This window comes from Flavobacterium cupreum, from assembly GCF_003996965.1.
Classification (GTDB): domain Bacteria; phylum Bacteroidota; class Bacteroidia; order Flavobacteriales; family Flavobacteriaceae; genus Flavobacterium; species Flavobacterium cupreum.
This window is the reverse complement of sequence record NZ_QWDM01000012.1, coordinates 115,344-162,440: the sequence shown is the minus strand read 5'-3', so window position 1 is coordinate 162,440 and position 47,097 is coordinate 115,344. Positions and strand designations below refer to the sequence as shown.

Genomic DNA, 47,097 nt, shown 5'->3' with positions numbered 1-47,097 from the left:
ACTATTTTTTGTTTACTGCTTTGGCTTTTGATTCCCAGTAGTTCATGAGATCATCGTAGTTTACGGGATTTGCAGGCTTCTGATTCACCAGTCGGCCGGATTCGAATCCTCTTAGAAGAATTGTCTCAGGTATTAAATATCAATTCAGAAATACCAACTCCAGACTCTTCTAATTTTGAATGACCGACCTTTTTAATTTTCCAGATCTTGACAATCATAAGCTTTTAGATTACCAAACCTGAAATGAATTTATTTCAAACACAAAAAGCCCTCTAAAAGAGGGCTTTTTATTGTATTTAGGAAATTGTAATTAATTACAATTTAGCAACATGTTTCGTTAATTTAGACTTCAGGTTAGAAGCTTTATTATCATGAATGATGTTCTTTTTAGCTAATTTATCAATCATAGAAATTACAGTTGATAATTTTGAAGTAGCGTCAGATTTTTCAGTAGCTAATCTTAATGCTTTGATAGCATTACGAGTAGTTTTATGCTGATATCTGTTAAGAACTCTTCTTTTTTCGTTACTTCTAATTCTTTTTAAAGCTGACTTATGATTTGCCATTTTATTATGTTTTTACCTTTTTATAATTCTTTTTCGTAGTCCGTAAGGGAATCGAACCCCTGTTACCAGGACGAAAGCCTGGAGTCCTAACCCCTAGACGAACGGACCCATTCTCCTTCTAAGTTTTCTTCAATCTGATCAATTGAAATTTTGTAGCCCGTAGCGGAATCGAACCGCTCTTACATGGATGAAAACCATGCGTCCTAACCGATAGACGAACGGGCCATTTAACATCAAGTTTAATAACTTAATTCGCAGTAAAAGTAGTAGCCCGTAGCGGAATCGAACCGCTCTTACATGGATGAAAACCATGCGTCCTAACCGATAGACGAACGGGCCTGCTTCTCTAATGCGGATGCAAAGATACATCTATTTTTAAGATGCACAATAGCTGAAGCAAAAAAAAATTATTTTTTTTAATATGCCTTGGCAAAAAGCACTCTTTTAGACGAAGGATTCCCAGTAAACACGCAGGTTCCCGGCTCTTCTAAAGCGTCTAAAGGAATACAACGAATTGTTGCTTTTGTCAGGTCTTTTATTTTCTCTTCAGTAGCTGCTGTTCCGTCCCAATGGGCTGACACAAAACCACCTTTTCCATCTAAAATTTCTTTAAACTCCTCAAAACTATTTACTTCCGTAATATGAGTATTACGATAGTCCAGCGCTTTACTAAATAAATCATTCTGAATCTGCTCTAACAGATCATTTATATAATTTACGATTCCATCAGCAGAAACGACTTCTTTTGTCAAAGTATCACGTCTTGCGACTTCAAAAGTTCCATTTTCTAAATCTTTTGGCCCTACGGCAATTCTAACAGGAACACCTTTTAGTTCCCATTCAGCAAACTTAAATCCCGGCTTTTGAGTCGTTCTGTCATCGTATTTAACTGAAATTTTCAATTTCTTCAGTTTAGCCGTCAATTCATTAACTGCAGCGGTAATTTGCTCCAACTGTTCGTCTGTCTTATGAATTGGAACAATAACAACTTGTATTGGAGCCAAATTTGGAGGCAAAACCAATCCCTGATCATCAGAGTGTGTCATAACCAATGCCCCCATCAGACGAGTAGAAACTCCCCATGATGTACCCCAAACATGTTCCTGCTTTCCTTCTGCGTTCGCAAACTTTACATCAAAAGCTTTTGCAAAATTCTGCCCAAGAAAGTGTGACGTACCAGCCTGTAATGCTTTTCCATCCTGCATCAGTGCTTCAATACAATAGGTCTCATCGGCACCGGCAAAACGCTCTGTTTCTGTTTTTATACCTTTAACAACCGGAATTGCCATAAAATTTTCGGCAAAATCAGCATACACATTCATCATTTTTTCAGATTCTTCAAGTGCTTCTGCCTTTGTAGCATGTGCCGTATGTCCTTCCTGCCACAAAAATTCAGCGGTTCTTAAAAACAAACGCGTACGCATTTCCCAACGAACCACATTTGCCCACTGATTAATTAACAAAGGTAAATCTCTGTAGGATTGTACCCATCCTTTATAAGTAGACCAGATAATTGCCTCGCTTGTTGGACGAACAATAAGTTCTTCCTCCAGTTTTGCATTTGGATCAACCATTAGCTTTCCAGGTTTATCAGGATCATTTTTTAATCTGTAATGTGTAACAATAGCACATTCCTTTGCAAATCCTTCTGCATTTTTTTCTTCCGCCTCAAACATGCTTTTGGGCACAAATAAAGGAAAATACGCGTTCTGATGTCCGGTCTCTTTAAACATTCTGTCTAACTCAGCCTGCATTTTTTCCCAAATAGCATATCCGTAAGGTTTAATAACCATACATCCTCTAACTCCTGAATTTTCGGCTAGATCTGCTTTGACAACCAGCTCGTTATACCACTTTGAATAATCTTCTGATCTTGTAGTGAGGTTCTTACTCATATTGAATAGTTTGGCACAAATTTTGTTTTAATAATTTTAACTAAATAGTTTGACAAAACTAACTATTTTTGTAATGTGCAACAATAAAAAACACCACAGATATGAAAACTTCTATTTCTCTTCGCCAAAACTCAAGTCATTTTTACTTAATTGGATTATTGAGTTTTCTTCTTGCATCGTGTGGTTCTTACCAGAATACATCTTATTATGACAATGATGGTGTTTATGGTAACACACGAAACACTTACGCACAAGCGACTACCTCAGAGACCAACAATCAATATAAGGACTACTTCAAATCATTACAGAACGACGATCAGCCTACTGAAATTTTTACAGATGTAGATAATTATGGTAATTATGCTGAGAACGACAGTACTGAAACTACAACTGCTACTGCCTACCCTGCCTGGGGAAGCAGCAACACTGAAGTAGCTATTAATTATTACCCAAGCAACTCATGGTCATGGGGAATTTCTGCCGGATGGGGAGGATATCCTTATTACGGATGGGGTTACCCTGGATATGGATGGGGCGGTTATCCCGGATACGCATGGGGAGGATATCCTTATTACGGATATGGATACGGATGGGGCTACCCGGGTTATGGATGGGGCGGTTATGCAGGATATTGGGGAAGACCTTCCTACCGATATAATAATTATGCCTATAATTATGGAAGAAGAGGTTCTGCTTCTTATTACGGCGGTAGAGATTACTCCTCAAACAGAAATTACACTAACAGAAGCTACAGTAATAGAAATTACACCAATAGAAACTTCACCAACAGAAGCTATACGAACAACAGAAATAGCTATACTACTAACAGACGCGAATATACAGACTTCAGAAGAAGTTCTTCTGCAAATGGCAGAACAACAACAAATCCAACTTTTACAAATAGAAGCTATACGCAAAGACAAAATAACAGCTATGATTATTCTAACAGAAGATCAAGCGGTACAACCCGAAACTACAATAACACGACAAACAGCACCCCAACAAGAAGTTACTCTCCTAGCCCATCACGTTCTATGAACAGTGGAGGAGGAAGCATGAGATCATCCGGCGGTGGCGGTGGCGGCGGTGGAAGATCGTACGGTGGTGGCGGTGGCGGAAGAAGATAACTTCCTGTTCGTTACACCTAATACAATCATTTAAAAATTGAATCCAATGAAGAAAATAGTATTCCTATTAATAGCGGGACTATCTTTTAGCGTCTCACATTCACAAGAAGTTTCAGACGCCGTTCGTTATGCACAAGACAACCTTACCGGAACTGCCCGATTCAGAGCCATGGGCGGAGCCTTTGGAGCAGTGGGCGGAGACCTTTCTTCTTTAAGCGTGAATCCTGCAGGATCGGCCATATTTGTCAACAATCAAACCGGAATAACGTTAAGCAATCAGAGTATTAAAAACAACGCCAACTATTTTGGCACAAATACCAGTGACGACAAAAATTCTTTTCTCCTGAATCAGGCTGGGGGTGTTTTTGTTTTTCATGACAGAAACCCAAACAGCAACTGGAAAAAAATTGCTATTGGAGCTACATATGAGAATACTAAAAATTTTGACAATAACAATTTCTCAGCAGGAACTAATCCCACTAAATCTATAGATGGCTATTTTTTAGCTTATGCTAACAAAGGCAATAACGGCGGACCTGTCCCTCAAAGTTTCGTTGGGTTAGGCAATAATGAATCGATTGGAGATTTATATGATTTTTTAGGCACCAACTTACCAAACAAGCAATATCCCAACTTAACCGGTTATAGTGCCCAACAGGCGATGTTAGGTTATCAGGGATTTATAATCAATACAGCTAATACTAATGATCCAAATAGCGCTTACAACACTAATGTTCGAGCCGGAGGCAATTACTATCAGGAAAACGAAGTGTACGAAACAGGTTACAATAGCAAAGTAAGTTTCAATATTGCAACATCGTACAAAGACCGCTTGTATTTAGGAGCCAATTTAAATGTGCACGTAACAGACTACAGGAGAACCAGTACTTTTTATGAAAGAAATGAAAATCCTTTAGTTGCAGGTGAAACCATATCAAGTTTACGTTTCAACAATGACCAATATACGTATGGTAATGGGTTTTCTTTTCAACTTGGGGCTATCGCGAAGGTTACGGAATCTTTTCGTCTTGGTTTAGCTTATGAATCCAATACCTGGTACGAACTGTATGATGAAATTTCACAAAGTCTTTACACTACACGTCAGGCTGCAGGAGGCCAGCCTATAGACAAAGTTGTTAATCCGAATGTTGTTAATGTTTATGAACCTTACACTTTACAAACTCCGGGAAAAACAACTTTTAGTGCTGCTTATGTATTCGGAAAATCCGGTTTGATCAGTGTGGATTATGCCATTAAAGATTACGGAAATACAAAATACAAACCCACAAGCGATCAGGGCTTCAGAGGCCTGAACAACCAGATAAGCGAAGAGTTAACTTCTACAGGAGAACTTAGGGTTGGTGCAGAATATAAAATCAAACAACTAAGTTTACGCGGTGGTTATCGTTTTGAAGGAAGCCCTTATAAAGACGGAACAACAATTGGCGATTTAACCAGTTATTCGGGCGGTTTAGGATATAATTTTGGCACTACAAAAGTAGATTTAGCCTATTCCTACTTAGAAAGAAAATCAAACCAAGGTTTCTTTGCCCAAGGATTTACTGATGGTGCAAACATCTCATCGAAGCTGAACAATGTTTCCTTGACTTTATTATTTGAGTTGTAATTAAAGATAAATAGAATGAATGAAAAATCCGTTAAGTATTTGCTTAACGGATTTTTTTTAGCCCTGATAAAAGCGTAATTTTTCCAGAATTACTTTCCACAAAAAAAATACGTTTGATAACAGCTCTGAAAGCGATTGAAAGCTTCATAAAAAACAGCTAAAAGAAAGGGAAACAGGCGGTGTTTGAATAAAAAAGTGTAATTTTGCACTCCAATTTATAAAAGTATGAGAACCAAGTCTTTAAAAAAGAACAAAATTAACGTAATCACTCTTGGGTGTTCGAAGAATGTATATGACAGTGAAGTCCTGATGGGACAGCTTCGTGCAAGCGGAAAAGATGTTGAACATGAAGCGCCTGCAGAACGAGAAGGAAACATCATTGTAATTAACACCTGTGGTTTTATTGATAATGCCAAAGCAGAATCGGTAAACATGATTTTGGAATATGCTGATAAAAAAGACAAAGGACTTGTTGATAAAGTATTTGTAACCGGATGTTTATCGGAGCGTTACAGACCAGATTTAGAAAAAGAAATCCCGAATGTTGATCAATATTTCGGTACCACCGAACTGCCTCAGTTATTGAAAGCACTAGGAGCCGATTATAAACATGAATTATTAGGAGAGCGTTTAACCACAACTCCAAAAAATTACGCTTACTTAAAAATTGCCGAGGGCTGCGACAGACCCTGCAGTTTTTGCGCGATTCCGTTAATGCGTGGCAAGCACGTTTCCCAAACGATTGAAAAATTAGTTAAAGAAGCAGAAGGCCTGGCTAAAAACGGGGTTAAAGAACTTATTCTGATTGCTCAGGATTTAACGTATTATGGTCTTGACATTTACAAAAAGAGAAATCTTGGCGAACTTCTGGAAGCTTTAGTAAAAGTTGAAGGTATTGAGTGGATCCGTCTGCATTATGCTTTCCCGAGCGGTTTCCCGATGGATGTTTTGGAAATTATGAAACGTGAACCTAAAATTTGCAACTATATTGATATTCCATTGCAACACATTTCGGATTCTATATTAAAGTCTATGCGTCGTGGAACTACACAAGCTAAAACGACCCAATTATTAAAAGAATTCCGTGCTGCTGTTCCCGGAATGGCAATCAGAACGACTTTAATTGTTGGATATCCGGGTGAAACTCAGGAAGATTTTGAAATCCTGAAAGATTTTGTTCAGGAAATGAAATTTGACAGAATGGGATGTTTTGCCTATTCACACGAAGAAAATACTCATGCTTACTTACTTGAAGATGATGTTCCGGACGATGTAAAACAAGCCAGAGCTAATGAAATCATGGAGTTACAATCTCAAATTTCATGGGATTTAAACCAGGAAAAAGTTGGGCAAGTCTTTAAATGTATCATTGACAGAAAAGAAGGCGCGCATTTTGTAGGCCGAACGGAGTTTGACAGCCCTGATGTTGATAACGAAGTATTAATTGACGCTTCGAAACATTACGTAAAAACAGGAGATTTTGTTAATATCAAGATAATTGAAGCAACAGAATTTGATTTATACGGAGAACCTGCTTAAATTTACAATAGATATTTGCTAACTTTTGATAAAACAATCTTATGAAACCTATTCAATCTTTATTTCTTTTGGTTTTCACGTTATTAAGCATTACTTCTGTTTCTGCTCAATACGGAAACGGATACAATAACGGCTACGGTGGCGGGGGTTATGGCGGAGGTGGTTACGGAAGAGGCGGCGGAATGGGAATGGACAGAAGTATGGCGCAGGCAGGACCTCAAAGCCAAAGTAAGCCTAAAGAAATTCCTGCTGAAGAAACTGCAGCTAAATTTGTAGAGCAAATGAAACCCGTTGTAAATCTTGATGAACTTCAGGCTATCGCCATCACGAATGTATTTGCTGACAGTATGAGAGAACAAGGTATCTTATTGAAAAACGAAAGCAGCAGTCAGGATGTAAAAATGGAGCAATTGAAAGCTTTACAAGAAAGTACTACTAAGAAAATAACGGCTTTTCTTAATCCTGATCAGATAGAAAAATACACCAGTTTTATGGCTAACTTTAAAGAAATCAAAAAGTCGAAGTCCAAAAAGAAAAAAGAATCTAAAGAAAGTAAGGAAATAAAAGAAGACACAGAAACAGGAAAAGTTCAAGAATAATCCTCTTAACTTAATTCCAGAATGTAATTAATTATGATAAAAAAACATTTATACTATCTCCTCTTAGCAATTATTATTACCTCCTGCTCCACAAATCCTTATAAGAGCACTGAAAAAGTATACGATAAGCAACTTAAAACTTTAGAAAATCAAATCACCACTAAAGAGGCCCAGCCGATACCTTCGGTTAGTCCTGTAGTTATTGATACTACTTATGCCCAGCAGTTAGGGATTGTGAAAGATACTTTGTCTAAAACGGGATCGACTATTTTATTGAATGGAATCAATACAGAATGGATCGGTACTGTTAATTTCAATTTAAGAAAACCAAGTTTTATCATTATTCACCATACTGCACAGGATTCTGTTCAGCAAACAATCAACACTTTTACAAAAACGAAAACACAGGTGAGTGCTCATTATGTTATTTCTGAAAACGGAAAAGTAGTTCAGATGCTTAATGATTACCTTAGGGCATGGCATGCCGGAGCATCTACCTGGGGAAAGAATACCGATCTTAACTCAAGTTCTATTGGTATTGAATTGGATAATAATGGTTTTAAACCTTTTACAGAAGCACAAATCAGTAGTCTTGTGGCTCTTTTAACTAAATTGAAAAAAGATTACAACATACCAACTCAAAATATACTGGGTCATGCGGATATTGCTCCGGGAAGAAAACAAGATCCGAGCGCTTTATTTCCGTGGAAGACATTGGCCGAAAAAGGATTCGGAATCTGGCCGGATGAAATTCTGGAAGAAGCTCCTTTTGATTTTAAAATAGAACAGGGTTTGCGCATTATTGGTTACAATACCAAAAATCTATCAGCAGCAATAATGGCTTTTAAGCTCCATTATATTCAAACTGATACTACCGCAACCTTAGACAGAAAAACAATAGATACCATCTACTCTATTTACAAAAAACAATTGCAGTAGTATTTTTGACTTATACAAGATACCGCATTTCTATATTTAGGGAATGCGGTTTTTTTTTGCTTTTTGGCTGGATGTTGAATTTTAGAGGCAAGATTTTAGATGTAAGATGTTGGATGCAAGATGCAAAATGTTGGATTTAAGATACAGGATGTTAGTGTTGGTGTGGGCTTTTATATTAGATTTTGGGAGTTGGTAATGATTGTCGATTAGGTAGTAGCTTTTTGACAAATCTTAAGGGAGCTTTATTCGCTTAAAGTAATAAGCCAATACGTAACAGAATTATCACTAAAAATAATTTAAAATTAAAAAAGCTGCCAAAACATTAGTATGTTTCGACAGCTCCAAAAAAAAAAAAAAATATCAATCTTTATCTCTTAGAAAGAGTATGTTGTAGCAATTAGTCCAAAAAACGATCCGCCTGTTGGCAATGCATCTTTGTCTAAAAATATATCTTCGGATGCAGCGTCATATCTTAACTCCGGAATTATCGTTAGTTTTCCAACTTTATAGTTTAATGAAAGTGTGTTAGCAAATACACTTGAACCATTAAGTGCTCCCAAATTCAGAGCATCTTTAGCATCAAAATATTCAACTCTGTATGCCAGGCTTAAAGACTCTTTAAAGGCATAATTAGCATATCCTACTACTGAAAACCACTCTCCGTCTAAATTACTATCTACATCATTTGTTACTTTAGCATAAGTAGCATTCAATCCAAGTCCAAAACTATCACTAATTGTTTTTGAAGCAACAAAATCAATTTGTGTCTTGTTTTCGTCTGTCGGAGGAATTATACTACCCGGAATAGGATTCGTACTTCCTGATGTGAAATTCAAATAGGCACTTCCCGTTTCAGCAACGTATCCTAACTGTCCCACATAGGTTTTTTGAGTTGATCCTGCATCCATCGCTGATTTAAAATCAGTAGGATTTGTAATCCCGAACATGGCCGTGAATTTACCGGCTGTATATTGTGCCTTTACCCCTGTATTAAAAAACGGCCCATATGAAAACGCATAAGACATACTGTAGTTTTTATTGCTTACCGCATCCAGCAATTCGTACCCGATATGAGTTCCAAAACTACCCGCTACTACTTTAAATTTATCTGTAATATCATAAGTAAAAAATAATTGTTTTATGATGAACTTAGTATTCTCTTCATTATATGAAAACTCTTCTGCCCTGTTTCCGAAACCTAAATCTACAAAAACGGAAGCCTTTCCGAATTTATGCCCTGCCTGAATGGAAGCCATTCCCAGTTCGAATGAATCCTGTGAGTTGGTAAAGCTCGTTAATCCATTCATTTGTTTAGAAAAATCATATTTATAGTAAGCGTCTGCCGATCCTCCCCAAGTTGTTGCCGGTGAAACTGAAGCTTCAGTATCATCCTGGGCAAAAGCAAAAGAACTTGTTAACATCGCGGCTAAAATGTGAAATACTTTTTTCATGTTTTAATTGGTTTTTAGTTATTAATTGATTCTGGTTAGTTAATCTTTTATATATCTATTTAATAGTATAAGTCATTTCTAAAACCTCTTATTCGCCAACAAAACATCCTCATTTTCATTAGCGAATTTATTAACTTTTGTGAGAGTAAAAGAACAGCTGCCTCTTTTTTTGATGTTTTAAGGAAAGAATTACGGATTACAAAAATTACTTTAACAATAATCGTGATATGACATTAATACCGAATTATTTTTGAAAATTTAATAACCAATTTTTACCATCAAATTCAAAAAAACAAGGGTTTCAACGTAAAAAACAATTTTAAAACAGCCTAAAACAAGCTAAAAACGTCAATAAAAAAATTATACCCCTAAAAAAATAGGGGGTGATGTAAAATAAAAACTAAAAAATGATATTCAATAAAAAATTAATATAACAAATAAAGCCTGTTAAGTTAGATAATCTAAATTCCTACAAAAATAATCATCAATAAACACTTTTTTGTCTTACTTAATACCTCTCGCAGACAGATCGTATTTCCATTAAAGACAAAAAAAAGACGCACTACTGTGCGTCTGTATCATTAAGCTTTAAAATCTATTTGAATTGAAGAATTGGTTTGACCCTGCTAATAAATCGATATAAAAAAAAGACAGGGTTTCTATTTAAACCAAATAATCTGGCATTTTAAGTTACCTATTGTATTTTCTTAGATATTCACGAGCCTTACTACCGGATTCTTTTAAATCTTCCATTTTCCACTTCCCTTCTGATTTTGCAGATTTTTTCAAAATGGAGCAGGTTTCATCTTTATCAGATACGGACCAGGTAATCCAGCTTAACTTTCGTGCTTCCATCCAGTCTATGTACTCCTGCCAGGACTTAAGATTTAAAGGGCCATCACCCGTAGCTTCCATCCCGGCAGATTCTGATATAAAAACAGGCAGACCTTTATTTATTGCTGCATCTGTTCTGTCTCTTAACTCCTTTCCATGAGTTGCGGCATAAAAGTGCATCGTATACATTATATTGGTAACCCCTAAAATAGGATCGGCAGCGGCAAGGTCAACATCCTGATCCCAATGGGGCGAACCCACCAAAATAATATTGTTCGGATCATTTTCCCGTATGACCTTAATTACTTCTTCGGAATAAGCTTTGACCTCAGCCCAGCTTTCATAGTCTGGTTCGTTAAAGATTTCATAGATAATGTTGGGATATTTCGAATACTTTTTGGATATCTCCGCAAAAAAGACTTTAGCTTCTTCTAAGTTGATATTGTGGCTGTGCCAGTCGACAATTACATATATATCCGCTTTTATGGCTCCTTTAATAACCGCTTCAATTTTATCTTTTGAAAATTGCGGTTCTTTCCTATAGGCCATCTCCCCTAATTCAACACCCATGGCGGCACGAACAACATTACAATTAAAGTCTTTTCGCAGCCATTTAACCGCCTTTTCGTTATAAAACCTTGGCCACATACTATGCCAGCCAAAACTCATTCCTCTTAAAACAACTGGGGCCTTATATTGATCTACCAATTGAGTTCCGACAACACTCAGCTGTCCATGAGTTTTAACCTGAGCATTTGAAAAAGAAAACAGTAATACTAAAACAATACTAAATAATCTATTCTTAACATTCATAACTATCGTCGTTTACGGGATTAATCTCAAGGTAACGGAATCATGAGAAGCAAGATCTGCCACAAAATTCTTTTTTGTAGAACCTGTTTCTTTATTTTTCCACAAATCTATTAGCTTAAAAACGGTTTTACTGAAATCAGCTTCATAACCAAAATCCGCATCTTTAATGGTATGTTTTTTCCAGTCAAAATTGACTTTTTTAGCGACATCACTTCTGTTTAGAAATGTAACTGCCCAATTCCCGTCTGATAAAGGTTTTACCCATACTTCCAGTCCGTCTTCTACCCCATATTTAAAACCCTGGATTCCCAATTTATCCTGATTTACTGCGATTAGCTCTTTATTGGTAAGGATTGCCAGTGTTTCTTTAGACATTTTCCTGAAATCATTTCCGGCCACAAGCGGCGAAGACATCATGCACCACATGGCGAAATGGGATTTATCTTCTGTATCGTTCATTTCGTTTCCGACTTCCATCATGTCAAAATCATTCCAGTGATCGGGTCCTGAATATTTACGAATATCTTTGCGCATTTCCACAATTTTCATAAATCCCCACGACGACCAATTCTCCGGATGTTTGAACTCACAATCGAAACACGGGTAAATGTCTCCGGAAATCCTCCAGAGATTCCCAACCGGTTTTCCCCATTCCCACGGCTGATTGTCGCCCCATTCACAAAGACTGAAAACCATAGGTCTTCCGGCCGTTTTTATGGCATTGCTCATGGTAGTGTAGGCTTCTTTGGCGGTAATTCCCTGCGTGTTACACCAATCGTACTTCAGGAAATCAATTCCTAATCTGGCATAAAACCGGGCATCCTGATATTCGTAACCGCGTGTTCCCGGATAACCGGCACAGGTTTGCGTTCCGGCACAATTGTACAGACCAAATTTCAATCCTTTGCTGTGTACATAATCAATTACTGCTTTCATTCCGTTTGGAAATTTAACCGGATCAGGAATTAAATCCCCGTTCGCATCACGTTCCCTGGTCATCCAGCCATCGTCGAGTACAATATAATTGTATCCGGCAGCTGCCATTCCTGATGAAACCATAATATCTGCCGTTTCTTTTACCAGTTTTTCATCGATGCTGGTTCCGAAAGTATTCCAGGAATTCCAGCCCATTGGAGGTGTCATCGCCAAACCTTCAAATTTGCCGCCCGCTTGTGTATGCGTATTCCCCTGACTAAAGCCTAAACAGGAAACGCCTAATGCAAGTATTAAAACTATATTTTTCATTATAAAAAATTCAAATTAATATTATAAAAAAGTATTCCCTAATGAGTGATTAGGGAATACTTCAAACAAACTCAAAATAAAACAAATGCCTTTTTACAAAAATCCAATATCATCAAGATATATGATTCCCGGCAATCCTGAATATTCTTTCATGAACAACGAATTTACGGTTGTTCCTAATTTTTCAGGGTGAAGATCTGATATCGGTATGGAGATATTATTCCATTCTCCTGCTTTGATATCAATTGCTTTTCCATCATCATCATTTGTACCTCCGATGGAGAATAAAACCCTTGTACTTACTGTAGCATATATAGACAGTTTCAGATATCCGTAATCGGCAACATTTACCGCATTATACTGCACATACAAACCACTCCAGCTATCGGTAGTACGCTTAATGGAATACGTTCCTCTGTTTACATTTTCGGTACTTTGGAAATTTTCGCTTCCGCCCCATTGCCATGTAGAAACCGGCGTTGGAGAACCGGAGAAATTATCACCGTATACTAAAAATTTAACTCCAATTGTTGCAATATTGGATGTACCATATTCCGTCTGCACTTTTACAAGGGCATAAGAACCAAAATCTGCCGGAACGGTTACTTCTATTTCTGTTTTTGATATTGATTTGAATACAGCCTCTGTATCGCCAAATTTGACACTTTTGACTTTTACAAAATGTGAACCCGTAATGGTAATTACATCGCCAGGTGAGGCAAATGACTGAGAAAGAGCGGAGACAACAGGTGAAGGCGGAGACAATGCTATCACATTATCTAAAACATTCACAAACCCGTTTGTTGCATAATAATCCAGACCCGTTGCCGGTTTATCCGAACCATTCACTTTTAAAACTCCGTTGGTCACATTTACGCTTAACAGGTACAAATCGGGATTGGCTGCATTCGCCAAAGTGGTCAATTCGCCCGTTTCCAGATAATCAGCAGTCACGCCGGTGAGTTTACCCACTCTTTTTTTAACTCCTTTTACCACATGGCTCAATACGATTTGCTTTAAATCATTAACCGGTACTAAAGTGATATCCGGATAACCCAATGAGTTTACGTATCCGTTTTTTACAAGATAGGCTTCCAGGATAGCATCAGCAGGAACAAAATAAGTAAAATCTTCAGTGGTGTTCAGGGTCGCTTCCAAACCTGCTAATTGAATTGCTTTATTAAAAAGTATCAAATTAGTGTTTGCCTTGATTAAGCCATAGGCCGTATTGTAATTTTGTTCTGCACCTCCAACGCCCGGTAAATCATTATCACAAGAAGAACCGAGGGCAACTAAAAAGGCACATACTGCTATTTGTTTTAGTTTATATAGTATTTTCATAAGTTTTCTTTTTTATATTTTTTTCGATGAAAAGAATTATAAAGAATCATTTCATCCTCCTAAATGATTCTTTTAAAAATTCTTACTATTTTAATATCAGACCTAAATCATCAATAAAAATCGTGTTTCCTCCTTCTTTGCCTCCAAATTCCTGAAATGTAATTTGTGTTAATACAGTTGGCCTATCTAACGTATTGAAAAGGATTTCAACATACGTCCAGTCAGATGAAAAATTAATAACCGGTTTTATTTTATCATTTCCGTTAATAAATACACCAACTGAACCTGAATTTTGTCCTTTAAGACTTATTCTGATTCCTTTATATTTAGAAATATCAAATTTTGAATTATCAATTCCAATATACAACCCGTTCCATTGGCCGGCTTTCCATGAAATGCTTTTTGAACCTTGCTTTGGATCTTTATCATAGGCAGTGTCATACGGATTTGTTGCATCCCACAAACCATCATAAGATCGTAGTGACGTATAAGCATCATCGTAAATAGCGCTTCCAAAAGTTTGTCCAGCCACAGTAGTTCCGGAAACATTGGTCACAGAGAGCTTTTTATACAATATATCTGCCGGTACTTTTACGGTAATTTCAGTTAAGGTTGAAGAAATAGGCTCAACGGCTGTAGTTCCGAAATTAACGATCGGTCTCAGGAAATACTCTCCTTTGATAGTAATGATATCTCCCGGATTTGGGTTAATCGGAAAACCTGAAATAGTTGGAGAAGGTGGTCTCACTTTTACCGTGTATTTCAATGTTCCGGTTTTGGTCACAATCCTCAATTCATCCATTTCATTAAAATACGGAGTATCCTGATCTACAGAAATCACAATAATATTATCTGTTACCAATGTCGGATTAAAAGAAGATTCTAGTCCATTGAAAGATATGGATTGCAAAGTGGCGAAACCTGAACCTCTAATAATATAGGTATTCCCTGCATTAATAACATCCGTTGGAACGTCTACCTGTCTGTCTCCTTCTACTAAAGGATCATCAATAACCGATTTACTAATTCCTGTTACCGCTAATTTCCCTGAGGAAGAATTACTGCCTTCATCGTTTGAGCAGGAAGTAAGGAATAAGATTGAAGCTAAAAAGCAAAACTTCAATAGCATTATTTTTTTTATATTTTTCATAATTGTTGCGCTTTAAAGTTTATTTAAAAACATAAGGTACCGGAGCCTCTTTTAACTTTGGATTTTTTCTGACATCATTTGCCGGTTTAGGAAAAACAAAATCTGTTTCTACCGGTGTGTAATGTTTTACGCCTTCATAATCAGAACCTCTGTCCTGTTTCGAAATGATATCAATCGCTTCTGCTCTTGGCAATCTTCCGAGGTCATACCAGAATTCTCCCTCAAAAGCAAATTCAACTCTTCTTTCCTGAAACAATGCTTTTTTGGTTAATGGCGTATTGACATTCAATTCACTTAAACCTGCTCTTTTCCTGATTTTATTAAAAGATGCTTTTGCATTCGGATCACTTGTTTCGTTCGCACCCGCCAATATTGCTTCAGCATGAATTAACAAAACATCGGCATAACGCATGATATAGTTACAATTACTCATAGAAGCCCAATTATCTGCTGGCCCTGTCTCTCCCGTAGCCTCACCTACCACATATTTTTTTACAGCCGCTCCGGTTGCATCCAATACGTTTGGATATTTTGTTTTATCTAATGTAAAGCCAACGACACCGTCTGCTTGTAATCCAGGATATGTATCTCCATAGATCATATACGATTCTTTTCTTCGTAAATCCCCCACTTCAAAAGCTTCCTGAATATCGTTAGACGGAACATATACTGCTCCGTAAGATGCATTATTTAAAATTTCTAAACCATACTGAACATTAGAAGGGTTTCCGGCCTGATACTCATTGACCGCTCCGGACCATTGCCAGGAATAAATAGATTCTTCGTTATTATTTTTACTGGTCAGAAACAAATCTCCATAGTTCGGTAAAAGTCCAAATTCTCCTGAATTAATTACTTTTTCTGCCATGGCTCTGGCGTTGGTATAATCTTTTTGATACAGGTATATTTTTGCCAAAAATGATTCTGCAGTTCCCTGTGATACAAATACATTTGTGGTACTTGAACCTCTTAACCTTACTTTTGGTTTCAGGTTTGCTGCGGCATATTTCAGATCGTTTTCAATAAACTTATACACATCTTCAATTCTGTTGTTATTTACCATCGGATTTTTTGCCAATGCTAAATTATCTTCAATAATAGGCACAGGGCCAAATAAACGTACCAGGTAGAAATAAGAAACTGCCCTGAAAAAGTGTGCCTCTGCGATTGTATTTTTAATCACATCTGGACTCACACCTGCTTTTGCATTGGTATTCAGGTTATTGATCAGATCATTTGATTGGGCAACGATACCAAAGCAAGATCTCCACGGATCAGACAAAATGAAACTGTCCGATGTCAATTTAAACTGGATTACCTCATTTCCATCCACATTTGACCAGCAGTTTCCGGAAGACATTTCGGAAAGCGCGAAAAAACATTTTGTAAAAAACGGAGCCCACATTCTTCCATACATTCCATAAGTAGTACGTTGTACCTGCTCATCTGATGTATAAAAATTATCACTTACATATCCGTCCTGTGTAGGTCGGTCTAAATAATCCTCACTACATGAAGCAGATAAAGCCAGCAAAGCCACTACCGCTAAGCTTTTAAAATTTATTTTATATATTTTCATAATAGTTTTAATTAAAATTCAACATTCATTCCAAACGTAATGGTACGGTTGGTAGGATAACGCCCTGAATCAATTCCGCTCAATAAAGCATTCTGATTATAGTCTCCAATTTCAGGATCATAACCCGTGTATTTGGTGAAAGTGTACAAATTCTGAACACTTGCATAAAATCTTAGTTTACTTAATTTGGTTTTAGAAAGAATATCCGATGGCAGATTATAAGCAAAAGTCACCTGTGAAATTCTCAAAAACGAACCATCTTCTACATAACGATCTGATATGGCGATATTAGGATGTCCGTCTCCGCCGTCAGGTCTTGGATATTTTGCGTTCGGATTATCAGGCGTCCAGAAATCAGCAGCTTCTGCCAGTTGATTTTCGTAAAGACGCTGGTTTTTTGTGGCCGCTCTTCTGGTTAAGTTCATTACTTTACCTCCCTGAGAACCCTGAAGGAAAACAGTAAGATCCAGATTTTTATATTTGAATGTATTGTTCAGACCATACGTAAAATCAGGCATTGGATTCCCTATGTAAGTCAAATCTTTTTCATCAATTAACCCATCTTTATTCTGATCTACGTATTCAACATCTCCCAAAACACTTTTTGTAGCTTTGTTACCTGTAAAAGGGATTGGAGCATTGGCCAGTTGTTCGTTTGTACGTATAATGCCAACACTTTGATAGCCGTAAAACTGACCTATCGGCTGACCCACTTCACTTTTAGTAACTGTTTTGGTCGTATACCCGTTCACCTGAACTTCTTTTATTAAATCAAAATTTTCGGCTAAACTTAATAGTTTGTTGTTATTCTTAGAGAAAATAGCCGTCACGTCCCATGAAAAATTTGGACTAAATTTATTTGAATATTTTAATGTAGCTTCTATACCCTGGTTTCTCATACTTCCCAGGTTTACTGTCGGAGCAGCCAGACCACCCTGATACTGCTCTAAACCGGTAACATACGTTGGCAATGGCAATACAAATAAAAATCCTGAAGATTGTTTTCTGTAAACGTCTACACTCGCATTCAGTTTTGATTTAAACAAACTGAAATCAAGTCCTAAGTTGGTATCTTCTGCAGTCTGCCAGGTCAGTCCCGGATTTGCAATATTACCGGCAGTAAAGAAATTACCCAAAGCCGATTTGATGGTTTGTATGTTAGAAAGATACAATCCTCCGCCCACAACCTGATTTCCTGTTTCTCCGTAACCCACTCTGAATTTAATATTGTCTACGTAGTCTTTAGTGTTTTCCATGAACTTCTCATTAGAAAGGTTCCAGGCACCTGAAATGGCAGGAAAGTATCCCCATCTTTTATCTTTGGCAAAATTAGAACTACCATCAGCTCTTATGGTACCCTGAATGCTGTATCTGTTATCAAAACTATAATTAAAAGTCCCGAAAAAAGAGTACAGGGCATTGCTTCCTTTATATTCACTTGCTACTAATGTATTCTGATCACCCAGATTGATCGAATGAACATCATTACTTAACAATCCGCTCACAGACTGGCTATTTCCAAACCAGGTTGCATCTGTTGCTTCCTGAGCCCCAATGAAATTAAAACTGTGTTTTCCTGTAGAAAATCTGTACGTCAACATATTTTTAATATTCAACTGATACCAGGTATTGGCCCTTTCCTGAAGCTGGTTTACTTTATTAACAGCAGCTCCCCAAACATAAGTCGGCTGAAAGGCTTCAAAATTCTGAAGCGAAGTATTCGCTCCCAATTCGAAACGGTATTCTAATCCTTTTGCTAATTTAAAAGTGGAATAAAAATTCCCCTGGAAATTCTTTTGTACTAAATAATTGGTATTCATCAAAGTACTTGCCACCGGGTTAATCCACGCACCCTGCGAACCATCCTTAGGAGGTCCTGCATAACTGCCATCTAAATTTCTAACCGCAACATCGGGAGTAGACAATATAGTAGTACCTATAATACCATCACTATATCCTTCAATGGTAATGTTCTGATTGGTGATCCCTGCTGTCAGGTTAACCCCCATTGTCAGCCAGTCTTTTACTTTTGATTCAAAATTAGTTTTGAAAGTATATCTTTTGAAATCAGATCCGATAACCACACCATCCTGATTCAGGTAAGATCCGGAAACATAATAATTCGTGCTGTCATTTGCTCCTGAAAAAGACAATTGGTGGCTTGTCATTAAGGCTGTTCTGTATATTTCGTCCTGCCAGTTGGTTCCGTTACCCAAAACAGAAGGCACGGCAAATTCATCACGCGGTGCCACACCATAATATTGTGCCAATGCATTTTGTTGTGTAGCATACTGGCTTAAATTCATTGTTTTAAGCAGTCGGGTTACATCCTGTACCGAAAATGCGGTATCGTACGTTATTCTTCCGGCGCCTTTTTTACCTCTTTTAGTCGTAATAATAACTACTCCGTTAGAAGCTCTTGAACCGTAAATAGCGGTAGAGGCCGCATCTTTTAAGATATCCATCGTTTCAATATCATTCGGGTTCAGAAATGCCAGCGGGCTATTGGTCACACTACCTGTATTCGTTCCGATGTATCCACTCACAATCGTTCCTCCAGTAGCCTGACTTGTTGCATCACCCGAAATTGGAATACCGTCTACTATATATAAAGGTTCGTTGCTGCCTCCCAAAGAAGCATTTCCACGAATTTTTACCGAAACACTTCCTCCCGGCTTTCCGGAATTATTAGTCACGACAACCCCTGCAGCTCTTCCCTGCAGCATCTGCTCTATCGTAACTTGCTGGGAATCCTTAAAATCTTTTGATGAAACAGAAGAAACTGCCCCTGTAATATCTTTTCTCTTCTGGCTTCTGTATCCGACATTTACCAATACTTCGCGCAAATCTTCAGCGTTAAGTCTCAGGACGACGTTAACAGGCCCGCCATTTTTTACATTAATGGTCTGAGTAACATATCCAATAAATGAAACTGAAATGCTGGAGTTAGCGGGAGCATCAATAACGTACTTTCCATCAAAATCTGTTGACGTTGTTTTTTTTGTACTCACTACCGTAATATTTGCTCCGGGAATAGAAAGTCCCTTATCATCAGACACGACTCCTGCAACTTTTACCTGAGCAGTAATACAATTACTCGTCAGCAACAAAAATAAAATCAAAGGAACCGCTATGTGGTTAGCATTCCAATGAATGAAATTAGTCATTAGTTTTTTCATAATAATGTTTGGTTAGTTTAAATTAGTATTGTTATAATTAAGCAATAAAGAGTTGGTTATTATTTTCTTAAATTATTTAACAAATCTATAACAGAAGGAAACATTAAATCGATAGTATTATATCATTTAATGATAATATTTTTACTATACGCATTTAAAAAAACACATATAAAAATAATTTTACCTAAAAATTACATTATTCGCAATCAGTATGCGCTATCCGAAGACAAATTATAAATTAAAATTAATGAATCGTTTAAAATGCAAACGATTTCGTTAAAAATAATATTTGTTTGTGCAAAAAAAGTATCACTATAAAATACGCTTTAGTCCAGAAAAATCTTCCCTATACTGACTAGGCGTACAATTTTTAGTAGCTTTAAAACTACGATTGAAGTTCGCAATATTATTAAAGCCGGATTTAAAAGCAACCTCAGAAACGCTCATATCCTTTTCTACCAGCCAGCGGGCCGCATATCCGATACGGATATCATTTATATAATTGACAAAAGTTTTGCCTGTGCGTTTTTTTATAAACCGATTAAAGGAGATAATCGACATGCTGGCGACATTGGCAACATCTTCCAGTGTAATCTTTTCTGCAAAATGTTTCTGCACATATTCGTAAACCAGCTTCATTTTATCATAGTCGTCAAACGTATCGTAATCTACGGTATAAGTAGAAAGCAATCGCTGATTCCTGGAGTTCGCCAGATCATACAATAAAGAGGTGATTTCCAAAAAGTAGTCCATTCCGTCTAATTTAGAAAGCCTTACCAATCTTGGCGTCAATTCTTCGGCTACTTTTTTGGAAAAAAGAATGCCATGAATGGAACGATTGAACATATCGCGAATCGGATTCATAATACGTCTTGAAAGCAACGATTCATGAAAAAGGTCGTTATGAAACTGAATTGTAATTTCATGAATTTTTTTACTCGTACATTTATTCAGTTCCCAGCCGTGATATAAATTGGGGCCGATTAAAACCAATTCCACATTGTCAATTTCTTCTATATTATCTCCTACAACACGCTTTACTCCTTTTCCGTTTAAGATAAAATTGATCTCAAATTCCGGATGATAATGCACCGGAAAGTCAAAACTGTCTTTCACTCTGTCAAAAACTAAAAAACTGTCTCCGGCCGAAAGCGGCGCAATTTCTCTGTAAAAATTCTTGGAACTACTCATCTTAAATTGGTTTTTAGAAGTGGTATTTGATTTTTTTTATTTGCAATAATATGATATATAATTGATAAAATAATATTAATTATGCGCTAAACATCCGTTTATCTTTGAAAAATGGAATTATCATTTTTTCAAAAAGACTATTAATAATAAACATTAATCATTTTTAATAGAATATCTTTTTAAAGTTTTAATAATTTTAACCGACAAAGCCTATTGGATTATCGATTGAAAAAACAAGCAGTCCGAAGTCGGGTATCAAATCAGGATTTGAAACCTATTACATTGAAAAACAAACTTATTCGTAATGAAAAAAAATATTTTAATGTTCATAACCTCAGTATTCATAGGAACTTCCTGTTCTTCGCAGCGTATTGGGACTAATACTAATTTGTCACTTTCAGATAATAAAGCAACACCTGAGACTGTTTCACTATATAAAAAACTGAATCAACTGACTCAAAAAGGTTTCCTGTTTGGCCATCAGGATGATCTGGCATATGGTGTAAACTGGAAATATGAAAACGGACGCAGCGATGTAAAAGACGTTACAGGTGATTATCCTGCCGTATACGGATGGGACATTGCCGGCTTAGAAAAAGACGACACGAATAATATAGACGGGGTTCCTTTTGCCAAAATGAAACAATACATCCAGGACGCTAATCAAAGAGGCGGAATCTCAACAATAAGCTGGCATTTTGACAATCCTGCTACCGGAAAAAATGCCTGGGACAACACGCCAAACTCATTAAAGACCATTTTGCCCGGCGGCGAAAACCATCAAAAATTCACTTCCTGGTTAGACAAAGCCGCAGCTTTCTTCCTGTCCTTAAAAGACAATAAAGGAAAAAACATTCCGATTCTTTTCAGACCCTATCATGAGCTTACCGGCGGATGGTTTTGGTGGGGAAAAGGCAATTGTACCGCGGAAGAATTTAAAGCTGCCTGGAAATTTACTTTCGAATACCTGCAGAAAAAAGGGGTCCATAATTTAATTTACAGCTACAACACCGGCAGTTTTGACTCTAAAGAAGACTTTTTGTCCCATTATCCGGGCGACAATTATGTCGACATGCTGAGTTTCGATGCCTATCAGAACAATGATGATAAGGAAGGGAAAAAGTTTATTGAAGGCGTTCAAAAACAACTTAAAATCCTAAATGAAATCGGCTTAGAGAAACACAAACCAATTGCACTGGCAGAAGCAGGATACGAAGCCATTCCCGATGCCAATTGGTGGACCGGAACTTTACTAAAAGCCATTGGAGACTATAAAATTTCTTATGTTTTACTCTGGAGAAACCACGGATGGCAGGAGAAAGAACAGAAAATGCATTATTACGCACCCTTCTCAGGACAGCTAAGCGAAAAAGATTTTGTTGATTTTTACAAGCTCGACAAAACATTATTCGAAAAAGACATTAAAAATTGAGAATTAAAAAGCTGCGCGATCTGCGTGCAAAAAAAATCAACACACAGAAAGAAAACAACTAACTAAATATAAACCACAACAATTAAAAAATACCTGATGTACGACAAAATTAGTTTAAAAGAAAAAGTAGGTTACGGTCTTGGAGATGCTGCATCTTCAATGTTCTGGAAAATCTTCAGCATGTACCTTTTATTTTTCTACACCGATGTTTTCGGATTGGCACCAGCTGTTGTCGGAACGATGTTTCTGATTACGCGAATCTGGGATTCCTGTTTTGATCCTATTGTTGGAATCATTGCTGACCGGACGAAAAGCAAATGGGGAAAATTCAGGCCTTATCTGTTATGGGTGGCCGTGCCTTTTGCAGTGATCGGAGTACTAACTTTTTACACCCCTGATTTTGACGAAAAAGGAAAAATCATTTATGCCTATGTTACCTACTCGGCCATGATGATGATTTATTCTTTAATCAATGTCCCGTATGCATCCCTTTTGGGTGTCATGTCGTCTGACCGAAAAGAAAGAACAACACTTTCCTCCTACCGTATGGTTTTTGCCTTTGGAGGAAGCCTTTTGGCACTTTGGCTGATTGAGCCATTGGTAAATTATTTCGGTGGAAGCCTGAACTCCAAATCGGGATGGCTCGCTACCATTTCAGTATTTGGCGTGATTACCACTGCTTTTTTCTGGGGTTGCTTTTTCTTCACTAAAGAAAGGGTAAAACCTATTGCTGACGAAAAAAACGATTTAAAGGAAGACTTAAAAGATTTACTAAAAAATAAACCCTGGTGGATTTTACTGGGAGCCGGAATTGGTGCCTTAGTATTCAATTCCATCCGTGACGGAGCCGCAGTGTATTACTTCAAATATTATGTGAGCAGCAGTGTGAATTTCGACTTTTCATTGTTTGGAACTGATTTTCACATGACGCCAACCTCCATTTATTTGGTTTTAGGCCAGGCAGCCAATATCATCGGAGTGATCATTGCGACTCCTATTGCAAACAGAATAGGCAAAAAGAAAACCTTTTTTGGCGCCATGGCTTTGGCAGCGCTTCTGAGTCTGATTTTCTATTTCTTCGGAAAAGAAGATATTTTCCTGATCATGGGCTTTCAGGTGCTGATCAGTATTTGTGCAGGCTGTATTTTCCCTTTAATCTGGTCCATGTATGCGGACAGCGCCGATTATTCGGAATGGAAACAAGGACGCAGGGCGACCGGACTGGTTTTTTCCGCTTCCTCCATGTCACAAAAATTCGGATGGACGATTGGCGGTGCGGGAACAGGATGGCTTTTGGGCTATTATGGTTTTCAGGCCAATATAGAGCAAACTGCAGTGACCCAAAACGGAATACAGTTAATGTTAAGCATACTTCCTGCAATCGCAGCAATTATATCAGTAGTTTTTATTTTGTTTTATCCTTTATCCGAAGAAAAATTACAAACCATAGAACTGGATTTAAACGAAAAAAGAGACCAGACCCTTTAAAATCAACACAGATACAGAAATCGATTATTATGACAACAATAGCCACTTCAACTACATTTCAGGATAGAAAAGTAGCATTAGAAAAAGAACATACCACACTGATTGAGCAAAAAAATGCGCCTCAGGACACTATCGGAAACGGTATATACCAACGCTACAAGAATCCTGTAGTTACAGCAGCGCACGTTCCATTAAACTGGCGTTTTGACCTCAACGAAGAAACCAATCCTTTCCTGCAGGAACGAATCGGAATTAATGCCGCCTTTAATGCAGGTGCCATCAAATGGAACGGAAAATACCTGCTTGCCGTGCGCGTAGAAGGAATCGACAGAAAGTCTTTTTTCGCGATAGCGGAAAGTCCAAACGGAGTGGATCATTTTAAGTTTTGGGAAAAACCATGTGTGATTCCGCAAACTGAAGAACCGGACACCAACGTTTACGATATGCGTCTGATTCACCATGAAGACGGTTGGGTGTACGGTATCTTCTGTACCGAAAGAAAAGACCCAAAAGCACCAAAAGGGGATACCAGTTCGGCGGTAGCCAATGCCGGAATCGTTCGTTCGAAAGATTTGGTAAACTGGGAAAGGTTACCGGATTTAATTTCGAATACAGGCCAGCAGCGCAATGTGGTTTTACATCCTGAATTTGTAAATGGGAAGTATGCTTTATACACCCGTCCGCAAGATGGTTTTATTGATGTTGGAAATGGCGGCGGAATTGGTTTGGGCTACATCGACGACATGACCAATCCGGTTGTAAAAGACGAAAAAATCATCTTCGGAAAAAAATACCATACGATCTATGAATTAAAAAATGGCGCCGGCCCTGCTCCTATCAAAACTGAAAAAGGATGGCTGCATCTGGCACACGGCGTTCGAAATACCGCTGCAGGTTTACGTTATACCTTATACATGTTTATGACCGATTTGCACGATATTACCAAAGTCACCCATGTGCCTGCCGGACATTTTATGGGACCTGAGGGGATCGAAAGAGTGGGCGATGTATCAAATGTATTATTTACCAACGGCTGGATCGAAGACACGGACGGAACTGTTTTTATCTATTACGCTTCCTCAGACACGAGAATGCATGTGGCCGTTTCATCGGTAGAAAAATTAATTGATTACGTAATGAATACGCCTGAAGATACTTTTATTTCGGCAGGTTCCGTAAGCACCATCATCAGTCAAATTGATAAAAATAACGCCATATAATAGATCGTGTCAGTACAACTAAAGCAACTCAAAACCGAATTAGCAACAGAGCTTGAAAACATTTTAAGCTATTGGTCCAAAAACGCGATCGATTCCCAAAATGATGGATTTGTCGGACAGATCGACCATTCCGAAAACAGAATTGAAAATGCTGAAAAAGGTGCCGTGTTAAATGCCCGAATCTTATGGTCCTTTTCTTCAGGTTATCAGGTTACGAAAAAGGAAGCGCATAAAAAAATAGCACAAAGAGCTTTTGAGTACGTGTCGAATCATTTGTACGATACCGAATTTGGTGGTCTGTTCTGGAGCATCCATGCTGATAAAACACCAAAAGACACTAAAAACCAAATTTATGCTTTAGCTTTTGCTATTTACGGATTATCGGAATATTATGTTATTTCCAAAGACGAAAAAGCGTTAGAAATCGCCATTAATCTATACAAAAAAATTCAGAAGCACAGTTACGATCGGGTAAACAGAGGATATTTGGAAGCTTTCACAAGAGACTGGCAGCCAATTGAAGATCTGCGCCTGAGCGACAAGGATGCCAACGAAAAGAAAACGATGAACACGCATTTGCACATCGTAGAAGCCTATGCCAATCTCTTTAAAGTCTGGAAAGACAAAACGCTTCAAAACGATATTATTGAACTTTTACAAACCATAGAAAAACATTTCATCAATACCGAAACAGGTCATTTACGTTTGTTTTTCGATGAAAACTGGATCGAAAAACCAGACGTCATCTCCTATGGTCATGATATCGAAGCGGCCTGGCTTTTATTGCAGTGTGCCGAAATTTCAGAAGATCAGACGCTTATTACTAATTATAAAAAACATGCCGTTCAAATGGCAGAAGTGACCAAAGAAGGACTGGATTCCGATGGCGGTTTATGGTATGAATTTGACGCTGAAAAGAACGAACTCGTTGCCGAAAAGCATTGGTGGATTCAGGCCGAAGCCTTAATTGGCTTTTACAACGCTTACCAGCTTACCGGAGATGAAAATTATTTGAACATCGTTTTCAAAAACTGGGATTTTATTAAAAACCACATTCTGGATGCTGAAAACGGAGAATGGTTTTGGGGAATTTACCGCGACTATTCTTTGATAGAAAAGGATAAGGCGGGTTTCTGGAAATGCCCGTATCACAATAGCCGCGCCTGTTTAGAACTTATTCACAGAATAAAAAACTAACCTAACTAACCCAACCCATGAAAACCACTTTTCTCAAAACAGCATTTATAAGTTTATCGATGCTGACAGTCAGCAGCTGTTCGTCTGATAACGAAAACACCAGCGATGAAGTCATCATTGATCCGCCAACACAAAGTGATCCTTTAACGACCAAAAACGTTACCGGTTATATCGTTGACGCCAATGCGACCAAAGAAACTGTGGCTTTATTTTATAATTTAAAGAAACTCGCCAAAACCAAAACCGCTATAGGTCAGCAAGATGCTTTTAACAGCTTCTATCTGGATGCCGGCGGAGATTCCGATATTAAAAAAAGTACCGGTTTCGATCCTGCGGTTTTAGGCTCCGATTTTATGTTTATTACGGACAAAAACAACAACAATCAGTCTGGCAACTGGTTTTTCCAACAGGAACAAAAAATAATAAATGATACCAAAGCTGCTTACGCCAAAGGCATGATCAATACTTTTTGCTGGCACCTGAGAGAACCCAACAAAGAGGAATCATTTTACGTGTCCGACATGACAACGGAACAAAAAACTACCGCCTTCAAAAGTATTTTGCCGGGTGGGGCCAATCACGAATGGTACAAGAAAAAACTCGATAAAATAGCCAGTGTGGTTTCGAACCTGAAAGCGGCTAATGGCGAATTGATTCCGATTATCTTCAGGCCTTTTCATGAATTTGACGGAAGCTGGTTCTGGTGGGGAGCAAGTTTTTGCACTCCGGAAGAATACAAAAAGGGCTATCAGTTTACGGTTGATTATCTAAAAAACACCAAAGGCGTCCACAATATCCTCTACGCCTTTTCTCCCGACAACTCGTATACCACGGAAAGCAATTATCTAAGCCGCTATCCGGGTGATAAATACGTTGACATTTTGGGAATGGATAATTATGGTGACTTCGATAATAAAGGACAATCGGGAGCGAACACAGCCAATTCTAAATTAAAAATAGTATCCGATTTAGCCAAAACCAAAGTAAAAATTGCTGCGTTGACCGAGACCGGTTATCGCGTTACGGAATCGATTGTCCCGGTAAAAGACTGGTTTTCTGTTTATTTGTACGGCGCACTGACATCCAATACTATTGAAGTGAGTTATGTACTTTTTTGGAACAATAATAAAGACGGTTATTATGTGCCAAATGGTTCTGTTTCGAATTCGGGAGATTTTAATACTTTTAGTAAAAAAACAAAATCAGCATTGGTGAATTCTTTGCCTAAAATGTACGAGTTACCAAAATAAAAAATAAGTATACTCCGTGTCATTTCGACGAAGGAGAAATCAAATGCGCTGAATCCGTAAAGTACGTCGCTCTCCCTATGTGATTTCTCCTTCGTCGAAATGACAAAAAATGAGTGAAATAGCTCCTAAAAAAATAAATTATGAAAAATAATTTCCTCAAAATAATGAGTTTCGCTTTAATTCTTTCGACACTAGCCTGCCAGGCACAAGAAAGAATTACCGTAAAAGGAACTCAATTTTACAAAGGCAACAAACCTTACTCCTATATCGGAACCAATTATTGGTACGGCAGTCTGCTGGCTTCCAAAAAAATCGGAGACCGAAAAAGATTGCTGCGTGAACTTGACTTACTAAAGAAAGAAGGAATTGATAACCTGCGGATTTTAGTGGGTGCAGACGGTGGAAAATATGATTTCACCGTTCGTCCGGCTCTACAATACGAACAGGGAAAATATGATGAAGATTTGCTTGACGGTCTGGATTTTCTGCTTCATGAAATGAAGAAACGCAGGATGTACGCGGTTTTGTATTTAACGAATAACTGGGAATGGTCGGGCGGAATGTCGCAGTATTTAGAATGGAATGGAAAAGGCCCGATTCCGGTTCCCAATATCGCCCCGAATACCTGGCCGCAATTTATGTCCTACACGGAACAATTTCACAGTTGTGCTCCTTGTATGGAAGGCCTGAACAATCATGTGAAGTTTATCATAGGAAGAACAAATAAATATTCGAAAAAGAAATATACCGAGGACAACACGATTATGGCATGGCAGGTTGGAAATGAACCACGTACCTTTACACCGGAAAACGAAGCCAAATTTACCGTCTGGCTGAATAACATTGTCGATTTAATTGACAGTTTAGATCAAAACCATTTGATTTCTACCGGCTCTGAAGGTTTAAACAGTTCAAATGACAGCATGGAAATTTTTGAAAGAACACATCAAAATCCGCATATTGATTATCTGACCATGCACATCTGGCCCAAAAACTGGGGCTGGTTTAAAGCAGATAATGCCGAAAAAACGCTGCCGTCAACACTTGAAAATGCCGGAATTTATATCGACAAACATGTAAAAGTAGCCAACGACCTGAAACGTCCTATTATTATTGAGGAATTTGGTTTGCCCAGGGAAAACGAAAGTCTGTTAAGCACTTCTTCCGTTGCCAACAGAGATGTTTTTTACAATTATATTTTTGGTCGCGTGGCTGAAAGTGTGGCGAACAACGGCTCGCTGCAGGCTGCCAACTTCTGGGGATTTGGCGGTGAAGGAAAAGCGGTTACAGCCGATGGGAAATGGAATCCCGGAGATCCTCTGACAACAGATCCCCCACAGGAACCACAAGGACTGAATTCCGTTTTTTCGACCGATCAATCAACTTTGGAGATTGTGAAAAAATATAATTTAAAATTTAAAAATTTTTAAACCATCTAAGTAATGTAAGGCCATATAAGCGAAGCTTTTTAAATGAACTTATATAACTTATATGGTAAAAAAAATCCAGTATGAAAAAATTATCTATTATACTTCTTGTCCTGATTGTAAATCTTTCTTTTTCACAGAAGGGGAAGGATTTTATATTGAAATCTCCAAACGGAAAAATTGAAGTCAGAATTCTGGTGAACGACAAAATTACCTGGACTATTTCTCACGAAAAAGATGTTATTTTGGCACCTTCGGCAATGTCACTGACTTTAGGCGAAAATCAGGTTTTAGGAAAAAATGCGGTAGTTTTAAATTCGAAAACTGCTACGATTACTACTTCATTTGATACTCCGTTCTACAAAAAGAAATCGGTTAAAAACAATTACAATCAGCTGATTATAAATTTTAAAAATGATTTCAGTATTGAATACCGTGCTTTCGATGATGGTGTTGCCTATCGTTTTGTTACCAAAAAGAAAAAAGACATTACGGTAAAATCGGAAGAAGTGGTTTTGAATTTCGACCAGGATTATCCTACTTTAATGCCTTACGTCCGCGATTTAAGAAACCCGAAAGACCCTTATATTTCGTCTTTTGAGGCGCATTATGAAAACAAAAAAATCAGCGAATTTGCAAAAGACACCCTGGCGTTCCTACCTTTTTTAATTGACTATAAAAATCATAAAAAAGCAGTATTTCTGGAGGCTAATCTGGAAGATTATCCGGGATTATTTATCACCCATAATCCGTCGAAATCCGGTTTTGAAAGTCGTTTTTCCAGCTATCCTTTACACGAAAAAAATGGCGGATTCAACAACATCAACCGATTAATTACCGAAAGAGCCGATTATCTGGTTCAGACAAAAGGAACCCGAAATTTCCCCTGGCGAATTGTTGTCATTTCAGAAAATGACAGTGATTTGGCTAATAATGATATGGTTCAGAAATTATCGGAACCCACCCAAATCAAAGACCTCAGCTGGATAAAACCCGGAAAAGTAGCCTGGGACTGGTGGAACGACTGGAACATTTCTAACATTGATTTTAAAGCCGGAATTAATACGGAAACATACAAATATTACATTGACTTTGCTTCCAAAAACAAAGTGGAATATGTGGTTCTGGATGAAGGCTGGAGCCTCGAAGAAGACATTATGAAACACAACCCAAATGTTGATCTCGAAGCTTTGATTGGGTACGGAAAAGAACGAAATGTGGGAATTATTTTGTGGAGTTCCTGGATGGCTCTGACTAAAAATACAGAAGGAATTTTGAAGAATTACGCCGATTTGGGAATCAAAGGATTTAAGGTTGATTTCTTAGATCGTGACGATGCTAAAATGGTGCAATCAGTTTATGATATTGCCCAAAAAGCAGCCGGGCACCATTTGCTTCTGGATTTTCACGGCATGTATAAACCAACCGGAATGCAGCGCACTTTCCCTAATATCCTCAATTTTGAAGGGGTAAAAGGTTTAGAAAATAACAAATGGACTCCCAATGACGATGTTCCAACTTATGACTCCACCATTCCGTTTATCCGAATGATGGCCGGACCAATGGATTATACGCCGGGTGCGATGCGAAATGCCACCAAAAGCGAATTCAAACCAAGTCATTCCAACCCAATGAGTCAGGGCACCAGATGCCATCAACTGGCCTTGTACACTATTTTTGAAGCGCCTCTGCAAATGATGGCCGATAGCCCGACGGCTTATATGAAGGAACAGGAAAGCACCAATTTTATAGCCAAAACCCCAACCACTTTTGACGAAACCGTGGCTTTAGACGGTGAAGTTGGAAAGTTCGTGGCAATCACGAGAAGAAAAAACAGAACCTGGTATTTAGGGGCTATTACCAACTGGGATTCCAGAGAGCTGACAATTGATTTTTCTTTCCTTGAAAAAGGCAAAAAATTCGAAGCTGAAATTTTCTCCGACGGACTAAATGCCGATAAAGCGGCGACAGATTACAAAAGAGAAATAATTACAGTTGACTCTGACACAAAACGAAAATATCATTTGGCACCAGGCGGTGGATTGGCTGCAATTATTCAGTTAAAAAATTAGGGACAAAAACATCCAGAGGAGTACAAAGCGTGCTTCGCTGGATGTTTGTGATTAAAAATTACACTTTTAAATTGTAACAACTAATCTTTTTCCGTCAGTAAGAGGCATATCCCAGGCTTTTTCGATGTCTTGTATAGCTACAGAAACCGTTTCAATGACTAACTTTTTTGATACCGCCAGATCAAACATTTCAGGAAGGATCTCTGTTATCAGTTGTTTCATTTCCATTTTCGTCCAGCTTCCGAAACCTGAACCTGACAATTGAAGATCGACACTTCTTAAAATTTCTGACGATAACTGGATCGTATCTCCGCCTAAAGAACCCACAGAGACAAATCTGGTTTTAGGCGTAAAGGAGCCATCTCCTTTCAAAGATTTTAGGATTAATTCCGCTGAACGTCCCCACAAATAATCAATTATAATGTCAATTGGTGTCGTAGTGTGAATCTTTTTTAGCTGTGCTGTAAAATCTTCCTCCGGCTGCGTCAGTACTACATATTCATCTGCCCCTAAAGCTAATAATGCTTTTAATGTTTCTTCCTTTCTTCCGGTCACAATTATTTTCTCTGCTCCGTAATGTCTGGCCAGCTGAATCGCTATTTTCCCGGTAACTCCAGTGGCGCCGTTGATTAAAACCGTTTCCCCTTTCTGAATGTCGGCTCTAAATCGCAACGCCATGGCAGAACCTGCGACCGCATTGGGTAATGCCGCTGCCGTGCAATCGTCAAGACCTTCGGGAACTTTTACCATTTTATGTTTATCCACAATGGCTTTTTCAGCAATCATTCCGGTCACGCCTAAGGCATACACTCTGGTTCCGTCTGCAAGCAAACCGACACCATCGCCTCCGGCCACTTTTGCTGCTGCTTTGTCATCTGCCGAGTAATGTTTTCCGCTTGCTATGTTTTTGTCTAAATTCTTAACTGCCGAGGCTTTAACAGCGATTAATAGCTGGTTTTCATTTTCGACAATTGGATCCGGGAAATCAGTATACTGTGGTAATTCTCCTTTTTTATAAACTACTGCTGCTTTCATATTTTAAATTTTTAAGTGTTATTTAAATTTTATGAAGCAAAATTAGTCCGCAGTAAATCGTTGAACGATAACATTTGTTATCAAATGCAGATTCGTTTTATTTAAGCAGTTTATTTTTTATCCTGCTTAAGTGAACAGAAGTTATTCCGAGATAAGAAGCGATGTAATGTTGGGGAATACGCTGGATCAGCTGTGGTTTTTCTTTTAAGATATTCAGGTAGCGCTGTTCCGGCGAATCTTTTATAAAAGAGACAAAATGCTTCATATAATCGAAAGTACGCTCGAAAAGAATGTCTATAAATTTTTCCCGTATTTCCGGAATTTCAATTAATTCTTTGAGGATGCGGTCCATCTCTTTTTTATCGACATACCATAAAATGCTGGGTTCAATCGTTTCGATCGTCACCGGGCTTGGGATTTTCTTTCTGAAACTTTCAATAGAAGCTACCATTCCGCCTTCCAGAAAAAATTGCATGGTGAGGTCTTTTCCGTCTTTGTTAAACCAGCATCTCACACAGCCTTTTTCAATAAAAAATATTCGTTCTGAAATTTCACCTTCGTTTAAAAGAACAGTTTTGGAAGGAAGCTCCAATTTCTTGAAACAATTGAGGTAACGCTCCCATTTTTGGTCTTCTATCGGGAATTTATTTTTAAGATGATCAAACATGGAAGCGTTAGTAAAATTATTGAAGAATACTTTCGATTGCATTTATTTCGTCTGCAGAAAAGTCAGGATTTTGCAGGCAGTCAATATTGTTATTCAATTGTCGGACAGAACTTGCACCAATCAAAACAGAAGTAATTCGTTTGTCTTTCTGCAGCCAGGCCAAAGCCATTTGCGCCAAAGACTGGTTTCTGTTCTGCGCAATTTCGTTTAACTGCACTAATTTCTGAATGCGTTCAGGTGTTACCTCATCTTCTTTTAGATGTCCGTTTGGATTATGTGCTCTTGAATTTTCCGGAATTCCGTTTAAATATTTATCGGTTAAAAGACCTTGTGCCAAAGGCGAAAACGCGATACAGCCCACTCCTTTTTCTTCCAAAACATCCAGCAGACCATTTTCTACCCAGCGTTCCAGCATGGAATATTTGGCCTGGTGAATGAGACATGGCGTTCCCAGTTGCTTCAAAACATCGACGGCCACTCTGGTTTCTTCTGCCGAATAATTACTGATTCCAACATACAGCGCTTTTCCACATCTTACCGTGTGATCCAAAGCCATCATTGTTTCTTCAATAGGCGTTTCAGGATCCGGACGATGCGAATAGAAAATATCTACATAATCTACATTCATGCGTTTTAAACTCTGGTCTAAGCTTGACAGTAAATATTTACGGGAACCCCAGTCTCCGTATGGACCATCCCACATCGTGTATCCGGCTTTGGTTGAAATTACGATTTCGTCGCGCAGGTTTCCCTGAAAGTTATGCCATAATATTTTACCGAAATTCTCCTCGGCCGAACCCGGAACCGGTCCGTAGTTATTCGCTAAATCAAAATGCGTTATTCCTTTATCAAAAGCTTCTTTAGCGATACTTTCGGCGTTTTCAAAATTATCTACTGATCCGAAATTATGCCATAATCCTAAAGATATTTCAGGTAATAGTAACCCGCTTTTTCCACATCTGTTGTATTTCATTTTTTTGGTTTAATGGTTTGAAGTTTTTAGGTTTTAGGTTTTAAAAATACAAAAAACTCTCGCAGATTTTGCAGATCATAGAGATTAAAAAAATCAACAAACCCGAAAGGGTCCAAACCAAACTCTAAAACTCCCGCAGATTTTGCAGATCGCGGAGATCAAAAAAAAATCTGCCGAATCTGCAAAATCTGCGAGAATAATATTTTTTCATTTTAAGTCAAGCACAGTAAACCCGACAGGTTTTAAAAACCTGTCGGATTTACCTTCCCGGCTCAACCAGATAATTCTTTCGATATCGTAAAAAACGAGCTCCAAAACTCTCGCAGATTTTGCAGATCACAGAGATCAAAAAAAAAAATCTGCCGAATCTGCAAAATCTGCGAGAATAATATTTTCTCATTTTAAGTCAAACACAGTAAACCCGACAGGTTTTTAAAACGGGTCGGGTTTAAGTATCTATAAATGTTTTTTTTTATTTTAATTCAAAACTACTTTCCAAACCTTTATCCGAACTTCCTCCAACCATGATTTTGAAAGTTCCCGGTTCAATCAGATAATTTCCTTCATTATCGTAAAAACCCAGTTCGTTATCTGTTAAAGTAAAGGATACTGTTTTTGTTTCTCCTTTTTTCAAGTCTACTAATTCGAAACCTTTTAGTTCTTTTACTGGTCGGATGATGCTGGCAAATTCATCATGAATATACAATTGCACCACTTCTTTTCCGTCATAATTTCCGGAGTTGGTAAGTTCCACCGAAACCTCAACAGTTTCTCCCTTTGCAAAAGAGGTTTTGTTTACTTTCAGGTTTTTATAATCGAATTTGGTATAACTCAAACCAAAACCGAACGGAAACTGAGGTGTTTTTTCTACATCGGAATAATGCGACCAAAATACATTTTTATCACTGTCTGTTGGTCTTCCCGTGCTGTATTTGTTGTAGTAAATCGGTACCTGCCCTACATTTCTCGGGAAAGACATCGGCAGTTTCCCACTCGGATTGTAATCGCCGTATAAAACTTGTGCCACGGCATTTCCGGTTTGGGTTCCCAAATGCCAGGCTTCCACAATGGCCGGGATATGTTCCGCTGCCCACGGAATGGTCAACGGACGCCCGTTATTTAAAACCAAAACGATATTCGGGTTTATTTTATAAATTTCTTCCAGTAATTCCTGTTGCACGCCGGGAAGATCAAGATGGGTTCTGCTGCGGCCTTCCCCGCTCTGAAAACCGTGTTCTCCTAAAACCATTACCACAACGTCGGCTTCTTTTGCCGCTTTTTTTGCCACTTCAAAGCCGCTTCTGTCGGTGGTATTCAAAACCACTTCGTTTAAAAAAGACGTTTTTCCAACCACCAGATCAGCTCCTTTTTCAAAAGTCAGTTTATTGTCCTTGTACTGCTGCATTCCCTCCAAAACCGAAACAGCTGTATTGTCATCAGAAGCAATTCTCCAGCTTCCCAAGGGGCTGTTTTTATCATTTGCCAAGGCTCCGATCAGGGCAATTTTTTGTCCGGATTTCTTTAGCGGAAGCAGATTTTTATCATTCTTTAAAAGTACAATCGACTTTTTCGCCATATCCAGAACACCTTCATTATTGGCCTTATTTCCGACAACTGCTTTTTCTCGTTTTTCGTCGCAATACAGGTACGGATCATCAAAAAGTCCCAATTCAAATTTCACACGCAAAATTCTGCGCACGGCATCATCCAGCAATGCTTCTTTTACCTTTCCTTCTTTTACCAAATCAGCCAGTTTTGTCACATATAAGTAGGATTCCATATCCATATCAGAACCGGCTACCACTGCTTTTAGAGTTGCATCGGCTTCATCTTTAGCATAACCGTGTGCGATCATTTCACGAATGGAAGCGTAATCCGAAATTACGAAACCGTCAAACTTCCATTTTCCTTTCAGGATATCTCTTTGCAGGAAAACATTTCCGGTTGCCGGAACTCCGTTTAAGGTATTGAATGAATTCATAAACGTTCGTACTCCCGCGTCTACAGTCGCTTTAAACGGAGGCAAAACCGAATTGTACAATTTAGAATTACTGATGTCTACGATATTATATTCTAATCCGGCTTCAACATAACCGTACGCCGCGAAGTGTTTGGCACAGGCCGCAATCGTATTTACTTTCGCCAAATCGGAAATTGTTTCTCCCTGAAAACCTTTTACTCTTGCATATCCAATTTTACTGCCCAGATACGGGTCTTCTCCTGCTCCTTCCATCACACGTCCCCAGCGCGCATCGTTCGAAACATCTACGTTGGGGCCAAAAGTCCAGTTAATTCCGGACGCCGAAGCTTCGTCTGCAGCAATTGCCGCCGATTTCCTAATCGCTTCCAGATCCCAGCTTGCGGCTTCTGCCAGCGGAATCGGGCTTAAGGTTTTATATCCGTGAATGACATCAAAGCCAATAATCAGCGGAATTCCCAAACGGGTTTCTTCAACAGCAATTTTCTGTACGGCACGAACTTCTTTTACTCCGCGAACGGTAAGCATCGAACCGACCAGTCCTTTTCGTAAATGTTCATATTTCAGTTCGGCCGTTCCGCCTTTTGGAGCGGGCCCCGTAACATCCCAAAAACCATTGTACTGATTCATCTGTCCTACTTTCTCTTCGAGCGTCATTAAGGGCAAAAGCAGATCGATACGTTCTTCAATTGTTTTGTTTTTATCCAGGTATGGTTTTTTCTGTGCATTCATATTTCCAATGGTCAGCAGGGCAAAAAGCCCAATAGTTATTATTTTTTTAGTATTCATGATAGTATAATGGTCAGATAATTTCATAATTTGGGCGTGTCCCTCCGGGTCGGGCTATTCGCTGCAAGTCCTCGCACTTCCTTCGTCAGGCTGTGGGCTTTCCACTACTATCCCTCACGCGAATGGGTAATGAGATCATTTTGTTTTTTTTAAGAGCTGTCCCAATTTCCTCAACCTTGTTATCCTGAGGAACGAAGGATCACACTAGAAACTCCGCACAAATAATCGTCAATACTTGTCGAATTACGAGTGTGATTTCTCCTCCGTCGAAATGACAAAAAATGCGATAAAACAACAAAAAAATCAGCGTGAATCTGTTTAAACCTGTAAAACCTTTGGGCACAAATCTAAAATCTTCTTACTCCGTAATAAAACAGGATGCCGGCAAATTGGCTTTATTAAACAAATCCGATTGTGTTGTATTTCCCCAGGCAAAACGAACTTTTACCGGAGCCGGAACTTTTTTACTTGTCAAAACCACCTGATTGTTTTTAATCGAAGCTTCTGATGTGTAAAAGATTCCATCGGCTCCGGCCAATTCGAATTGATTTGAATTTTTATTTTTGAAATACAATCCTTCAGCGTAATCAAATGACACTATTCCTTTGTTTTTCTCCACTTTAAAATCCGTGTAAAGTGGTCCGTTTACCAAATTAGCATTGGTTTTATAAGTATTAGCCAAAGCCAGATTTGCCAGGCGAATTCCGACATCTTTTTTATTCTTTGGGTGAATATCGATCGTATCCGAAATATCGCTTATGACGACCATTCCGGTATTCGAAACTTCTTTCAGTAGTTTTCTTTGGGAATCTCTGACTATAACATTAGAGAAATTATTACTCCCTGTTTTATAAGGCGCGATCTGTACGTAATAAAAAGGGAAATCATCCTGCCAGGCTTTTCTCCAGGAAGTAATCAAAGCCGAAAGTGTCTTGTCGTAAACGGCAGAACCCACATTCGATTCGCCCTGATACCAGAGTGTTCCGGCAATTTTAAATCCCGTGAAAGGATAAATCATGGCGTTGTAGGCACGGCCGGGCTGCCTTGGTCCGTATTCCTGTTCGTTCAGTTTTTTGGCATTTTCCAATAAAAGAGGATCATTATTCACCACTTCTTCCGGCATCCAGATTTCTGCGGGAGTTCCGCCCCAATTCGAGGAAATTAAACCGATCGGAACATTTTTTAAATCTTCCCTTAAACGCTTCGCAAAAAAGTAGCCGACAGCGCTGAAATTTTTCATTGTTTCCGGAGTCGATTCTGTCCAGTTTCCCAATAGATTATTTTGTGGAGTTGTCGCGGTTAGTTTCGGAACGGTAAAAAACCGGATATTCGGATTTTTGGCATTTTTTGCTTCTTCCTCGCCATTATCAATTCCCCAGCTGACTGACATTTCCATATTCGATTGTCCGGAACAAATCCAGACTTCACCGATTAAGATGTTCTTCAAAACCACTTCATTGTAGCCTTTTATCGAAATGGTGAAGGGTCCGCCGGCCTCGGGGGTTTTTATTTTCAGTTCCCATTGTGCCTGATTGTTCGCCACCATTTTATATTCCTTGTGGTTCCAGCTGGTAATCAATTTGATTTCTTCTTTTGGATTGGCCCAGCCCCAAATTTTAACTTCGGAATTGCGCTGTAAAACCATATTATCACCAAAAATATTCGGAAGGGAAACGTTTGCCATCATAGTAGTGGAAATCAACAGAAAGAAGGCAAACTTAAATATATTATTTTTCATTTAGCAATTTTTTTAAAACCGGACCATAAGCATCTGCCATCACTTTCTGATCGGCAACATCCGGATGTCCGGAGCAGCCTTTTGGAGTCATGGGTTTAAATTTGAAAATTACAATCGGTTTATGCGTTTTATCTTCTTTAAAAGCATTCTTGATTTTATTCAGGCAATCTTCAAACAGAATTCCCTTTTCACCGCCCACCATAGGGCTGTTGGTAATGACTATTTGTGCTTTTGGATTGTGCTTGTAAAGCATTTTTATAAAATCAACATAATTCGATATATATTTTTGGGCATTAAACGGCAGGCGCTCTTTTTTGCCGTCTCCTCCCGAAAAATCATTAGTCCCTAAAGCGATACTGATAATATCCGGCTGAAAAGCAAAATCATATTTAGGCTTGGAAGGATCTTTTGTTAAGTACAAATTCCCGTATAAGTCGGGCATAATCCCTTCTTCTTTATTTTCATCATTCCAGTTTCTGTAGATTCCGATTCCGGAAACAGAACTCATGAGATACGCTGCACCAATTACTCTCGAAAGAACCGGCCCGTAAGCATAATACCCATTATGATGATCAAAATATTCGCCTTTATCGCAGGGAAAATCAGAATCGTCACTGGCCGCGCCACAGGTTATGGAATCTCCAATAAATTCGATTTTCTTTTTCTTTTTGGAAGCAATAGGAGCCAGTTTGGCCGTGGTTCCGGCAAATAAAACATTTCCGCTTTGGGCTTCCGTATTTTTATAAATAGTAAGATTATGCACTTTTTTATTCGAAGTAATTTGTATCGGAAAAGATTGTGCAGCACCTTTTTCAATTCTTAATTTCCCCATATACTTGCCGTCCAAAACCAGCGCCACATAATTATGGTGTTCGTAGGCATCTACACTTTGTAACGAAACCGAACAGGTATTACCTGTAAAATTGAAGGATACCGAAGAAGCGGTTCCAATAAGAACGACGTTATTGTCCTGAAGTTTATCGACCCGGCCTTCGTAAAGAAATGTGTTACTTTTATTTTGTGAAGTCGAAACAACCCCAATCAGCAAAAACAAAATGAAAAGCGGTATTTTTTTGAGAAACATAATTTATTTGTTAAAATATAAATGAGATTCACAAAGATACCAGAAGTAAAGCGTTCAAAAAGATACTAAAACGTCAAAAAGCAATAAAAAAACACCATATCCGTTTCTTATTGCTGATTTCTGTTCTTCCATAGATAACGGCTTTGATTTTACAAAGCAACAGTCTATCTTTAGCAATTAAACCGCTATTCTTATGAAATTCCCTCTTTATATCGTATTTGCCTTTTCGATCTTATTTCTTTCTTTTTGTGAAAAAGAAAACAAAACCGTCCATCCGGTCCTTTCAAAAAAAGAAAAAAGTCAAATTGCTGATCGGGATTCTATAATTAATTATGCGAAAAAATACCTGGGAACTCCGTATCTGTATGCCGGAAATGATCCTCAAAAAGGATTTGACTGTTCCGGATTTGTGAGTTATGTTTTTAAAAATTTTGATGTCAGTTTACCCAGAAGTTCCAATAGTTATAAAAACCTCGGAGTAGCACTGGCTCCTGAAGATTTTAAGGTGGGGGATATTTTGGTTTTTTACGGTTATAAAGACAATACCATTGTGGGACATCTTGGCATTATCTGTGAAGCCGATGGCATGCACTCCAAATTCATACATGCCTCTTCGGGGAAAGTAAACAGCGTCACGATTACGGCATTAGACACGGAACATTACACCAAACGTTTTTATAAATGTATTGATGTTTTATCGAAATAAAGAAGTCTTCTTACCTGTGTAACTTATTCTTCGGTCAGTAATTTGATCAGGCTTTCGTCTCTGTTATACACGTCGTTGTAGAAATTCAATTTTCCTTCCCGGTCTACCCAGGCCGTAAAATAACCGATATAAACGGGCACTTTCTTTTTTAGCGTATACCAGCTTTCTTTACCGGCATGCATGGCCTTATCAATTCGTGCGGGCGTCCATTTCGGATCATTCTTTAATAGTTCAATCGCTAATTCCCTCGGTTTTGCCACACGTACACAACCATGACTAAAAGCCCTGTTTTCTCTTTCAAACAAACTTTTGGCTGGCGTATCGTGCAGGTAGATGTTATTTGAATTTGGAAATAAAAACTTTACCAGACCAAGGGAATTATTTACGCCCGGTGCTTGTCGAACGGCACCATTGTTCCATTCTAAATGTTTTTCTGCCAGATAATTTTTGTTTTTAGCCATACCGGGTTTGATCTCCTTATTGATAATACTTTGAGGCACGTTCCAATACGGGCTGAAAACAATATTATTCATCATACCGCTGAAAATAACCGTTTTGGTCATGGCTTTTCCAACCACAACAGCTGAAACAAAACTGATTTCATGATTGCGAATCAGATACAGTCTAAACTCAGGAATGTTGACTTCGATATATTCCTTTCCTTTTTCCAGTTCGGGGTCAATCCATCGGCAGCGTTCCATGTTTACTATGATGGTTTTGATTCTGTCGGCAACCGGAACATTCAGTTCGTCAATATGTTCTTTTAAAATAATATTCTTAGGCGTTTTTCCGTGATGGATTTCATAATCTTTCATGGCCGCAATTAAAGTCGAATCGCAAACAGCACTTTTGTTGTTTTCTTTTAATTCTCCTGTTACCGCAAGCCTTTCCCTAATCTGCGCTATTGCCACTGCGGAATCACCTGCTTTAAATTTTTTAAAATCTTCGCCGACGTCAATCATTTTCCAGCCTCCTTTTTTCTCAATTTCGCGATATTTTTTAAGCACATCACGGAGTTTGTAATACTGACTGAACATTTTACTTTTATTATCATCATTGATCGTTGCATGTTCGAAAATAGAATCTGAAAAAACCTGATAATTTACTTTTTTACGGGGTAAAAGCCATTGCAAAGAGGTCGACGTTTTTTCGTCTACACCGCTAAATACTTTTTCAGCATAATAGAAATATAGGTTTGTAATCATCAGATCGGTATCAATCTTAGATAATTTATTGTCTGAAATACGTTCAAAAATGGGAGTGATTTTTTCGTTATATGGAAAATTAGCTTTCAGTCCTTCTTCTTCCAGCCCTTTGTATTTATTGAATAAAGTACTTCCAAATTCAACAATTCCTTTATTATCCAGCCAAAGCTGGGTAGAGCCTTTTTTCTTATAAAGCGCTAAAACATCTCCCTGAAATTTAACCAATTTAGGATACGTCTGGTAAAATTTAGAAATAGCAGCACTGTCTATCGGTATTTTAAGTTCGGGAGTTATTTGCTTCGCAGCATTATTTGGGTTGCCTTCCTTATCGCTCGATTTAGAATTACAGGAAATAACCGTAAAAAGAATCATCAATGCGGTAAGCGGATACAAAATTTTCATAATCATATTTTTAATAAAAATAAACAAGTTTTTACAAAAAAATCCCTTTTGCAAAAAAATAAATCCAGACTTAACCACAACATTAGGAACAAAAAAACTCCGGATACATTACATATCCGGAGTTTTCCCCTTTATAATCTCAACCTTTTATTTTAGATCACTGTTCCTTTTAAAGTAAGGACTTTCGGTGTTGTCTCTGCGCTTGTAGTTACAGTAACGGTCTTAGTAAATCCGCCTTTATTAGCCGCATTGTAAGTGGCAGTCACCTTAGCCGATTTACCAGGTAAAATTGGCTCTTTGGTATAATCTGTTGCTGTACAGCCGCAAGATCCCTGAACACTCGTGATTACAACCGCTGTCTTTCCTGTATTTTTAAATTCATACACAATTGCTTTTGGGGTTCCCTGTGGAATCTGGCCAACATCAATTGTTTCTGCTTTCCACACAATTGTAGACGCTGTAGTTTCTGTTTTTACAGTAGAAACTAATGTTTTTACCGGTGCAATTGCTGAAAAGGACATTAATCCTAAGGCTAAAGCCAACATCGTAATTTTAATAATTTTCATCGTTTTTTATTTAAATGGTTAATGGTTACATTTTATATTTCAAAGGTACTTTGTAAGAATCCAATGTCATGTTAAGCGGTTTCAAATGTTTGTTAATGACCTGTTAATGGGTGTTTTTAATTTAAATTTTGACTAATATTACACTTGTAAATCCTATTTCTCTTGAAAATTAATAAACTCAACAGCATTATTCTTCTTGGACTTGTAGCTATCATCAGCATACTGGTCGCACAATTGCTATGGACCAAAGAAGCCTTCAACCTTGAACAAAAAAAACTGAGCCAGAAAGCGCATATTGCTTTACTGGAAGTAGCGCGCAAACTTTATGAAGGAACGAATCACGAATTGCCGGCTGTAAATCCGGTTCAGAAAATTGCCAACGATTATTATATCGTTAATGTCGAAAATGATTTTGAGCCTGATATTTTAGAATTTTATTTAAAATCAGAATTCAAAAAGATGAATATCACGACTGATTTTGAATACGCGATGTACAATTGCCAAAGCGATGAAATGGTCTACGGAAATTATATTTCACTATCCCAGAAGGGAAAATCAAAACAAACGGTTTACTTCCCGAAGCATAAAAATCTGGTGTATTATTTCGCCGTTCGTTTCCCCAATGAAACGACTTATTTATTCAGTTCCATGCGTTTTTGGCTTATACTTTCCACCGTGCTGATTCTTATTTTACTGATTTATGTGTATTCGATTTTTACGCTTTTGCAGCAAAAAAGATATTCCGAACTGCAACGTGATTTCATTAATAATATGACGCATGAATTTAAAACACCTTTGTCTTCTATTTTAATTGCCTCTAAATATTTAATTGAGCAAAATGCTATAAAAGAAGATAAAAAACTCCACACTTATACGGATATCATTATCAATCAGAGTCATAAACTGAACAACCACATTGAGAAAATCCTGAATGTGGCCAAATCGGATCATACTTCACTGGAATTAAAAACAGAACCGGTTTTAATTGTTCCCATTATCGAAGAAACAATTACCAATATTCAGCTGAAATATCCGGAAGCCCATATTGTAATAGAAACAAATTCCCCTGATTATACCGTACAAACCGATGTTTTTCATTTTACCAACTTGGTGTACAATTTACTGGACAATGCGGTAAAATACTGCAATGAAAAACCGGAAATCCTGATTCGCATTTCCAGAGAAAATCAGTTTTTAAAATTAGAATTCACCGACAACGGAATTGGGATTTCACCTAAAAATATCACTTCTATTTTTGACAAATTCTATCGCATTCAGAATGAGAAGAGTAACGAAGTAAATGGTTTTGGCCTTGGTTTGTATTATGTAAAAGAAATTTGTAACTTACAGTATTGGAAAATAAACGCCATCAATAATTCAGAAAAAGGTATTACCATAACGCTGACAATTCCATATAAGAAATGAAACATTTTAAAATATTATACGCCGAAGATGACGAAACATTAGCGTTTCTGACCAAAGATAATTTAGAACAAAACAACTACGATGTCACGCATTGTTCTAACGGAAAACTAAGTTTAGAAGCTTTCAAAGAGGAAATTTTTGACATTTGTATTCTGGATATCATGATGCCGAAAATGGACGGTTTTGAACTCGCAGCCGAAATCAGGAAAATTGATGTTGATGTTCCCATTATTTTCCTCTCTGCAAAAACTTTAAAAGAAGACCGCATAAAAGGCCTGCGTTTAGGGGCCGATGATTACCTCGTCAAACCGTTCAGTATTGAAGAGTTACTGTTGAAAATCGAAATTTTCCTGAAACGTTCACAGAAAAACGGAATCAAAAAATCCGTTTACGAAATTGGCAAATATCAGTTTGATACCGAAAATTTCATCCTTTTTAATGAAACGGAAAAAATTAGCCTGACCCAACGTGAATCGGATCTTTTGAAGCTGTTTGTGGACAACAAAAACCTGGTTTTGAAAAGACAGCAAATCCTTACTTCGCTATGGGGTGACGATGATTATTTTATGGGACGCAGCCTGGATGTCTTTATTTCCCGCCTTCGAAAGATCCTGGTTAATGAAAAAGGAATTTCCATTGAAAACTTACACGGAATCGGTTTTCGATTTACAATGTAATTTTTACACTTAAACTATATAATTTTGTATTTTTAGTATCAAACAAACTTACAGGATATGAAACTGCATCATTTGCGTAACGCGACTTTAGTTATTGAAACCGAAAAGCACGTGATTTTAATTGATCCCATGCTGGGCAAAAGAAAAACTATTGCGCCCTTTACGCTATTCCGTTACAAGCCCAAAAGAAACCCGCTTACCGCACTGCCCAAAAACAGCAGGGATATCCTGAGTAAGGTCACGCATTGCCTCATCACGCATTTGCATCCGGATCATATCGATAAGGCGGGTGAAGTTTTCCTTAAAAGAAAATCGATTCCGGTAATCTGCAGTATCAAAGATGAAAAAGCATTGTTACAAAGAGGCTTAACCGTCATTCAGTCGCTGGATTACTGGCAGCCTCAGTATTTTCTGGATGGCAAAATCACGGGGATACCAGCCGTTCACGGTTATGGATTTATAGCAAAGCTCATGGGAAATGTTATGGGTTTTCATATTGAGCTTCAGAATGAAAAATCGGTTTATATTAGTTCCGACACCATTTTTACAGAACATGTTCAAAAAGTACTGACCGAGCTGAAACCTGATATTGCAACAGTTGCCTGCGGTACGGCACGATTAGATATTGGTCAGCCCTTATTAATGAGAATGGATGATATTCTGAAATTTGCCGTCCTTGCGCCGGGAAAAGTTTTCGCCAATCATCTGGAGGCCTTAAATCATTGCCCAACCACAAGGGAGGCGCTGAAACAGGCCTTGATACAAAATAATCTGATGTCAAAAACGGTGGTTCCGAATGACGGGGAATGCGTGGAATATTGATGATTTTTATTTTAGAAAATTAATTTATTATTCCATTAGAATTTCCGTGTTAATATTATATTTGATTTTATAATCAAATCTAAATTCATGAATAGTTTCTTAAGGAAAATAAACTTAATCAAAGATATTACGATACAATTACCCATTACAAAAACGGAATTTATACAAAAATTTCGAAATCACGTAGACGAATCTGATTTGGGTTATGTACCTTTTGAAGTTTTTCAATCCAGTACAAATGAGTACAAAGGCAACATTCAAAACAATACTTTTGAATTAAAAAAGAGAAAAAAAATCTTCGACACAAATTATTCTTTTGCAAAAGTAATTGGAGAAATAATCCAGGAAGGTAATGAATTAACCATAAATGTTGAAATTGTTGGTTTCAGAAAAAGAATACTACTATTTGGAGTTATGATTCTTTTATTCTATCTCCTTTTTTTTGTGGGGGCTATTTCAAATGATGATGCTTTTCCCTTTTTTATTCTTCCTTTTTTAATGATTCATATGTCAGTAATGCTGGTGATTCCTTATTTTGTAATAAGACGTAGTGTCAACAGAATGGCTTATGATTTAGAAAGAGATTTTCATTACTGGGTAACTAAGAGATAGCACTAATTTATCTTAAAAAACTACAAAACCAACAATCCAAATTCCCGTAAGGTGTTGACAGGTTTTGAATACCAAAACAATTCAAAATCTTCAAACTGCGCTTCAAAATCTGCTTTTACTTCCTGAAAAGTATAATGTTTGCTATTCGAAACCGTGATCTTTTTCAGGATTTCTACCAGCCAGTCCCCTTCATTTTTATTGGTCTGAATGGCAAAACTTTCTTTTTTATCGTGAAAAGTCAGCGTCATCATTTCCCATGTTTGTCCTTTTTTAGATTTTGTAAAATGTTCCAGAGAAGGCTTCCCTCCTAACCAAACCACTTTTGCATTTGGTTTTGTATTGAAATCATTTCCTTCTTCGAGTGCATTAAAAATAAAATCAGGGTCAATTTTTGTTTTCGGAATTTTAAAATCAAACCAGTCCTGCAATTCGTAATCAAAACAGATTCCGTGCATGAAATTGAAAAGCGATTTCTTTAATCCAAAACTGAATTTATCGTGATTGATTCCGGTAGCATCAGTATAATCAATATCGTTATTCGCAAAAGTTCCAATGGCTTCCGTTGTTTTTGTAACACCAAATTTCTCCGGATACAACCCAACGGGACTGTGCGCCGTCATCGCAAATTGATGCCAGAATCCCGATTGTAAAATTCCCGCTTCAAACAACTGACGTACCATTTCCAGACTGTCAACCGTTTCCTGAATGGTTTGTGTCGGATATCCGTACATCAGGTAGGCATGTACCATAATGCCCGCTTCGGTAAAATTGCGGGTTACTTTTGCTACCTGTTCTACGGTTACGCCTTTGTCGATTAATTTCAATAATCGGTCGGAAGCAACTTCCAAACCGCCGGAAACCGCAATACAGCCTGAAGCTTTCAGCAACAGACATAAATCGGCAGAGAAGCTTTTTTCAAAACGAATGTTCGTCCACCAGGTAACGGCTAATTTCCGGCGTAAGATTTCCAGCGCCAAAGCACGCATCAGTGCCGGAGGGGCCGCTTCATCTACAAAATGAAAACCATTCTGACCTGTTTGCTGCATCAGGTCTTCCATACGGTTACACAACAAATTAGCCGCAACAGGCTCATATACTTTTATATAATCTAAAGAAATATCACAAAAAGTACATTTTCCCCAATAACAGCCGTGCGCCATGGTGAGTTTATTCCAGCGTCCGTCACTCCACATTCGGTGCATCGGATTTACGATTTCGATGACCGAAATGTATTTATCCAAAGGCAAATCAGAATAA

Annotated in this window: 36 protein-coding genes and 3 tRNA genes (1 of these 39 cut by a window edge); 17 read left to right on the top strand and 22 right to left on the bottom strand. The window is 38.0% G+C overall.

Annotation, left to right across the window (positions count from 1 at the left end; all coding sequences use genetic code 11):
- Positions 1 to 314 precede the first annotated feature (314 nt).
- The 5 genes from rpsT to proS form a co-directional block, all read right to left on the bottom strand.
- Entirely contained in the window at positions 315 to 566 is a 252-nt protein-coding gene (gene rpsT, locus D0817_RS17995) for a 30S ribosomal protein S20 (RefSeq protein WP_127339747.1), read from the bottom strand.
- 36 nt (positions 567 to 602) lie between these two features.
- Positions 603 to 674 (bottom strand) — tRNA-Glu (locus D0817_RS17990).
- A 45-nt stretch (positions 675 to 719) separates the two neighbouring features.
- A tRNA-Glu gene (locus tag D0817_RS17985) sits at positions 720 to 791 on the bottom strand.
- Between the two features lie 42 nt (positions 792 to 833).
- Positions 834 to 905, bottom strand: a tRNA-Glu gene (locus D0817_RS17980).
- Between the two features lie 77 nt (positions 906 to 982).
- Positions 983 to 2,461: a proline--tRNA ligase gene (proS, locus tag D0817_RS17975; RefSeq protein ID WP_127339746.1), complete on the bottom strand. Its 1,479-nt coding sequence runs from the start codon at positions 2,459 to 2,461 to the stop codon at positions 983 to 985.
- Positions 2,462 to 2,562: 101 nt separating this feature from the next.
- Here proS and D0817_RS17970 point away from each other — a divergent pair, with 101 nt between their 5' ends.
- From D0817_RS17970 to D0817_RS17950, 5 genes are all read left to right on the top strand, one after another.
- Positions 2,563 to 3,588 (top strand): hypothetical protein, encoded by a 1,026-nt coding sequence (locus tag D0817_RS17970; RefSeq protein WP_127339745.1) that lies wholly within the window; start codon positions 2,563 to 2,565, stop codon positions 3,586 to 3,588.
- Positions 3,589 to 3,634: 46 nt separating this feature from the next.
- Positions 3,635 to 5,215 carry an OmpP1/FadL family transporter gene (locus D0817_RS17965; protein WP_127339744.1) on the top strand — a complete coding sequence of 527 codons (1,581 nt, stop codon included), beginning with the start codon at positions 3,635 to 3,637 and terminating at the stop codon, positions 5,213 to 5,215.
- Positions 5,216 to 5,440: 225 nt separating this feature from the next.
- On the top strand, positions 5,441 to 6,754 hold the full coding sequence (gene rimO / locus D0817_RS17960; protein ID WP_127339743.1) for a 30S ribosomal protein S12 methylthiotransferase RimO: 1,314 nt from the start codon (positions 5,441 to 5,443) through the stop codon (positions 6,752 to 6,754).
- Positions 6,755 to 6,795: 41 nt separating this feature from the next.
- Positions 6,796 to 7,353 carry a hypothetical protein gene (locus tag D0817_RS17955; RefSeq protein ID WP_127339742.1) on the top strand — a complete coding sequence of 186 codons (558 nt, stop codon included), beginning with the start codon at positions 6,796 to 6,798 and terminating at the stop codon, positions 7,351 to 7,353.
- Positions 7,354 to 7,386: 33 nt separating this feature from the next.
- Complete coding sequence (locus D0817_RS17950; protein ID WP_127339741.1) at positions 7,387 to 8,292, top strand: N-acetylmuramoyl-L-alanine amidase; 906 nt, start codon at positions 7,387 to 7,389, stop codon at positions 8,290 to 8,292.
- Between the two features lie 374 nt (positions 8,293 to 8,666).
- Here the strand turns inward: D0817_RS17950 and D0817_RS17945 are convergent, their stop codons facing one another.
- From D0817_RS17945 to D0817_RS17910, 8 genes are all read right to left on the bottom strand, one after another.
- Positions 8,667 to 9,743, bottom strand: coding sequence for an outer membrane beta-barrel protein (locus tag D0817_RS17945; RefSeq protein ID WP_127339740.1), 1,077 nt, complete (start codon positions 9,741 to 9,743; stop codon positions 8,667 to 8,669).
- Positions 9,744 to 10,433: 690 nt separating this feature from the next.
- Entirely contained in the window at positions 10,434 to 11,390 is a 957-nt protein-coding gene (locus D0817_RS17940) for a glycoside hydrolase family 5 protein (RefSeq protein ID WP_127339739.1), read from the bottom strand.
- Between the two features lie 12 nt (positions 11,391 to 11,402).
- Complete coding sequence (locus tag D0817_RS17935; protein ID WP_127339738.1) at positions 11,403 to 12,635, bottom strand: glycoside hydrolase family 27 protein; 1,233 nt, start codon at positions 12,633 to 12,635, stop codon at positions 11,403 to 11,405.
- A gap of 93 nt (positions 12,636 to 12,728) precedes the next feature.
- Positions 12,729 to 13,976, bottom strand: a complete 1,248-nt coding sequence (locus D0817_RS17930; RefSeq protein ID WP_127339737.1) for a fasciclin domain-containing protein — start codon at positions 13,974 to 13,976, stop codon at positions 12,729 to 12,731.
- A gap of 85 nt (positions 13,977 to 14,061) precedes the next feature.
- Positions 14,062 to 15,126, bottom strand: coding sequence for an IPT/TIG domain-containing protein (locus D0817_RS17925; RefSeq protein WP_127339736.1), 1,065 nt, complete (start codon positions 15,124 to 15,126; stop codon positions 14,062 to 14,064).
- A gap of 19 nt (positions 15,127 to 15,145) precedes the next feature.
- Positions 15,146 to 16,705 (bottom strand): RagB/SusD family nutrient uptake outer membrane protein, encoded by a 1,560-nt coding sequence (locus tag D0817_RS17920; protein ID WP_127339735.1) that lies wholly within the window; start codon positions 16,703 to 16,705, stop codon positions 15,146 to 15,148.
- An 11-nt stretch (positions 16,706 to 16,716) separates the two neighbouring features.
- Positions 16,717 to 19,884, bottom strand: a complete 3,168-nt coding sequence (locus D0817_RS17915; protein WP_127339734.1) for a SusC/RagA family TonB-linked outer membrane protein — start codon at positions 19,882 to 19,884, stop codon at positions 16,717 to 16,719.
- Between the two features lie 312 nt (positions 19,885 to 20,196).
- On the bottom strand, positions 20,197 to 21,075 hold the full coding sequence (locus tag D0817_RS17910) for an AraC family transcriptional regulator (protein WP_127339733.1): 879 nt from the start codon (positions 21,073 to 21,075) through the stop codon (positions 20,197 to 20,199).
- 304 nt (positions 21,076 to 21,379) lie between these two features.
- On the opposite strand from D0817_RS17910, the gene D0817_RS17905 reads away from it, so the two are divergent.
- The 7 genes from D0817_RS17905 (at position 21,380) to D0817_RS17875 (ending at position 31,161) form a co-directional block, all read left to right on the top strand.
- The gene (locus D0817_RS17905; protein WP_238160904.1) at positions 21,380 to 22,507 is read left to right on the top strand and encodes a glycoside hydrolase family 26 protein; all 1,128 of its coding nucleotides are present in this window, start codon (positions 21,380 to 21,382) and stop codon (positions 22,505 to 22,507) included.
- Between the two features lie 96 nt (positions 22,508 to 22,603).
- Complete coding sequence (locus D0817_RS17900; protein ID WP_127339732.1) at positions 22,604 to 23,995, top strand: MFS transporter; 1,392 nt, start codon at positions 22,604 to 22,606, stop codon at positions 23,993 to 23,995.
- 29 nt (positions 23,996 to 24,024) lie between these two features.
- Positions 24,025 to 25,215: a glycoside hydrolase family 130 protein gene (locus tag D0817_RS17895; RefSeq protein WP_127339731.1), complete on the top strand. Its 1,191-nt coding sequence runs from the start codon at positions 24,025 to 24,027 to the stop codon at positions 25,213 to 25,215.
- Positions 25,216 to 25,221: 6 nt separating this feature from the next.
- Positions 25,222 to 26,412 (top strand): AGE family epimerase/isomerase, encoded by a 1,191-nt coding sequence (locus D0817_RS17890; protein ID WP_127339730.1) that lies wholly within the window; start codon positions 25,222 to 25,224, stop codon positions 26,410 to 26,412.
- Between the two features lie 17 nt (positions 26,413 to 26,429).
- Positions 26,430 to 27,662, top strand: coding sequence for a glycoside hydrolase family 26 protein (locus D0817_RS17885; protein ID WP_127339729.1), 1,233 nt, complete (start codon positions 26,430 to 26,432; stop codon positions 27,660 to 27,662).
- Positions 27,663 to 27,802: 140 nt separating this feature from the next.
- On the top strand, positions 27,803 to 29,092 hold the full coding sequence (locus tag D0817_RS17880) for a glycoside hydrolase 5 family protein (protein ID WP_127339728.1): 1,290 nt from the start codon (positions 27,803 to 27,805) through the stop codon (positions 29,090 to 29,092).
- A gap of 80 nt (positions 29,093 to 29,172) precedes the next feature.
- Positions 29,173 to 31,161, top strand: a complete 1,989-nt coding sequence (locus D0817_RS17875) for a retaining alpha-galactosidase (RefSeq protein ID WP_127339727.1) — start codon at positions 29,173 to 29,175, stop codon at positions 31,159 to 31,161.
- A 66-nt stretch (positions 31,162 to 31,227) separates the two neighbouring features.
- Here the strand turns inward: D0817_RS17875 and D0817_RS17870 are convergent, their stop codons facing one another.
- From D0817_RS17870 to D0817_RS17845, 6 genes are all read right to left on the bottom strand, one after another.
- Positions 31,228 to 32,196: a quinone oxidoreductase family protein gene (locus tag D0817_RS17870; RefSeq protein WP_127339726.1), complete on the bottom strand. Its 969-nt coding sequence runs from the start codon at positions 32,194 to 32,196 to the stop codon at positions 31,228 to 31,230.
- 97 nt (positions 32,197 to 32,293) lie between these two features.
- Positions 32,294 to 32,905 (bottom strand): Crp/Fnr family transcriptional regulator, encoded by a 612-nt coding sequence (locus tag D0817_RS17865; RefSeq protein WP_238160903.1) that lies wholly within the window; start codon positions 32,903 to 32,905, stop codon positions 32,294 to 32,296.
- Entirely contained in the window at positions 32,880 to 33,836 is a 957-nt protein-coding gene (locus D0817_RS17860) for an aldo/keto reductase (RefSeq protein ID WP_127339725.1), read from the bottom strand. The genes D0817_RS17865 and D0817_RS17860 overlap by 26 nt, the downstream gene beginning before the upstream one ends.
- Positions 33,837 to 34,308: 472 nt before the next feature.
- Entirely contained in the window at positions 34,309 to 36,603 is a 2,295-nt protein-coding gene (bglX, locus tag D0817_RS17855; RefSeq protein WP_127339759.1) for a beta-glucosidase BglX, read from the bottom strand.
- A gap of 358 nt (positions 36,604 to 36,961) precedes the next feature.
- The gene (locus D0817_RS17850; protein WP_127339724.1) at positions 36,962 to 38,341 is read right to left on the bottom strand and encodes a sialate O-acetylesterase; all 1,380 of its coding nucleotides are present in this window, start codon (positions 38,339 to 38,341) and stop codon (positions 36,962 to 36,964) included.
- The gene (locus D0817_RS17845; RefSeq protein WP_127339723.1) at positions 38,331 to 39,425 is read right to left on the bottom strand and encodes an SGNH/GDSL hydrolase family protein; all 1,095 of its coding nucleotides are present in this window, start codon (positions 39,423 to 39,425) and stop codon (positions 38,331 to 38,333) included. Before D0817_RS17845 ends, D0817_RS17850 begins: the two co-directional genes overlap by 11 nt.
- 193 nt (positions 39,426 to 39,618) lie before the next feature.
- Here D0817_RS17845 and D0817_RS17840 point away from each other — a divergent pair, with 193 nt between their 5' ends.
- On the top strand, positions 39,619 to 40,131 hold the full coding sequence (locus tag D0817_RS17840; protein WP_127339722.1) for a C40 family peptidase: 513 nt from the start codon (positions 39,619 to 39,621) through the stop codon (positions 40,129 to 40,131).
- Positions 40,132 to 40,154: 23 nt separating this feature from the next.
- On the opposite strand, the gene D0817_RS17835 is transcribed toward D0817_RS17840, so the two are convergent.
- Positions 40,155 to 41,738: a L,D-transpeptidase family protein gene (locus D0817_RS17835; protein WP_127339721.1), complete on the bottom strand. Its 1,584-nt coding sequence runs from the start codon at positions 41,736 to 41,738 to the stop codon at positions 40,155 to 40,157.
- 152 nt (positions 41,739 to 41,890) lie between these two features.
- Positions 41,891 to 42,304 carry a DUF1573 domain-containing protein gene (locus tag D0817_RS17830; RefSeq protein WP_127339720.1) on the bottom strand — a complete coding sequence of 138 codons (414 nt, stop codon included), beginning with the start codon at positions 42,302 to 42,304 and terminating at the stop codon, positions 41,891 to 41,893.
- 162 nt (positions 42,305 to 42,466) lie between these two features.
- On the opposite strand from D0817_RS17830, the gene D0817_RS17825 reads away from it, so the two are divergent.
- The 4 genes from D0817_RS17825 (at position 42,467) to D0817_RS17810 (ending at position 45,840) form a co-directional block, all read left to right on the top strand.
- Positions 42,467 to 43,729 carry a sensor histidine kinase gene (locus tag D0817_RS17825; RefSeq protein ID WP_127339719.1) on the top strand — a complete coding sequence of 421 codons (1,263 nt, stop codon included), beginning with the start codon at positions 42,467 to 42,469 and terminating at the stop codon, positions 43,727 to 43,729.
- Entirely contained in the window at positions 43,726 to 44,406 is a 681-nt protein-coding gene (locus tag D0817_RS17820) for a response regulator transcription factor (protein WP_127339718.1), read from the top strand. Before D0817_RS17825 ends, D0817_RS17820 begins: the two co-directional genes overlap by 4 nt.
- Before the next feature lie 57 nt (positions 44,407 to 44,463).
- Positions 44,464 to 45,228, top strand: a complete 765-nt coding sequence (locus D0817_RS17815; protein WP_127339717.1) for an MBL fold metallo-hydrolase — start codon at positions 44,464 to 44,466, stop codon at positions 45,226 to 45,228.
- An 87-nt stretch (positions 45,229 to 45,315) separates the two neighbouring features.
- Positions 45,316 to 45,840, top strand: coding sequence for a hypothetical protein (locus D0817_RS17810; protein ID WP_127339716.1), 525 nt, complete (start codon positions 45,316 to 45,318; stop codon positions 45,838 to 45,840).
- Positions 45,841 to 45,860: 20 nt separating this feature from the next.
- Here D0817_RS17810 and D0817_RS17805 read toward each other — a convergent pair whose 3' ends face one another.
- Positions 45,861 to 47,097: the 3' portion of a B12-binding domain-containing radical SAM protein gene (locus D0817_RS17805; protein ID WP_127339715.1), read on the bottom strand. It continues 986 nt past the right edge of the window; 1,237 of the gene's 2,223 nt are visible here — the last part of the coding sequence; the start codon falls outside the window, past its right edge — the gene reads right to left on this strand; the stop codon is at positions 45,861 to 45,863.

Coding starts and splice junctions, on each gene's coding strand:
- rpsT (WP_127339747.1), bottom strand. CDS start 566: ATGGCAAATCATAAGTCAGCTTTAAAAAGAATTAGAAGTAACGAAAAA.
- proS (WP_127339746.1), bottom strand. CDS start 2,461: ATGAGTAAGAACCTCACTACAAGATCAGAAGATTATTCAAAGTGGTAT.
- D0817_RS17970 (WP_127339745.1), top strand. CDS start 2,563: ATGAAAACTTCTATTTCTCTTCGCCAAAACTCAAGTCATTTTTACTTA.
- D0817_RS17965 (WP_127339744.1), top strand. CDS start 3,635: ATGAAGAAAATAGTATTCCTATTAATAGCGGGACTATCTTTTAGCGTC.
- rimO (WP_127339743.1), top strand. CDS start 5,441: ATGAGAACCAAGTCTTTAAAAAAGAACAAAATTAACGTAATCACTCTT.
- D0817_RS17955 (WP_127339742.1), top strand. CDS start 6,796: ATGAAACCTATTCAATCTTTATTTCTTTTGGTTTTCACGTTATTAAGC.
- D0817_RS17950 (WP_127339741.1), top strand. CDS start 7,387: ATGATAAAAAAACATTTATACTATCTCCTCTTAGCAATTATTATTACC.
- D0817_RS17945 (WP_127339740.1), bottom strand. CDS start 9,743: ATGAAAAAAGTATTTCACATTTTAGCCGCGATGTTAACAAGTTCTTTT.
- D0817_RS17940 (WP_127339739.1), bottom strand. CDS start 11,390: ATGAATGTTAAGAATAGATTATTTAGTATTGTTTTAGTATTACTGTTT.
- D0817_RS17935 (WP_127339738.1), bottom strand. CDS start 12,635: ATGAAAAATATAGTTTTAATACTTGCATTAGGCGTTTCCTGTTTAGGC.
- D0817_RS17930 (WP_127339737.1), bottom strand. CDS start 13,976: ATGAAAATACTATATAAACTAAAACAAATAGCAGTATGTGCCTTTTTA.
- D0817_RS17925 (WP_127339736.1), bottom strand. CDS start 15,126: ATGAAAAATATAAAAAAAATAATGCTATTGAAGTTTTGCTTTTTAGCT.
- D0817_RS17920 (WP_127339735.1), bottom strand. CDS start 16,705: ATGAAAATATATAAAATAAATTTTAAAAGCTTAGCGGTAGTGGCTTTG.
- D0817_RS17915 (WP_127339734.1), bottom strand. CDS start 19,884: ATGAAAAAACTAATGACTAATTTCATTCATTGGAATGCTAACCACATA.
- D0817_RS17910 (WP_127339733.1), bottom strand. CDS start 21,075: ATGAGTAGTTCCAAGAATTTTTACAGAGAAATTGCGCCGCTTTCGGCC.
- D0817_RS17905 (WP_238160904.1), top strand. CDS start 21,380: ATGAAAAAAAATATTTTAATGTTCATAACCTCAGTATTCATAGGAACT.
- D0817_RS17900 (WP_127339732.1), top strand. CDS start 22,604: ATGTACGACAAAATTAGTTTAAAAGAAAAAGTAGGTTACGGTCTTGGA.
- D0817_RS17895 (WP_127339731.1), top strand. CDS start 24,025: ATGACAACAATAGCCACTTCAACTACATTTCAGGATAGAAAAGTAGCA.
- D0817_RS17885 (WP_127339729.1), top strand. CDS start 26,430: ATGAAAACCACTTTTCTCAAAACAGCATTTATAAGTTTATCGATGCTG.
- D0817_RS17880 (WP_127339728.1), top strand. CDS start 27,803: ATGAAAAATAATTTCCTCAAAATAATGAGTTTCGCTTTAATTCTTTCG.
- D0817_RS17875 (WP_127339727.1), top strand. CDS start 29,173: ATGAAAAAATTATCTATTATACTTCTTGTCCTGATTGTAAATCTTTCT.
- D0817_RS17870 (WP_127339726.1), bottom strand. CDS start 32,196: ATGAAAGCAGCAGTAGTTTATAAAAAAGGAGAATTACCACAGTATACT.
- D0817_RS17865 (WP_238160903.1), bottom strand. CDS start 32,905: ATGCAATCGAAAGTATTCTTCAATAATTTTACTAACGCTTCCATGTTT.
- D0817_RS17860 (WP_127339725.1), bottom strand. CDS start 33,836: ATGAAATACAACAGATGTGGAAAAAGCGGGTTACTATTACCTGAAATA.
- bglX (WP_127339759.1), bottom strand. CDS start 36,603: ATGAATACTAAAAAAATAATAACTATTGGGCTTTTTGCCCTGCTGACC.
- D0817_RS17850 (WP_127339724.1), bottom strand. CDS start 38,341: ATGAAAAATAATATATTTAAGTTTGCCTTCTTTCTGTTGATTTCCACT.
- D0817_RS17845 (WP_127339723.1), bottom strand. CDS start 39,425: ATGTTTCTCAAAAAAATACCGCTTTTCATTTTGTTTTTGCTGATTGGG.
- D0817_RS17840 (WP_127339722.1), top strand. CDS start 39,619: ATGAAATTCCCTCTTTATATCGTATTTGCCTTTTCGATCTTATTTCTT.
- D0817_RS17835 (WP_127339721.1), bottom strand. CDS start 41,738: ATGAAAATTTTGTATCCGCTTACCGCATTGATGATTCTTTTTACGGTT.
- D0817_RS17830 (WP_127339720.1), bottom strand. CDS start 42,304: ATGAAAATTATTAAAATTACGATGTTGGCTTTAGCCTTAGGATTAATG.
- D0817_RS17820 (WP_127339718.1), top strand. CDS start 43,726: ATGAAACATTTTAAAATATTATACGCCGAAGATGACGAAACATTAGCG.
- D0817_RS17815 (WP_127339717.1), top strand. CDS start 44,464: ATGAAACTGCATCATTTGCGTAACGCGACTTTAGTTATTGAAACCGAA.
- D0817_RS17810 (WP_127339716.1), top strand. CDS start 45,316: ATGAATAGTTTCTTAAGGAAAATAAACTTAATCAAAGATATTACGATA.